This is a genomic window from Paracoccus sp. DMF-8, from assembly GCF_029309835.1.
Lineage (GTDB): Bacteria > Pseudomonadota > Alphaproteobacteria > Rhodobacterales > Rhodobacteraceae > Paracoccus.
The window spans coordinates 172,401-227,934 of the sequence record NZ_JARJHL010000003.1; the positions used below are offsets into that span (position 1 = coordinate 172,401).

Consider the following 55,534-nt stretch of genomic DNA (forward strand, 5'->3'; position numbering starts at 1 on the left):
GACGCAGGCGGCACGCCCGAATGCCATCGTCATCGGCGCGCTTGGCCGGGTCGGCACCGGCGCGGCGGATCTGTGCACCGAAATGGGCGTCCATGTGACGAAATGGGATATGGCCGAAACCGCCAGCGGCGGGCCGTTCCCGGAAATTCTGGACCACCAGATTTTCCTGAACTGCATTCTGGCGCGTCCCGGCACGCCGGTCTTTGTCCCTGCGGATGCCGTCAATCCGGGCCGGGCGCTGCGCGTCATCGGCGATATCGCCTGCGACCCGGACAGCGAATTTTCCCCGATCAAGGTCTATGACCGCACCACGACATGGGACCAGCCGGTCCTGCGCGTCGCGGACAATCCCCCGCTGGATGTGATGGCGATCGACAACCTGCCTTCGATGATGCCGCGCGAAAGCTCGGCTGATTATGCGGGGCAGCTTTTGCCGGTGCTGTCCACGCTGGACCGGATCGACGCCGATGCCTGGGGCCGCGCCCGCGCCCTGTTCGATATCCATGTAAAAGAGGCCTGAGATGACAATCCACTGGATCGGAACCGGCCTGTCCGCCATTCCCGGCCTGCGCCGCCTGTTGCAGGGCGGCCAGCCCGTCACCGTCTGGAACCGCACGGTGGACAAGGCCCGCGACGCGGTGGGCGACCTGACCGCCGACATCCGCGCCTATACGCCCGAGGCCCTGGCCGAAGCCGTCACGCAAGGCGACATCATCGTGTCGATGCTGCCCGCCGACCGCCATGTGCCGCTGGCAAAGCTGGCCATCGAACGGCGCGCGCATTTCGTCAGTTCCAGCTATATCTCGCCCGAGATGGCGGCGCTGGACGGGGCCGCCCGTGCCGCAGGTGTCGCGCTGGTCAATGAGGTCGGGCTGGACCCCGGCATCGACCATCTGATGGCCCATGATCTGGTCACCGATTACCGCACGGTCGCGCGCCCCGGCGATCAGGTCAGCTTTACATCCTATTGCGGCGGCTTTCCGAAACATCCCAACACCTTCCGCTACAAGTTCAGCTGGTCGCCGCTTGGCGTATTGCGGGCGCTGCGCTCGCCCTCGCGGTCGATGCGCGACGGGGCGGAACTGGCGGTGGACCGGCCCTGGCATGCGATCACGCCCTATCAGGCCCCCTGCCCACGCCTCGAGGCGTTCGAGGTCTATCCGAACCGCGATTCGCTGCCCTTTGTGCAGCAATACGGCTTTTCACCCGATTGGCAGATCCGCGATTTCGTGCGCGGCACGATCCGCCTGAAAGGCTGGCAAGAGGCATGGACCCCGGTTTTCACCGAGGTCGAGACCCTGACCGGCCCCGAAGGCGACGCCCGTCTGGCCGAAATGGCCGATCAGTTCTGGCGCGACAATTCCTACGAGGAAGGCGAACCGGACCGGGTCGTCCTGTTCGTCGCGCTGAAGGCGGTCCGGGATGGCGAAACCGTCTGGCACAAGGAATGGGTTCTGGATGCCTCGGGCAATGCCCAAGGCAGCGCGATGGGTCAGCTTGTGTCGATCCCGGTGGCGCTGGCGGTCGAGGCGGTGGCGCGCGGCGATTTCGCCCCCGGCACCCATGCCGCGCCCGACGACCCCCGGCTTGTCGGCGACTGGCTGGTCGAGGTCGCAGAGATCGCCGACCATACCGCCAAGGTCAACCACCTCTCGCCCGAGGCCTGACGCAAGGGTGAACGCCCATCCGGCACGGCGGCGGAACCCCTGCCGCCGTCGCCCGTTTCCCTTGCGACGATTTCCGATCAGCAAAGGGATAGAATGATGACGTTTTCCGCCAATTCCAGCCTTGCCCTACCGCGTTTTCTGGCCCCTTTCTTCGCGGCGACCAGCCTGCTGGCCCTGCCCGCGCTGGCCGATTTCAACGACGCGCCCCCGAATGCGGCCAGCCAGCAGCCTGCCTTTGCCGGGCAGACCCGCGCCCCGGTGATCGCGCCGCAGTTCAATATCGAAACCACGGTCATCACCGACCGGCTGGACAGCCCCTGGGGCATGGCGATCCTGCCCGACGGCACCGCGCTGGTCACCGAAAAGCGCGGCAACCTGCGGCGCATCGCGCCGACGGGTGAGGTTTCGGCCCCGATCTCGAGCCTGCCCGATGTCGATGCGCGCGGTCAGGGCGGCTTGCTGGATGTCGCCATCGCCCTGGACTTCGCCCAGACCCGCCAGATCTGGATCACCTTTGCCGAGCCGCGCGGCAGCAACGAAAACGGCACCGCCGTCGCAACCGGCACCCTGTCGCAGGACATGACCGCGCTGGAAAATCTCCGCGTGATCTTTCAGCAGCAACCGGCGTGGGCTTCGGACAAGCATTTCGGGTCGCGTCTGGTCTTTGGCCGCGATGGCAGCCTGTTCGTCACGACCGGCGAACGATCGGACCGCGAACCCCGGCAGTTGGCGCAGGACCTGACGACCCATCTGGGCAAGGTCTTGCGCATCGACCCGCAGACCGGGCAGGCCGCGCCCGGCAATCCGCAATTCGTGGGCGTTCAGGCGCAGCCGGAAATCTGGTCCTACGGTCACCGCAACCTGCAGGCGGCCGCGCTGGATCCGGCGACCGGCCAGATCTGGACGGTCGAACACGGGCCGCGCGGCGGGGATGAGCTGAACCACCCCGAGGCGGGCAAGAACTATGGCTGGCCCGTCATCACCTATGGTCAGGAATACAGCGGCGCCGCCGTCGGTCAGGGCCGCACCCAGCAGGACGGGCTGGAACAGCCGGTCTATTACTGGGACCCGGTCATCGCCCCGTCGGGCATGGCCTTTTATCAAGGTGCCATGTTCCCCGAGATGCAGGGCGATATCCTGATCGGCGGCTTGCAGGGGCAGGCGCTGGTCCGCCTGACGGTTCAGGGCGGCCGCGTGACCGGCGAACAGCGGCTGGCCGAAGGCATCGGCCGGGTCCGCGATCTGGATATCGCCGCGGATGGCGCAGTCTGGATGCTGATCGAAGACAGCGGCGAATTGGTGCGGGTCAGCCGGGCCGATTAAGGGGGCCTTGCGATCATCTAACACAGGACAGGGCGCGTCGGCGCGCCTTGTCCGTCTGCAGGCCATTACGGGCCGGGATCGGCGTGGGTCGGGGCGTATCGCGGCTGACCCTTTACGCGCGGAATGCGGGGATTCCGGCACAATCGCGGCCTGTCGATTGCAAGGCTGGCAGCGCGGCGCCTCTCAGACGGGACGATGGATCGCCTCGGTCTCGTCCTCGGGGGACAGGCCAAGCGCCTCCAGCCCGGCCTCCAGATAATCGGCCAGTTGGGGGTCCGACATCAGATAGGTTTCGGTCGGGGATGTGCGTTCGGCGCGGGCGGTCGCGATGGCTTCGGCCAGTTCGCTGGCGTCAAAGGTGTCGCGCCCGATCCACATCACGGCGACCAGCGATGCCTGTTCGTCTTCGTCCATCGCGGCGATGAAATCGCGCAGCTCGCTGCGGTTGCCATGCTGGCCGGGGCGGCTGCCCTGATGCGCCCAGGCATTGATGCCGCTTTGATATTCACGCGCCAGAACAATGACTTGAGCAATCTTGTCGGGGGTGATGTCGATCATGGCCGCTCTCCTTGCGAAAACAGCATCAGACCAAAGCGGGGCGGCGTCAACCACAATCGCGGCCCCCGTCAGCGGCCGAAAAGGCGCTCGATATCGGTCAGTTTCAATTCGACCCAGGTCGGGCGCCCGTGGTTGCACTGGCCGGAACGCGGCGTGCGTTCCATTTCGCGCAGCAGCGCGTTCATTTCGTCGCCGGACATCCGCCGCCCCGACCGGACAGAACCATGGCAGGCCATCGACGACAGCACCGCATCGACCCGCGCCTTCAGCCGGTCGGATGCGCCCTGATCGGCCAGATCGTCCAGAATGTCGCGGATCAGCGCCGGGGCATCCAGTTTGCGGATCAGCGCCGGGGTTTCGCGCACGGCGATCGCGCCGCCGCCGAAGGGTTCGATCACCAGCCCAAGCGCGGCCAGATCATCGGCGATCTCCAGAATGCGGGCGGCGTCGGATTCGGACAGTTCGACGATTTCGGGGATCAGCAGGGCCTGCGTCGGAATGCCGTTCGCCTCGGCCTGCGCCTTGAGCCGTTCATAGACCAGACGCTCATGCGCGGCGTGCTGATCGACGATGACGATGCCGGTCGGGGTCTGGGCGACGATCCAGTTTTCATGCAGTTGCGCGCGGGCCGCGCCCAGGGGGGCGTCCTCGGGGATGGGCGATCTGGCCTCGACCCGCGCGCTTGGCGCCTCGGCAAAACCGGGTGCCTGAAAGGCCAGCGCGGCTTCGACCGCTGCGGGCGAAGGACGCGGGGCGGACCAGTTCGCCGGGCGGTAATCGGCCTGATACTGGCCCGGCTGATCGGGAACGGGTTCGGGACGAAACGCCTGCAGGGTCGCCGCCCCCACCGTGGACGAGGCGCGATGCCCGGCGGCCCCGGCCAGCGTATGGCGCAGCGCGCTGACGACCAGACCGCGCGCGATATCGGGGGCGCGGAAACGGACCTCGGCCTTGGCGGGGTGGACGTTGACATCGACCTGATGCGGATCGCAGCCGACGAACAGCACCGCCGCAGGGTGGCGCCCGCCCGCCAGCACATCCATGTAGCCGGCCCGCAGGGCCCCGGTCAGCAGCTTGTCCCGCACCGGCCGCCCGTTCACGAACAGATGCTGCGCGACCGAGGTGCCGCGCGAATAGGTCGGCAGCGCCGCATAGCCGGTCAGCGTGATCCCGTCGCGCTCGGCATCGACCGGCGCGGCGTTTTCGATGAAATCGCGGCCCATGACGCGCGACAGCCGGGTTTGCAGCGCCCCGAACAATTCGCCCTGTTCGGCATCGGCGCGAAACAGGATGCGGCCCTCGTCCTCATCACTCAGGGTAAAGGCGACATAGGGCTCGGCCATGGCCAGACGGCGGATGACCTCGGCCACGGCCTGGGTTTCGGCGCGGTCGCTGCGCAGGAATTTCAGCCGGGCAGGGGTGGCAGAGAACAGATCGCGCAATTCGACCACCGTGCCGCGATTGCCCGCCGCCGGGCGCACCGGTTCCAGCCGCCCGCCCGCAACCGCGATCCGGGCCGCGTCATGGCCGCAGGCGCGGCTGGTGATGGTCAGGCGACCGACCGCGCCAAGGCTGGGCAGCGCCTCGCCCCGAAAACCGAAGCTGCGGATATCCAGCAGGTCCGAGCCGTCGATTTTCGACGTCGCATGCCGTGCCAGCGCCAGCGGCAGGTCATCGCCCGTCATGCCGCAGCCATCGTCGCTGACCCGGATCAGCGCCTTGCCGCCCTTGGCAATCGCCACGTCGATGCGCGTGGCACCGGCATCCAGCGCGTTTTCGACCAGTTCCTTGACCGCCGATGCGGGACGTTCCACGACCTCGCCCGCCGCGATGCGGTTGGCGGCGGCCTCGTCAAGCTGGCGGATCACCGGTCTTATGTTGGGGGCGGTTTGGGTCACACCCCCAGATATAGCAAAACCCCGCCTATGGAAAAGAGAGATTTCGCCCATCACGCAACCAAGCGCGCCCAAAGGGGTTGAGTCGGCATGACATTTTGCAAGCACGAAGGAAACAGCATGAAACGCATGATCGCATGTGCCGTTTGCAGCCTCGACCGCCTGGCCGTCGCGGCCTGCGGCCCGAATGCGGCGACCCGCGCCACCACCGGGGCCGCGACCGGCGCCGTCGTGGCGGGGCCTGTCGGCGCGGTCGCAGGTGCGGCGGCGGGCGGTTCGGGCGCGGTTCGCGTCAACACGCCCTGATGATCTGATATCGAAAACCCCGGATCCTGTGCCACCACACAGGTACGGCGCGCCCCTTGCCGGGGCGGCCGGTTTCGTTACTGGACGGGTTCGGGTTCGGCAGCGGTTTCGGTCGTCGTTTCGGTGGCTGCTTCTGTCGCCGTTTCGGCGGCGGGCAGGCGCGCGCCATCCGCGTCAAGGCCCGCAGGCCGACCGACCAGAACAAAGCGCAGATTGTCGGCCTTCAGCAGCCGCTGCGCGACGCGCTGGACATCGGCGGCGGTCACGGCCTCGACCTTGTCGTTGCGGGTGTTGACGTAATCGGCGGGCAGGCCGACCAGTTGCATCCCCGCCAGAATCCCCGCGATCCGGCGGTTGCCGTCGAAACGCAGCGGGTATTCGCCGGTCAGATAGGTCTTGGCGTCGTTCAGTTCCTGATCCGTCACGCCATCGGCCAGCCGCGCCCATTCCTGCCGGACCAGATCGACCGCCTCGGCCACGCGCTCATTGCCGGATGCCATGCCGCCCTGCCAGCTGTCGCCGTAAAGACCGTTGGCCAGCCCGGTGCTGACGCCATAGGTCAACCCGCGCTTTTCGCGGATCTCGTCCATCAGGCGCGAGGAAAAGCCGCCGCCGCCCAGAATATGGTTGGCCACGAAAGCCGCGAAATAATCCGGGTCATCCATCGGCAGGCCCGGCCCGGCAAAGCCCACGACGGTCTGCGGGCTGTCCCAGTCGATCACGGTGACGCCGCCGGTCAGGCCAAGCGTCGCGGGCTGCGGCAGGGGCGCGGTGCCGGTTTCGGGCAAGGTGCCGAAGGTCCGGTCCAGCAGGATGCCAAGATCCTCGGGCGTGATATCGCCCGACACCGCGACGATCATCCGGTCACGCGCGATGACACGGTTGCGGGCGTCGATCAGGTCGTCGCGGGTCAGGGCCGCCACGCTGTCCGCCGTGCCGCTGGTCGAACTGCCGCAGGGGTGATCGCCCCATGCCTGACGCGCCATTTCCTTGGCGGCGATGGATTGCGGGTCGGTCGCCTCGGCCCGGATCGACAGTTGGACCTGCGCGCGGACCAGTTCCACGCGGTCGCTGTCGAAACGGGTTTCGGTCAGCGCCTGACGCAGCAGATCGGCCGCCTGATCGCGGTTTTCGCTGAGCGCGCGGAATGTGATCGTCAGCGCATCATCCCCGGCGCTGAAACCGATTTCGGCGCCCAGCCCCTCCAGCGCCTCGGCGAAACCGGTGGCGTCCAGATCGCCCGCGCCTTCCTCCAGCGTGGCGGTCATCAGGTTGATCGCACCGCGTTTTCCGGGCGCGTCCAGACTGGCGCCGCCCTTGAACAGCACCGTCATCGCGGCAAAGGGGATCGAGCCATCCTGCGCCAGCCAGGCCCTGATCCCGCCGGGAGAGGTGATTTCCTGAATCTCGATCGCGCGGGCCGGCAGCGCGGCCAGCAGCACAAAGACGAATGTGGCGAGTGCGCGGATCATTCGGAAACCTCGTTGCGGGGATTGGCAAGCGGCGGGGTGGCGCCGATATTTGCCGGATTGTCGGCAGGGCCGTCTGTCGGCGTTTGGGCCGGAGCCGGGGCTGGGGTTGCGGACGCATCCACCCCCGCATCGGCAGGGGCCGCAGGCGAGGCAGCCTCTGCGGGCAGCAGCCAGCCGGTGACATGGGCGTTGCTGTCGATCAGCAGCCGCGCGGCATCGGTCACATCCTGAACCGTGACGGCATCCAGCAGATCGGGCCATTCATGCACATCCTCGACCGTCAGCCCGGTCGAAAGCGCCATGCCATAGTCATAGGACCGGGCATGAGCGCTGTCTTGCAGGTAAACCCGGCCCGCGCGGATCTGGGTCTTGATCCGGTCGAGCTGCGCGGGATCGGGGCCGGTATCGGCGAAATCGCGCAGCGCCTGATCCAGTGCGGCCTCGGCATCGGCATTGGCGACGCCCGGCGCAGGCACCAGCCCAAGCGCGAATGTCGTCGCATCGACCGAAGTGCCGTCATAGCTGGCATAGGTGAACAGCGCCATGCCGCCCTGCACCAGATCCCGCGCCAGAACCGAGGTCTGGGACGATCCGCCCAGCAGTTCCGCCAGCACGGTCAGCGCGGCGGCCTGCTGCTGGTCGCCGGTCTTGCGCTGCGGCACCAGCACCGTGCGCACCAGCGAAGGCTGGGGCACGCGCGGGTCGCTGCGTTCCATCCGGCGGGGCGAATTCTGCTGGGGGTTCCTGCGGGCGCGGCTTGCGGGTCAGATCGGGACGCGCCGGGACCGGGCCATAATATTTCTCGGCCAGTTGGCGGACGCGGTCGGCGGTGACATCGCCCGCGACGATCAGCACCGCATCATTCGGCGCGTAATGGCTGCGATACCAGTTCAGCGCGTCTTCACGGGTCAGCGATTCCATTTCCTGACGCCAGCCGATGACGGGGCGGCCATAGGGGTGGTTGTAGAACTGCACCGCATTGCGTTCTTCGGCGAACAGGGCCGAGGGGTCGCTGTCGGTGCGCTGCGCCCGTTCCTCCAGCACCACCTGACGTTCGGCCTGCCAGTCGTTTTCACCGATCCGCAGGTTTTCCATGCGGTCGGCCTCCATTTCCATGATCAGCGGCAGCCGGTCGCTGGCGATGCGCTGGAAATAGGCGGTGTAATCATAGCTGGTAAAGGCATTGTCCATGCCGCCATTGGCCTTGACCGTCCTGGACAACTCGCCCGGCGCCAGCTTTTCGGTGCCCTTGAACATCAGATGTTCCAGATAATGGGCGATGCCCGACTTGCCCGGCGCCTCGTCGGCGGAACCGATCTTATACCACAGCATCTGGACGACGACGGGGGCACGGTGATCCTCGATCACGACGGTTTCCAGACCGTTCGGCAGGGTGAAATGACTGATTCCCTTGGGCATTTCCGCGACGGCGGGAAGGGCCGACAGGAACAGGGCGGCAACGGTCAGGCGCATGAACGGGCTCCGGTGCGGGCAGGTCTTGAAATTGACCCGCCGACCTTGGCCCGAAAAAAACCGGCAGGGCAAGCCCGGCCGGTTTCATCAAAGCGTGAACGCCCGACCTGCGGTCAGCCCGTCAGTCCGCCATGCGCGATTCATGGACCTGACGCTGGACCGGCGCCGCGCCGGTCAGGCTGTAGCCCTTTGGCGGCGCGGCGGGCACGCGCGCGCCAGCAGCCCGCCAGCGTTCCAGTTCGGTCCAGCTGTCCAGCGTCATCGGCTGATAGGCGCGGTAATAGACATTGGTCCGGGCCAGCACCTCCAGCGCGCGGCGCGAGTGACGGCCGCGCCATGCCACGTCTTCCTGCGCGGTGATCTGGCGGATGCCGGGGTCACGGCCAAGGCGGCCGGTATAGGCCAGCAGCGCCCCATCGGCCGCGCCGACGCCCTGCTGGGCCAGATGGCCGGGGTTGCCGCCAAGCGCGGCAATCGCATCGCCCGCCGGATTGGGATCGGTGATATTGCCGCCGCCCGGCGTCGGCGCGGGCAGGACGTTCAGATCGCCCGGCATTTCCAGCGGCCGCGTCGGCACGATGGCGAATTCGTCGGGGCTGCGCTGGCCCTGCCTGATATTCATCAGATGCGGGTCCGTGCTGCAGGCCGAAACGGCCATCAGCATGATCATCGTCGCAACTGTCGCGCGCATCCGCATCTTGGGTCCCTTTCGACGGCTCACGCCTCTTCTAGCGTCATTTCCCGGTGGCGTCACGGGTCTTGTCGCGTGGTTTCGCACGGGCGCGGGGTTCCGCTTTTGCCGCCTTGCCCGCCGGGTCGCGGGGCGCGGGCGGTTGCAGGAACAACCCGATCGCGCCCGCAAAGATCGAAATATCCGCGACGTTGAAACTATAGGGGTTGCGCCAGTTCGGCAGCGACATGTTCAGGAAATCGGCGACCGCGCCATAGGTCATGCGGTCGATGACATTGCCGATGGCGCCGCCGATCAGCAGGCCCGCGGCGATCTTGGCGAAACGTGCATGTTCGGTGCGCGCCAGCCAGATCCAGACCCAGATGCAGATCACCACCGCGACCCCGATCAGCACCCAACGCATCATGTCGACATCGCTGGAAAACAGGCCGAAGTTCACGCCCTGATTCCACGCCATGCGCAGGTTCAGCCAGGGGTCGATCAGGTCGATTTCACGGCGCTGGTCCAGCCGCATGACATGGACCACGACATATTTCAGCACCTGATCCAGCGCGATGACCAGCGCCGCGACCAGCACCACCGGCCGCATCGAGCGTGCGCGTTTCAGCGCCAGCGCCTCGGCCGCGCGGCGTTCCTCGGCGGCGCGGTTGCGGCGCGGGGCGCGCGGCTTGCGCGGCGCGGGCTGGGGTTCGGCAGGGATATCCGGGGGTGTTTCGTCAGTCATGACAGATCAGTGCCGGAAATGGCGCTGCCCTGTAAAGACCATTGCCAGCCCAAGGCGATCCGCCGCCGCGATCACCTCGTCGTCGCGCATCGAACCGCCGGGCTGGATCACCGCGCGGGCGCCCGCTTCGGCCAGGGCCTCGATCCCGTCGGCAAAGGGGAAAAACGCATCCGACGCGACAGATGCGCCGATGGTCAGCGCCTGCGGCAGACCCAGCACTTCGGCCATGTCTTCGGATTTGCGGCGGCCGATGCGCGTCGAATCGACGCGGCTCATCTGGCCTGCACCGATGCCGACGGTGGCCAGATCGCGGGCATAGACGATGGCGTTGGATTTGACATGTTTCGCCACGGTCCAGGCAAACAGCAGATCGGCCAGTTCCTTGTCGTCGGGCTGGCGCTGCGTCACCACGCGCAGATCGGCGGGCAGGATCACGCCATTGTCGCGCCCCTGCACCAGAAAGCCGCCCGCGACCTGACGAAAGGTCGTGCCCGCCGCTTTCGGGTCGGGCAAGCCGCCGGTGGTCAGCAGGCGCAGGTTTTTCTTGGCGGCAAAGATCTCGCGCGCCTCGTCCGTTGCATCGGGGGCGATGACGACCTCGGTAAAGATTTCGGTGATCGCGCGGGCGGTATCGCCGTCCAGCGCCGTGTTCAGCGCGATGATCCCGCCAAAGGCCGAAGTCCGGTCGCAGTCGAAGGCGCGGCGGTAGGCGTCAACCGCGCTGTCGCCCCGCGCCACGCCGCAGGGGTTGGCGTGCTTGATGATCGCGACCGCCGGGCCTTTCAGCGGGTCGAATTCCGCGACCAGTTCGAATGCCGCATCGGTGTCGTTGATATTGTTATAGGACAGTTCCTTGCCCTGCCATTGCTTTGCCGTGGCAACGCCGGGACGGGCCGAACCATCGGTATAGAAGGCCGCCGACTGATGCGGGTTTTCGCCGTAGCGCAGGCTTTGCGACAGGGTGCCGGCAAAGGAACGGTAACGCGGCGTCGACTCTCCGATCGCCTGCGCCATCCAGGTCGAGACAGCCGTGTCATAGGCCGCCGTCCGGGCATAGGCATTCTGCGCCAGCCGCTGACGGAACGGCAGCGAGGTCGCGCCGTCATTGGCATTCAGTTCGGCCAGCAGCGCCGCGTAATCGGCGGTATCGACGATGACATTGACGAAGGCGTGGTTTTTCGCCGCCGCGCGAATCATCGCCGGGCCGCCGATGTCGATGTTTTCGATGCAATCCTGATAGCTGGCGCCCTTGGCCACCGTCGCCTCGAACGGATAAAGGTTGACGACCAGCAGGTCGATCATGTCGATCTGGTGGGTTTCGGCGGCGGCCATATGTTCGTCATTGTCGCGCAGGGCCAGCAAGCCGCCGTGAACCTTAGGGTGCAGCGTCTTGACGCGGCCATCCATCATTTCCGGGAAACCCGTGACATCGGCGACATCGGTGACCTTGATGCCCGCTTCGCGCAGCGCCAGCGCGGTGCCGCCGGTGGACAGGATGTCGATCCCGCGCGTTTCAAGATCGCGGGCGAAGTCGATCAGCCCGGTCTTGTCGGAAACGGAAATCAGCGCGCGGCGCATGGAAATGCGGTCAGTCATCGGCAGGGCCCCCGGTTTTCTGCTGGCGCTCACCTAACCTCTGCCCGCGCGAAGGTCCAGCCGACTTGCACGGCGCGGGCAGTCAATAGCGCGGTCAGGACGATCTGCTGGCTGGCGACCGGCTGGCGGCGGTCCGGGTCCAGCCAGCGCGACGGCTCCAGCCGCATCCGGGCGTTGCCGTCATGGGAAAAGAACCAATCCTCACCCTCGGGCAGGATCAGGCGCATGGCCTCGCCCTCGATGCTGGCGCGGATGGCGGGGTGCAGGTGGAAACGGATGTCCAGCCCGATGCCCGCCGCGCCGCGTTCGGCCAGTCTTTGGTCCAGAACCTCTTGCGCGGGCGGGTCCAGCGCGACCAGCGAATCCTCGCCGTCCAGGGTCAGCCCGTCGGGTTCCAGCCACAATTCGCGCAGGCAGGTCAGGCCGTGGCTGGCCAGCCAGCCGTCATGGCCGGACAGGATATGCGCCGGGTTGGCGGAGTGGGCCGGGCCGCAATCCGGGGCGGTCATATGGCCGTCGTCATCGAAATCGCCAGCCCAGACCCGCGCCGCGCTGTCGGCCAGCAGATCCGGCCCCGCCATATCGGCGACAAAACGCGACGAATTCATCCCCGCCAGCGTCAGGGCGGAATGGTTGTGGCTGCGCCGCGCGGCCTCGGCCCAGACCGGGCCGATATGATCGCCCGTCCCGCAGGACAGGATGATCGGCTGGCGCCCGCAGACCAGTTCAAAGCCAAGGGTCGAGGCATGGGCCATGCCCGCCGCCTCGCCCATGGGCGGCGTGGCCGCATCCAAGATCAGCGTCGTGCGCCCGCGCGCCATGCGGGCATAGCCAAGCGGCTTGCCGCGCGCGGTGATCGCCGGGCCGGGGCTGGCGGCCAGACAGCGATCCAGCCGCCCCGGCACGCCGCGCCCGCTGCCGTGAAACTGCGGCAACCCGCCATCGGCGTGGCGGATCGCGCGCAGGGATTGGGCCAGCGCGGCGATGGCATCCTCCAGCGCGGCGGGCACCGCGACACCGGCCCGACGCGCGCTGTCCGCGGCCCAGCCCATCAGCGACGCCGCGTCCAGCAGGATTTCGGGGGAACGCGGCGCGGTCAGGGATCTGGCCCCATCGCCTCGGCCTCTTCGGCCAGCGTCACCAGTGCCAGCCGGGCAAGCTGGTCATGGCCGTGCAGGTGAAAGGCGGCAAAGACCAGCGCGGTCAGGGCCTCGATCCGGGGCAGGCCGTCGGGGGTGGTGGACCATGTGTCCGACAGCCATGACAGGTGCCCCCGGCAGGCATGGAGAAAGGCGTCGGCATCGGGCTGGCGCAGACCGGGCAGGATCATGCCCGCGTGAAACAGCCAGCGCAGCAGGCGACGGCCCGCGATTTCCGCCAGCCATTCGACGGTCGCCTCGGCCGGGTCGGGGTGGTCATATTGCCAGTCCAGCACCAGCTTTTGCGACATGGCCCGCGCTTCGGGACTGGCCAGCGCCGCCAGATCGTCCAGCCAGCCGAAACCATGCAGATCGGCCCGGACCAGCAGCGGCAAATCGCTGATCGCAAAGGGGTTGCCGCGCAGGATATGGCCGCGCAGCACCAGCTCGCCCGCCAGAATGGCGCGGCCCCGGCCGGGATGGCCGATGGCCTTCGGCTCGGGGTGGCGCAAAAAGCCCTCGGGGCGTTTCATGTTCGGCGAAAGATTGTTCATCTGCCCCAAAGCCGCCCACCCGCGCCAGCAATACCGCCCGAATCTATGCCGGGCTGGCCGGTTTTCGCAAGCGCGCGATAAAGAACCCGTCCATTCCGCCCAGATCGGGCCAGTGATCGGGACGCAACCGCAGCCCGCCCTGCGGCGTGATCCATTCCGCGTCAATGCCCGGCAGATCGGGCGCCTCGACGACTAGACCGGGGTGGCGCGACAGGGCGGCGGCCAGTTGATCCTCGCCCTCGGCGGGCAAAAGCGAACAGGTCGCATAGACCAGCCGCCCGCCGGGTTTCAGCACATCCAGCGCGTGATCCAGCAGATTCGCCTGCAATTCGACCAGCGCCGGGATGCCCGATCCGTCGCGGATCAGCGGCAGTTCGGGGTGGCGGCGGATCGTGCCGGTGGCCGAACAGGGCGCGTCCAGCAAGATCGCGTCGGGGGCGGTTTCAGGGCGCCACTCCAGCGCATCGCCCGCGACCATCTGCGCGCGCAGCCCGCAGCGGGTCAGGTTTTCGCCCACCCGTTCCAGACGCGCGGCCGAGATATCCAGCGCCGTGACCCGGCAGCCCGCCGCAGCAAGCTGCAAGGTCTTGCCCCCCGGCGCGGCGCACAGATCGGCGACAACCTCGCCCGGTTGCGGGTTCAGGATCCGCGCCGCCATCGCCGCCGCTGCGTCCTGCACCCACCAGTCGCCCGCCTCATAGCCCGGCAGCGCGCTGACCTGCGCACCCTGCGGCTGACGGAACGACCCGCCCGGCAGGGCCGCGCCCGGCGCCTCACGCCCCGGCTTGACGGTCAGGTCGATCGGCGCGCCGCGTTCATGCGCGGCCTCGATCGCCAGCGCGACATCGCCGCCCCAGGTCGCGGAAACCGGGTTGCGCAGCCATGCGGGCAGGTGCTGCGGCGACAGGTCGCGCCATTCGCCCGCCATCCCCGACGCCCGGCGCAGCACGGCATTGACCATGCCAGCGGCCTCTTGCCCCTTGCGGCCCATGCTGCGGGCCAGCGCGACACCGGCATAGACGACGCCATGCGGCGCCTCGTCCAGCGCCAGCATCTCGACCACGGCCAGACGCAGCAGCCAACGGATATCGGGACGCGGGCGGCGCGACATCAGGGGGGCCAGCAGCGCATCGGCACGGTCGGCGCGGCGCAGCGTTTCCGCCGCCAGCCGCCTTGCCCGCGCCCGCCCCGCCGGGGGCAGCGGCCCGGCCACGGTCACCGCCTCGTCCAGCGTCGCGCCTTCGCCCACCGCCTGCAGCATCGCCAGCGCCGCCTGACGCACCTCGTCGGGGCGGTCGCCCCTTGGCCGATGCCTGCCCTGTCTTCGCTTGTCCAATCCGCGCCCCTTGCCTAGATTGTCCACATCTATCCCTTTTCCAAGGAAATCGCCATGACCGAACGCGCCATGACCGAACGCAAGGACCTGCCGCCTGCGGCGCAGCGCGCCCTTGCCGAAGCCGAAGAGCGGCGCCGGAACGCCGCGCCGCTGGACCTGCCGACAGAGCTGGGCGGACGCGACGGCCCCGAGCCGGTCCGCTACGGCGATTACGAACGCAAGGGGCTGGCCGTCGATTTCTGACGGCCGGATTCTGATGGCCGGCGGGTCGTTGTTCGACCGGTTTCCCACGCATCTCACAGAAGCGTGACACGAAAGACGCGACCGTTTACCTGTCGTTTACCGTCCAGCCGCGAAGTTGACGCCACGCACCGCCCCGACGAGAAAGATCGATATCATGTCCGGCCGCATCCTGCCGAGGTGGCAAACAGCCGCTGTCCTTCTGTTGGCTCTGGCCGCTCAGGCGGCGGCGCAGGGCATGTTCGGGGGCGGATCGCGCGGCACGCCCGGTCCGCGCGAAGTCGGCGTGATGACCGTGTCGGATGAAAACGTGCCCTATACGGTGACCCTGCCGGGCCGGGCCGTCGCCTATCAGGAAACCGGCATCCGCCCGCAGGTCGGCGGCGAAGTGCTTGAAATATCGTATGAACCCGGCCAACCCGTCGCGCAGGGTGAGGTGTTGTTCCGGCTGGACCCGGAAACGCTGTCGGCGGCCCTTGCCGCAGCCGAGGCATCCGTCGCGGGCGCCGAAGCCAGCCTGAGTTCGGCGCAGGCCACGGTGGAACGCTATCGCCGGCTGGAAGGTTCGGGCGTGACATCGGTCGACCGCTCGAATGCCGAAGTCGCGCTGGCGCAGGCGCAGGCCGAACTGAAAGCCGCCGAGGCCGCCCGCGACACCGCCCAGCTTTCCCTGAAGCGCACCGAAATCGTCAGCCCGATTCAGGGCATTCCCGATGTCGCCGCCGTCTCGGTCGGCGATCTGGTCACCGCGAACCAGTCCGAACTGCTGACGACGATCACCCAGCTTGATCCGATCTATGTCGATGTGAACGAATCCAGCGCGCGCCTGCTGCGCAACCGCGAAAGGGTGCAGGCCGGCAGCCTGCTGGTGAACGGCGAGGCAGGCACCCGCGTCATTCTGGAAACCGGAGAGGCCTATCAGGGCACGGGCAGGCTGGTCTCGCCCGGCATCGCGGTATCGCCGACCACGGGGACGGTGCCGATCCGGCTGCAATTCGACAACCCCGACGGGATGATCCTGCCCGGCCAGTTCCTGCGCGTCGAAATGACCGTGGGCACCACCCGCGCCGTGCTGATCCCGCAGCGCGCGACACGCCGCGCGACCGACGGCACGCTGACCGCCTTTGTCGCGCGCGACGGCACCGCGCAACAGATCACCCTGACCGAATCGGGCAGCTATCGCGGCTCGTGGATCGTGACCCAGGGCATCACGGCGGGCGAGGAGGTCATTCTGGACGGGCTGGAAAACCTGCGCTCGGGCGCGGAAATTGCCACGGTTCCGGTGGCGCTGGATGCGCAGGGCGTGGTCAGACCCGCCGAAGCACCAGAAGCCAGCCCCCCCGCCGCGACGGCGGGCTGACCCGGAATGGCGCAGTTTTTCATCCACCGCCCCGTCTTTGCCTGGGTTCTGGCCATCGTCACCATGCTGGCGGGGGGCTTTTCGATCCTGACCCTGCCGGTGTCGCAATATCCCGACATCGCGCCCACGACGATCCGCATCAGCGCCAATTATTCGGGTGCGACCGCGCAGGCGGTGCAGAATTCGGTGACGAAACCCATCGAGGATTCGCTGACCGGGCTGGACGGGCTGTTATATACCGTTTCGTCATCCGCCACCGGGCGTTCGACCCTGACCCTGACCTTCGACGATTCCGTCACCCCCGTCGATGCGCTGAACGAAGTCCAGTCCAAGGTCCGCTCGGTCGAGGGGCGCCTGCCCTCTCCGGTGCAGACCGACGGGGTGCGGATTTCGCGGTCCAGCACCTCGATCCTGATGGTGGCGGCGCTGGTTTCGACCGAAAACCGCCACAGCCGGATCGAATTGGGCAACCTCATCGAAGAGGTGATCGAAGGTCCCGTCAAGCGGGTCGAGGGCGTGGGCGAGGTCAACGTCTTTGGTTCCGGCTATGCGATGCGGATCTGGCTGGACCCACTGCGGCTGGCGCAGTTCCAACTGACGCCATCCGACATCACATCCGCCGTCGCGGCGCAAAACACCACCGTATCGGTAGGCAGCCTTGGCAGTCAGCCCGTCACCGAGGGCCAGCAGTTCACCGCGACGATCACCGCGCAAAGCCAGCTGACCTCGGTCGATGATTTCCGCAACATCCTGCTGAAAACCGGCACGGATGGGGCGACGGTCCGGCTTGGCGACGTGGCCGAGGTCGAAATCGGGCAGGAAAGCTATGGCGCGGATTCGCGCTTCAACGGCAACAGCGCATCGGGTTTTCGCGTCAGCCTGGCCAATGGCGCCAATGCCGTCGATACCGCCGCGGGCGTCCGCGCGGTGCTGGAAAACCTGAAATCATCCCTGCCCGACGGGCTGGAGGTTCAGATCGCCTATGACACCGCCCCCTTTGTCGAGCTGTCGATCGAAAAAGTCTATCACACCCTGATCGAGGCCATCGTCCTGGTCTTTCTGGTCATCCTGATTTTCCTGCAGAACTGGCGCGCGACCCTGATCCCGATCATCGCCGTGCCGGTCGTGTTGCTGGGCACCTTCGGGATGCTGGCGGCGCTTGGCTATTCGATCAACACGCTGACCATGTTCGCGATGGTGCTGGCCATCGGGCTGTTGGTCGATGACGCCATCGTCGTGGTCGAAAACGTCGAGCGCGTCATGACCGAAGAAGGCCTTGGCCCGGTCGAGGCGACCGAGAAAAGCATGAAGCAGATTTCCGGCGCGCTGATCGGCATCGCGCTGGTCCTGTCGGCGGTCTTTGTGCCGATGGCCTTCATGCCGGGATCGACCGGGGTGGTTTACCGGCAGTTTTCGGTGACGATCATCACCGCCATGGTGCTGTCGCTGTTCGTCGCGCTGATCCTGACGCCCGCAATGTGCGCATCCATGCTGCGCCAGTCGCATGGCCCGGCCCGTTTCGCCCCCGCGCGCTGGTTCAACGCGGCGTTCGAGCGGGCGACGAACGGCTACGGCGCGACCGTCGCGCGGACGTTGCGCAGGCCCTTTGTCGTCATGGTCGCGCTGGCGATCATCAGCTTCGGGGTTTACGATCTGTTTGCGCGCATGACCTCCAGCTTCTTGCCGGCCGAGGATCAGGGCGTGTTGCAGGTCCAGATCAACCTGTCCGAAGGCACGACCAGCCAGCAGACCGCCGCCGTCGCCGCCGAAATCGAGGATTACCTGCTGAACGACGAATCCGACACGGTCGAAGGCGTGCTGGCAACGCTTGGCTGGAACTTTGCCGGATCGTCGCAGGCGCGCGGGCTGATGTTCGTCAAGCTGCGCGATTTCGCCGAACGCAAGGGCGCTGACCAGTCCGCACGGGCGCTGGCCGCGCGGGCCAATGCGAAATTCGGCAGTCACCGCGCCGGGCGGATCATGTTCCTGCAACCGCCCGCGATTCCGGGTCTGGGCAATTCGTCAGGCTTCAGCATGTATCTGCTGGATCAGGCCGGCAATGGCCGCGAGGCGCTGACACAGGCTTCGGAACAGTTGGAGCAGATCGCGACCAGCGATGCCCGCCTGCAAAACGTCGAGGCGCGCGGCACCGATGACGACGCTGCGCTGAAAATCGACATCGACCAGCAAAAGGCCGAAAGTTTCGGCGTCCGCGTGGCCGAGGTGAACGCCATGCTGTCGACGATCTTTGCCGGGACCGAGGTGAACGACTTTGCCCTTGGCGCGCAACTGCGCCCGGTCATCGTCCAGAGCGGCGCCGAAAACCGCATGCAGCCCGAGGATGTGGAAAAATGGTATGCCCGCAATTCCGGGGGCGAAATGGTGCCGTTTTCCGCCTTCATGGCGACGCGGTGGGAACCGGTCGATCCGCGCCTGCAACGTATCGACGCCATCGACGCCATCGAGTTTTCGGGCCAGCCAAGCGAAAGCGCCAGTTCCGGCACCGCCATGGCCGCGATGGAGGAACTGGTTTCCGACATGCCCGGCTATGGCATCGCCTGGACCGAACTGTCCTATCAGGAACGCCAGTCGGGCAATCAGGCGCCCTTTCTGTATGCGCTGTCGGTGCTGGTCGTCTTTCTGTGCCTGGCCGCGCTGTATGAAAGCTGGTCGATCCCGTTTTCGGTGATGCTGGCCGTTCCGGTCGGTGTCCTGGGCGCGGTCATCGCGGCGCTGACATTCGGTCAGGCCAATGACGTCTATTTCAAGGTCGGCATCCTGACCACCATCGGCCTTGCCGCCAAGAACGCCATCCTGATCGTCGAATTCGCCCGCGATCTGGAAGATCGTGGCCGCGAAACCATCGCCGCCGCCATAGAGGCCGCGCGGCTGCGGCTGCGCCCGATCCTGATGACCTCGCTGGCCTTTATCCTGGGCGTGACGCCTTTGGCGATTGCCACCGGCGCCGGTGCCGCCGCGCAGAACGCCATCGGCATCGGGGTGATGGGCGGCATGATCGCTGCCACCTTCCTTGGGATTTTCCTGGTGCCCGGCTTTTATGTGGTGATCCGCCGCCTGACCACGCGACGCGGCGGCAAGGGCCGCAGCAAGGACAGCGGCATGAGCCCGACCGGGCCACAGGTCTGATCCGGGTGGCGATCCGGGTTGCCTGCGGTTCGGCACAGGCGGGCGCCCATGCCGCGACTGCCCGGCCCGACCCGGCGGGACACGCGCCATTCACTTGACCGGGGCATCCGCATAGGATCGCGCCCGAACCGAAAGACAAGGGACCAGCATGGACCAGCCAGACCTGCGTGCAACCGCCGCCGACACTCAGCCCGAATTCGCCAACATGCTGGGAATCCGCGTGATTTCCGCAACCGCCGACGAAGTTGTCACCGAAATGCCCGTCACCGTTTCGCTGTCGAACCGCAACGGCGTGCTGCATGGCGGCGCGATCATGGGGCTGGCCGACAACACCGGCGGCACGGCAGCCGCGATCAATCTGCGGCAGGGCATGGCGACCACCACCATCGAAAGCAAGACGAACTTCCTGCGCCCGATCCGCATCGGAGACACCGCCCGCGCCACCGCGATTGCGCTGCACAAGGGCCGCAAGACCGAAATCTGGCAGACCACGATCCGGCGCGGCGACGGCAAGGTGGCGGCAATCGTCACCCAGACCCAGATGACACTGGAATGGCAGGAGGGTTGATTGCGCCCGCGAATCGGTCCGGCAACACCGCTTTCCAGCACCCGGCGGATTTCTGTCCAACCGTTCGGCAATCGGCGAAAAAGAGCCGTCACAATCGCCGACAGCCGTGATTTCCACGCCTTCCCGCCGTTGCCGATCCGCGATTTTCGTGGCAATAGGATGCAAAAGCAAACCAGAGCAGGGCATGCCAATGACTGACTTCGCGCAGCGGCGGACCATGATGGTCGACACTCAGGTCCGACCCAATGATGTGACCAGCTATCCGGTCATCGAAGCCATGCTGAACATCCCGCGCGAGGCATTCGTCCCCGAAACCATGCGCGACGTCGCCTATGTCGGCGAAAACATCGCCATCGGCCACGGCCGCGAATTGCTGGCACCGCGCACCATCGGCCTGATCCTTGAAACGCTGGAACTGAAAAACTCGGATCTGGTTCTGGATGTCGGCTGTGGCTATGGCTACGCCTCTGCCTGCGCCGCCCGCGTGGCCGAGGCCGTGGTCGCCATCGACGACATCCCCGATTTCGCGACCGAGGCGCAGCAGCGCCTGACCGATCAGGGCATCTTCAACGTCGCCGTCGCGCAGGCCCGCCTGACCGAAGGCTGGCCCGGCCAGGGCCCCTATGACGCGATGATGATCGGCGGCGCGATCGAGGTTTTCCCCGACAGCGTGGCCGACCAGCTGCGCGAAGGCGGGCGTATCGTCGCGATCTTCAAGGAAAGCAACCTTGGCACTGCCCGCATCGGCCGCAAGATCGACGGCCGCATCAACTGGCGTCTTGCCTTCAACGCATTCGCCCCTGTGCTGCCAGAGTTTTCACACGTCCCGGGCTTTGCCCTTTGACGGCCATCAAAAGGTGATCCCGATGATCCGCAAGAAACTGGCCGCGCTGCGCACGCCCCTGATCGCGGCGCTGATGGCTGGCGCCACCGCTTTGCCCGTCATGGCTGAATCGCTGGCCGATACGATGGTGTCGGCCTATCGCCACTCGGCCCTTCTGGACCAGAACCGCGCCGTGCTGCGCGCCGCCGACGAAGATGTCGCGGCCGCCATGGCCGCGCTGCGCCCGGTCATCAGCTGGGTTGCCGAACATAGCTATCGCAACACCGAAGGCTATGACTCGCGCACGACCTCGCTGAATCTGCAGGCGCAGGTGACGCTGTATGACTTTGGCCGCAGCCAGTTCGCCATCGACATGGCCAAGGAAACCGTGCTGGCGACCCGCGCCGCGCTGGTCGGCGTCGAACAGGACGTGCTGCTCAGCGCGGTGCAGGTCTATCTGGACGTGCGCAGTTCGCGCGAACAGGTCGAGCTGCAGGAAAACTCGGTCCGGCTGCTGTCCGAAGAACAGCAGGCCGCATCCGACCGCTATGAGGTCGGCGAAATCACCCAGACCGACGTGTCGCTGGCCGATGCCGCGCTGGCCGCGGCGCGGGCGGGGCTTGCCTCGGCGCAGGGCACGCTGGAAATCTCGGCCGAGAATTTCATGATGGTGACCGGCCACAAGCCCGGCGCCCTTTCGGCACCGCCGCCGACGCCCCGCCTGCCCGCTTCGGTCGACGAGGCGCGGGCGATCGCACAGCGTTCGCACCCGCTGATCAAGCAGGCACAGCGCACCGCCGCCGCCGCAGAGCTGCGCGTCGGGGCCGCCGCCGCGGAACGCAACCCGACCATCACCGGCACGCTCGGGGTTGGCAGTTCGCGCGGGAATTCGATGCAGGGCAACGCCCTGACCGGCTATCGCGACGTGAACGAAACGACCGATTCCGGCAGCGCCTCGATCAGCATGCAGCAGACGCTGTATTCCGGTGGCCGCCTGCCTGCGGCCCATCGCAAGGCGATGGCCAATCGCGATTCGGCGCGGGCTGACCTTTTGAACACCTCGCGGCAGGTCAGTCAGGCGGTGGGCACGGCCTGGGCGGGAATCGACGTGGCGCGCGCGCAGATCCGGTCGATCGACGAACAGATCGTTGCGGCACAGCAGGCATATAACGGTGTTCGCGAAGAGGCGACGCTTGGCGCACGCACCACGCTGGACGTTCTGGACGCCGAACAGAACCTGCTCGAAGCCCGCGCGGACAAGATTTCCGCAGAGGCCGAACTGCAGTTAGCACATTATCAACTTTTGTCCGCTATGGGTTTGTTGACGGTAGAAAACCTTCAACTGGGAATTCCGACCTATGACCCATCGGCCTATTACAACGCAGTTCGCAACGCCCCCTACACCAGCAATCAGGGCCAAAGCCTTGATCGCGTTCTTCGGGCGATCGGTCGGGAATAAGTCTCTCCCGATCCTGAACATCCGCCCTGTGGCGGGGGCTGGTCGCCATGGCTGACCTTGCCCGCCACAGCGCATCCCCCTCCGGTTCCGATAATATCGGCGATGTGCTGGCCTCGATCCGCCGCCTGATCGCGCAAGACGAAGCCAACGGCCTTTCGGACACCACCGCCCGCCGCCTTGGCGCGCTGCATCAGCGCGGCGACGCGGCCCCGGTCACGGACCTGCGCCTCACCCAATCGACAGGTGCAGAGGACGCGCCCCTTGTCCTTGGCGGTGACGATTTCATCGGGCCCGTCCAGCAGACCCTCTCGGCACCGCAGGTGGCAGCAGAACCGCCGCAAACCGAAGTCGAAACGCCCGGGATGGAACCCTGCGGATCCATCCCGCCCGTCGCCCATGCCGGGACGCAAGAGCAGGCAGAACCGGCAACCCCCGAAGAAACTCTCACCACCATTCACGAGCAGGTTGATACCATGATCCAACAAGCCCAGGCCACCGCCCCGACCCAGCTTCACCCCGCCATCGCCACCGAAGAGCCGCGCAACCTGTTCCTGATGGAAGAGGAGGAATTCGTCATGCCCGACACGCCCCTGCGCGGCATGATCCGTGAAACGCTGGTGCAGGAACTGCAGGGCGAATTCGGCGACCAGTTCAGCCGCAAACTGCGCAATCTGGTCCGCGCGGAAATCGCCATGGCCCTGAAAGAGGCGATCAAGGGCTGAACAGCCGGAAACGAGCCGCCCTGATGCGCGGGTTTTGCGCGTCAGGCCCGGTCAGGCAATGCGCGGCCGGGCCCCCTGCCGTTCCCGACCTGAAAGCTGACCGGACCCATTCGCCGGAAAGCCGCGTCAGTTCAGATATTTCTCGGGGTCGACGCTTTCAAAGCCGTTGCGGACCTCGAAATGCACAAGGCCCTGACTTCTGGCCTTGCCAAGCGGCGTTCCGGCCTGAACGGCCTGCCCCTTGGACACAGCGACATCATCCAGACCGGCATAGACGGTCATCAGATTGCCTTCGTGGCGCACGACAATGATCGGCACCTGATCGACATCGCGGGTAACCGCCGCCACGGTCCCGGCACCGGCCGCCGATACCGCAGCACCGGGCGCGGCGGAAATGTCGATCCCTTCGTTCTTGCCCTTTTCATAGACCCGCGCGATGGCGCCATTGACCGGCATCCGGAATTTCGCGCTGCCCGATGCCGCCGTTCGCGTGCTGCCCATATCGGGGGCGGCCGGGGTTTCGACCGCAGCGGCGGCGGGGGCTGTTTTTTCCGCAGGCAGCGCGGCCGAGGCCGAGGGCGGCTGCGGGGTCGGGCTGCCGCTGCCCGGCGCGGTCGTGACCTCGGACTGGCGCGGCGGCTGCGCGCCCGCGACCGGGATCATCAGCCGCTGACCCGGCCGCACGGCCATATCCGCAGGCAGACCGTTCCACTGGGCCAGATCGTTCACGCCAACGCCGTAACGCCGGGCAATCGACCAGGCGGTTTCGCCGCTGGCGACGACATGCTGACGGGGTTGCGGCGCGGGCTGCGTCGTCGTCACCGTCCGCGTCGCGCCCCGATCGTTCGTCGCGGGCACGCGCGCGGTCACCGTGGCGGGCTGCGCGGCGGCAACGCGCGTCGGCAGGGCCACCACCGCACCGGCGTTCAGCACGGTATTCGCGTCAATCGCATTATACTGCGCAACCTGCGCCGCGTTCAGCCCCAACCGGGCCGAGATCGAGGAAACCGAATCCCCCTGACGCGCCACCGCGACCTGATAGCCGGGATAGGAAATCACCCCGCCCGGGTCCGGTTGCGGACGCGGCATCGCGGCTGCGGCAGCCTGCGTCGTGCTGAGCCCGCCGCCCCAGCCACCCCGGAAATCGGGGTCGAAATTGTCCAGACGCATCCCGGTATATTCACCGTTCGGCCCGCAAGAGGCCAAGGTCACAGCGATGAAAGAGCCTGTCGCCCACAGCCCGAAATTCGACATCTGCCCGTCCTTATATGCCACATGTAGTTGCGGGGGCCGCGTATGCCCCAACCCCTCGACCAGCGGAACAAAGCGCACCTGGCGCAATTCGTCGTAATCATAGCCGCTTTCGCTGCGCCGCACGCGGATCAGCGTCTGCACGGCATCGGACTGTCCGACCGGCACGACCATGATACCGCCGATCTTCAACTGCGCCAAGAGCGGGCCGGGCGGATCCTCGGCTGCGGCGGTCACGATAATGCGGTCAAAGGGCGCCTGTTCGGGCAGGCCATGCGACCCGTCGGCGACCATCGTCGTGATATTCGACAGTCCGAAATGGCGAAACAGGACCTCTGCCTCCTGCACCAGACGGCGGTGGCGGTCGACCGTATAGACCCGCCTGCACAACAGCGCCAGAATCGCCGCCTGATAGCCCGAGCCGGTGCCGACCTCCAGCACCTTGTCGCGCGGCCCGACCTCCAGCGCCTGCGTCATCAGCCCCACGACCGAAGGCTGGCTGATCGTCTGCCCGCAGGGGATCGGCAAGGGCGTGTCTTCATAGGCGCGATCTTCGAAATGGCCGCGCACGAATTCGCCCCGGTCGATCCGCTCCATCGCGGCAAGCACACGCGGATCCGTCACCCCACGCGAGCGAAGCTGGAACAGGAAACGCATCTTGCGTTCGGGCATATCGGCGTCGGGCAGATCGTCGGCGTCGCTCATCCGTCCTCGAAAATCTTGACCAATCCGGTCAGGCTGTCACGACAGGTCAGGTCGGCCCGCATCGGCGTGACCGAAACATAGCCCTGCATGTTCAGATCGACATCGCTGCCCGGCGTCGCGGGAACGGTCTGCGACCCGCCGACGACCCAGAAAAAGCGCCGCCCGTTCGGGGCGATATTCGCCTCAACCTCGAAATTGCTGCCCCGGCGCCGCCCCTGGATCGAGGCGCGGGTGCCGCGCACATCCGCCGCGCTGGTCGGCGGGAAATTGATGTTGTAAAACAAGGTGTAATCGGTATCCGACGACCAGTCGCCGTGATCCAGGATCTGGCGGATGATGCGCGGGCCGTGCTGGCGCGCCGCCTCGAACGGGTCGGCCAGATTGACGGTGCCGACGCCCATGTATTGCGACAGGGCAATCGCGGGCAGACCTTGCAGGGCCGCCTCCATCGCGCCGCCGATCGTGCCGGAATACATGACGTTTTCGCCCGAAGTATTGCCGCGATTGACCCCGGACAGCACCAGATCCGGCGGCGCATCGCGCATCACATCGTAAAGCGCGGCCAGCACGCAATCGGCGGGGCTGCCCTCGGCCGCGAAACGGCGATCATCGAATTTGGCGATCATCGTGGGCTGGGTATAGCTGATGCAATGGCCGACGCCGGATTGTTCAAAGGCGGGCGCCACGGTCCAGACCTCGCCATCCGGCCCGGCAAGCTCGCGCGCGATATCGGCCAGGGCGGCCAGCCCCGGTGCGTTGATGCCGTCGTCGTTGGTGATCAAGATCCGCATATTCGTCCCGTTTCCGCCCTGTCCGCCCCCGGTCATGATTAGCCGCACGCACCGGTTGCGGCAACCCGGCATGGCCGCGTCAAAACCCCTTTGATGGCGCGCTGTTCATTTGACGGGAACTGTTTGCACATGCAGTATCGGCGCAGTCGCGAACACCGGACCGAACATGCAAATCTATCTGCCCATCGCCGAGGTCGTCGTTAACGGCTTCACGCTGATCGCGCTTGGCGGGATCGTCGGCCTGATGAGCGGGCTTTTCGGGGTCGGCGGTGGCTTTCTGATCACGCCTTTGCTGTTTTTCATCGGCATTCCCCCGGCGATTGCGGTGGCGACCGGCGCCAATCAGGTCGTCGCCTCGTCCTTTTCGGGGGTGCTGGCGCATGTCAAACGCAAGACCGTCGATTTCCGCATGGGTGGCGTCTTGCTGGCCGGGGGCGTGGTCGGATCCTCGCTTGGCGTCTGGATCTTCAATTTGCTGCAGAAACTGGGTCAGGTCGATCTGGTCGTGCAGCTTTGCTATGTCGTCTTTCTGGGGCTGATCGGGGCGATGATGCTGCATGAAAGCGTCGGCGCGATTCGCCACGCGCGCGGCGGGCCGGTCAAGCGGACGCGGCGCAACCAGCATGGCTGGGTCCATCGCTGGCCGGGCAAGATGAAATTCCGCGCCTCGGGCCTGTATATCAGCGCCATCCCGCCGCTGATCGTCGGCGCCTTTGTCGGCATCCTGGGCGCGATCATGGGGGTCGGCGGCGGCTTCATCATGGTGCCCGCGATGATCTATCTGCTTGGAATGCCAACGAAAGTCGTCATCGGCACATCGCTGTTCCAGATCACCATCCTGTCGGCCTATACGACCATGATGCATGCGGTCGCGTCGAATACGGTCGACGTCATGCTGGCCATTCTGCTGATCGTCGGCGGCGTCGTCGGGGCGCAGATCGGGGCCAATCTGGGCGCGAAACTGCGGGCGGAACAGTTGCGCATCCTGATGGCGCTGCTGGTGCTGGGGGTCTGCGGCAAGCTGGCATTCGATCTGTTCCTGCGCCCGGACGAGTTGTATTCCATCGCGCCGGGGTTGATCTGATGCCGCGCCTGATACCCCGTCTTGCGCCCGCCATGCCCCCCGCCCTGGCCTTTGCGGCGACACTGGGTCTGGCGCTGACCCTGCCCATGTTGGGGCGGTCGCAAAGCCAGAACCTGCCCCCCGCGCCAGAGCCGGTCAGCGAACATATCGTTGCGGGACTGTCCCATGATGACGTTAATATCACGACGAATTTCGACGGGTCGGATATCATCATCTATGGCGCGATCAGCCGCGAAACCCCCGCGCCCGCGGGGCCGCTGGATGTCATCGTCGCGGTTCAGGGGCCATCCAAGGCGGTCACGATCCGGCGCAAGGACCGGCGTTTCGGGGTCTGGGTGAACACCGATTCCGTGCGCATCGGATCGGCGCCCGATTTCTATGTCGTGGCGACGACGCGGCCCTCGGACCAGATCCTGACGGCGGAACAGGATGCGCAATACCGCGTCTCGATCCCGCAGGCGGTGCGGTCCTTTGCGGGCGAGCTGACCGTCGCCGACACCGTTCCCTTTACCGAGGCCTTCGTCCGCCTGCGACAAGAGGCGGGCCTGTATCGGCTGGATGACGGCGCGGTCACGCTGGCGGAACAGACGCTGTTTCGCGCCGATGTCCAGATGCCCGCCAACCTGATCGAGGGGATGTACAGCAGCCGCATCCTGCTGGTGCGCGACGGCCGCGTCATCGACACCCACCGCGCGCCCATCGAGGTCCGCAAGGTCGGGTTGGAACGCTGGCTGTATCGCATGGCGCTGGACCGGCCGCCGCTTTACGGGCTGATGTCGCTGCTGATCGCGATTGCGGCGGGCTGGACGGCCTCGGTCGCGTTCCGCACGCTTCAGCGCAAGTGATCGCCGCCATCATTCGCTGCGCCGGAACGGTCCCCAATCGGCGATTTCGATGATTTCCTCGCTGACGGCGCGGCGTTCCCGATCCAGATAGTTTTCCAGCGCGCGGCGAAAACCGGGGTCGGCGACCCAATGCAGCGAATGGGTCCGGGTCGGCAGATAGCCGCGCGCCAGCTTGTGATCGCCCTGCGCCCCGGCCTCGACCCGCGACAGGCCGTTGGCAATCGCCCAGTCAATCGCCTGATAATAGCACAGCTCGAAATGCAGGAACGGGTGGTCTTCAACGCAGCCCCAATAGCGGCCATACAGCGCATCCCGCCCGATCAGGTTCAGCGCCCCCGCGATGGGCTGGCCGTCGCGCAGTGCCAGAACCAGCAGGCAATCATCGCGCATCCTGTCGTGCAGGCAGTCGGAAAAGGCCCGCGTCAGATAGGGGCGCCCCCATTTGCGCCCGCCCGTATCCTGATAGAAATGCCAGAAGGCATCCCAATGTTCGGGCAGGATCCGGTCGCCGCGCAGGCTGACGATCTGGCCGCCAAAGCCCTGCGCGCGTTCACGTTCCTTGCGGATCGCCTTGCGCTTGCGCGACGACAGCGCCGCCAGAAAATCGTCGAAACTGGCGTAGCCGTCGTTCAGCCAGTGATATTGCTGGGTGACGCGGGGCAGGAAACCGGCCTGTGCGCCCAGTTCCGCCTCGGCCTCGGTGCAAAAGGAGATATGCGCGCCCGACAGGTCGGATTGCAGCGAAAATTCGGCCATCGCCTGCAACAGCGCGGCCTGGACCTGCGGGTCGCGGGCGATCAGGCGGGGGCCGGTGACGGGGGTAAAGGGCACCGCGCATTGCAGTTTCGGATAATAGCTGCCGCCCGCGCGGGCATAGGCCTCGGCCCAGTTGTGGTCAAAGATATATTCGCCCTGGCTGTTGGTTTTCAGATAGCAGGGCGCGACGCCCGCGACCTGACCGTCCAGACGCGCGACAAGATGGCTGGGATGCCAGCCCGTCCGCCCCCCGACCGAGCCGGAATCCTCCAGCGCCAACAGGAAACGATGGGTGGTAAAGGGGTTTTCTCCCGCACCGCAGCCGTCCCAATCCGCCGCCGCGATGCCTGAAATGCCGGTAAGGACCGAAACGCTTAGCTCTGCCATCAGGGCAAGCTATGCTGTTGTCCGCAATGCGCAAGGGGGGCGGTCATTTCGGGGCGGCATAGCCTTCGAATGTGATGTTGTCGGCGGTGGCCCGGGCCATCGCCTCGTCCTGAGGGCTGCGGATGGTCCAGCACAGGATCGGCACGCCCCGCGATTTCAGCGCCTGAACCGCCGGGTTTTGCAGGTCGCGAAAGGCATGAGAGATAAAGCTGGCGCCGCTGCGGTCGAAATCGGCCAGCGCGGCCAGCCGGGCGCGGCTGTCATCGTCCAGCATCGGCCATTCGTCGGCGTCAAAGGCATCCGTGGTCAGCCCGACCGGAATATCCGGCGCGATTTCGTGAAAGCGCGCGACGACATGGGGGTTGAAGGACATCACCGCCACCGGCCCGTCATACCCGCCAAGCGTTTCCGCCACGCGGTCCTGCAGATCGCCGATATTGTCGCCAAGCCGGCCGTCCTGATCCTTGATTTCGATCAGCAGGGGCGCGCGCCCCGCGACCTCGCGCAGCATGTCCTGCAAGGTCGGGATCGTTTCATCGGTGCGCGACAGACGGCATTCGGCCAGATCCTCCAGCGAGATATCGGCGACGAACGCCTCGCTGCCCGCAAGACGGCTCAGGTCATAGTCGTGAAAGACGATGGGCGTGCCATCGGCGACATGCTGGATGTCGCATTCGATCGCATAGCCCGCCGCAATCGCCGCGCGAAACGACGCCAGCGAATTTTCAGGCACGCGCGGGCCATGCAGCCCGCGATGGGCCACCGGCATGGTCAGAAAGGCGGCGGGCAGCGGCGCCATCATTCGACCTCGAAAATCGCTTCGATTTCGACCGCGACACCGCGCGGCAGGGCCGGGGCGGATACGGCGGCGCGGGCGTGGCGGCCCTTGTCGCCGAAAACCTCGACCATCAGGTCGGAACAGCCGTTGACGACCTCGGGCTGGTCGGTGAATTCAGGGGTCGAATTGACAAAGCCAGTCAGCTTGACGACACGGGACACCTTGTCCAGCGACCCAAGCGCGGCACGGGCCTGCGCCAGCAGCGCCAGACCACAGGCGCGCGCGGCCTCGGCACCCGCTTCGGCGGCCATATCGGCGCCAAGACGGCCGCGAATCAACCCGCCGGGGCCGGAACTGATCTGGCCCGACACGAACAGCAGGTTCCCCGACCGGACAAAGGGCACATAATTCGCCGCAGGCGCAGGCGCGTCGGGCAGCGTGATTCCCAGTTCCGCAAGTCTGCTGTCGATGGTCATGGCCGGTCCTTCCAGATTGGGTGATTTCGCGCGGATTGTTGCGCCACAGGGGGCCATGCGCAAGGCCCCAAGTGCTGCCGCTTCAGGCCACCAGCGCCTCGGCCCGTTTCAGATCGACGCTGACCAGCTGGCTGACGCCCTGTTCGACCATGGTCACGCCGAACAGCCGGTCCATGCGCGACATGGTGACGGCGTGGTGTGTGATCACAAGAAACCGCGTGTCGGTGCGCCGGGTCATTTCGTCCATCAGATCGCAGAAACGCCCGACATTGGCATCATCCAGAGGCGCGTCGACCTCGTCCAGCACGCAGATCGGGGCGGGGTTGGCCAGAAAGACGGCAAAGATCAGCGCCAGCGCCGTCAGCGTCTGTTCGCCCCCCGACAGCAGGCTGAGCACCGACAGTTTCTTGCCCGGCGGCTGGCACATGATTTCCAGCCCGGCGTCCAGCGGATCGTCGGATTCGACCAGCACCAGACGCGCCTCTCCGCCGCCGAACAGATGGGTGAACAGGTTGGTGAAGTTCTGGTTGACCACGTCAAAGGCCGCCAGCAGGCGCTCGCGCCCCTCGCGGTTCAGGCTGGCGATGCCGGCGCGCAGCTTGCGGATCGCTTCCTCCAGATCGGTTTTTTCGCCGGCCAGACGGTCGCGTTCGACCTCCAGCTCGCGCTTGTCGTCATCGGCGCGCAGGTTGACGGCGCCAAGCGCGTCGCGCTGCTGGCGCAGGCGGGCGATCTGTTCCTCCAGCGCGGTGGCGGCGGCCATTTCGGCGGGATCGGTGTCCAGCGCGGCCAGCAGGGCCTGCGGCGTGTTTTCGGTTTCTTCCAGAATGCGGGCACGGGCGGCGGCTTCGGTTTCCGCCGCAGCCTCGGCCCGGGCCTCGCGCGCGGCGCGAAGTTCGCGGGCATCCGACGCGGCGCGTTCGGATTCGCGTTCCAGATCAGCGGCATCGCGCAGCGCGGCATCGGCGCGCGACAGCGCCATGCGGGCCGCGTCCAGGCGGGCCTGCGCATCGGATTCCGATGCGATCAGCACATCGCGCCGTTCGGCCAGCAGGCCGGGCTGGGCGCGGGCATCATTCAGTTCGACGGCGGTCGCGTCGCGGCGTTCGGCCAGTTCGGCGGCGCGGCCCCCGGCCTGTTCCAGACGCAGGCGCCAACCCGATTCCTCGGTCGCGATTTCCTGCAACCGCTTGGTGCGGGCATTGCCTTCGCGGCGCAATTCATCCAGCCCGGAACGGCGGGTCATGGTCGCGATCCGCGCCGCCTCGACCCCGGTGCGGGCATGTTCGACGGCCATCGCGGCGGCGCCCCGGTCGGGCAGTTCGGCCAGCGCCTGCCGCGCCTCGGACAGGCGGCGTTCGGCGTCACCGGCATCGGCCTGATGGCGGGCCAGTTCCGCGCGGGCGGATTCGGCGCGGCTGCTGGCCAGCGACAGGTCGGATTCGGCACGGGTTGCGGCGCGGGCGCAATCGGACAGGGCGCGTTCGGCATCGCGCCGGGCATCGCGGGCCTGACGTTCGGCGGCGCTGGCCGCGTCCAGCATCTGGCGCGCGTCCAGATGGGCGGATGCGGCCTCGTCCGCGCGGGCGCGGGCGGCGTCGGATTGCGCCGTCACCTCGGCCAACTGGTTGACCTTTTGCAGATGCAGCGCCGCCGATGACGAGGCATCGCCCGCATTCACCCGCATCCCGTCCCACCGGATCAGATCGCCCGCCAGCGTCACCAGCCGCTGACCGGGCGCCATCGCCGCCTGCATCGCGGCCCCTGCCGCCAGATCGGCGACGATGCCCACCTGAGACAGCCGCCGCGCCAGCGCATCCGGCCCGCTGACATGCGGCGCCAGCGGCTGCGCGCCCGCAGGCAGGGGATGATCGGCGCCGTAACCCGGCAGGTCGTGCCAGCCCGAAGCGCCGTCATCGGCCAGCCCCGCGCGCAGGTCATCGCCAAGCGCGGCGCCGAAAGCGGCCTCATACCCCCGGCCGACGCGCACCGCGTCAAGGATGGATCTGCCGCCGGTTTCGCCACGCTCGACCAGCTTTTTCAGCGCGGCCATTTCGGCGGCAAGGGCGCTGGCCTCGCCCTCGGCCTCGGATCGCAGGGCGCGGGCCGTGGCCTCCTGGCTTTCCAGATCGGCGCGCATTTCTTCGGCGCCCTGCAGGGCGTCTTCGGCGGATTCGGCGCGGTCGCGGGCGGCATCCTGCGCGGCTTCGGCCTGTTCCAGCGCGGCCTGCGCGGTTTCGCCCGCGGCCTCGGCGCTGGCGACGGTTTCGCCCGCAGCATCGGCAGCGCGGGCGGCGCGGGCCAGCATCGCGTCCAGATCCGACACCAGCCGTTCCGCCGATTGGTGGCGCGCAGCCAGCCGGGCGGATTCGTCGGTCAACTCGGCCAGTCGCGCCTCGACCTCGCGCAGGGCGTCGGCGGCTGCATCGGCGGCATCGGTCGCCGCGGCCAGCCGTTCGTCATGGCCCTGCCCGGCGCGGACCAGTTCGGTGCGCTCCCATACCAGCCTTTCGATCACCTCGCCCGCATCACGATTCAGGGCGGTTTCGCGGTCGATGTCGCGGTCCAGTTGCGCAATCCGCGCGGTCAGGGTGTCGATGGCCTGCAGCGCGCGGGCTTCGGCATCGTCCAGCGCCTCGCGTTCGACAGTGGCGCGGGACAGGACGGCGGCGGCGATCTGTTCTTCCTCGCGCAGCGGAGGCAGCGCGGATTCGGCGGTTTCGCGGGCACCGATGGCCTTGCGGGCCGCAGCCTCGGCCGCGCCCGCCGCGCGGATGGCGTCATGCAGGGCGGCGGCGGCGGCTTCGCGGGCCTGATCCGCCTCGGACCAGCGGCGATACAATAGCACGCCCTCGGCCTGACGCAGGGCCGCGCCGATTTCGCGATAACGCGCCGCAGCCCGCGCCTGACGCGCCAGGGATGAGGCCTGCGCGGTCAGCTGATCCAGCGTGTCATCGACGCGGGTCAGGTTGGTTTCCGCCCCGTTCAGCTTCAGTTCGGCCTCGTGACGCCGCTGATAAAGCCCTGAAATGCCTGCGGCTTCTTCCAGAATGCGGCGGCGGGCCTTGGGCTTGGCATTGATCAGTTCCGAAATCTGCCCCTGCCGCACCAGCGCCGGCGAATGCGCCCCGGTCGAGGCATCCGCGAACAGCATCTGCACATCGCGCGCCCGCACCTCTTTGCCGTTGATGCGATAGGCGGAACCGGCGTCGCGGGTGATGCGGCGGCTGATTTCCAGATGGTCGGCGTCATTCACCGCCGCAGGCGCCAGCCGGTCGCGGTTGTCGATGGTCAGGCTGACCTCGGCATGGGCGCGGGCGCCGCGCCGGGTGGTGCCCGCGAAAATCACATCCTCCATCCCTTCGCCGCGCATGGCGGTGGGGCGGTTTTCGCCCATGACCCAACGCAGGGCCTCCAGCAGGTTCGACTTGCCGCAGCCGTTCGGACCGACCACGCCAGTCAGCCCCTCGCGGATGACAAGATCGGTCGGGTCGACAAAGCTCTTGAATCCGTTCAGGCGAAGGCGGTCGAAACGCAAGGGGCTTATCCACAGAATCAGGTCTTGAATTGGCGGATTGTCCGGCACCCGCCCCTTCAGGTCAACAATATCCGCTAAATCTGGGGTGACGGAAAAAGTTATCCACAAAATGTAAGGGCTAAACACAAGGCCCCCGGGATGTTATCAAAGCCGCATGATCCCTGCGCTTGCCATCATCCTGTGTTTCCAGCTTATCGGCGAGACGATCTCTCGCGGATTGGGGCTGACGCTGCCCGGCCCGGTGATCGGGCTGGTGCTGCTGGTCTTGACCGGCATCGCCCGCCCGCGGGTGATCGAATACCTGCGCCCGGCGGCGCTTGGCCTCTTGGGCAATCTGTCATTGTTTTTCGTCCCGGCGGGCGTCGGCATCATCGCCCATCTGGGGCAATTCGCCGATAATGCCCTGGGGATCGGGCTGGCGCTGATCGTGTCGACCGTGCTGGCCATCGGAGTCGGGGCGCTGGTCTTTTGCCAGGTCGCCCGGCTGACCGAAGGGCCTGCGCAACAGGGCAAGAGCGATGGATAATGCCGCGCTGATCTGGACCTATCTGTCGCGCGAACCGCTGCTGTGGCTGACCGCGACGCTGATCGCCTATTGCATCGGCGACGCGGCATTCCGCGCCACGGGGCGGCAAAGCTGGGCCAATCCTGTGCTGATTTCCGTCGCCCTGCTGGCGGCTTTGCTGGAACTGACCGCGACCGATTACGCAACCTATTTCGAAGGCGCGCAATTCGTCCATTTCATGCTGGGCCCGGCCACCGTCTGCCTTGGCCTGCCGCTGTATGAAAACCTTGGCCGGGTCAAACGGGCGGCATGGCCGCTGATCGCCGCGCTGGTCGCCGGGTCGGCGACGGCGGTGGTGTCGGTGCTGGTGATCGCGCGGGCCTTTGATCTGGGGCCGGTCATGGCGGCCTCGCTGGCGCCGAAATCGACCACCGCCCCCGTCGCCATCGGCATCGCCGAAAAGCTGGGCGGAGAGCCGACGATCACCGCCACCCTTGTCATCCTGACCGGCATAATCGGAGCGATCGTGGCGACGCCCTTGCTGAACCTGCTGCGCATCACCGACTGGCGCGCGCGCGGCTTTTCCGTCGGCGTCGCGGCCCATGGCATCGGCACCGCCCGCGCCTTTCAGGTCCATGAAACCGCCGGGGCATTCGCCAGCGTCGGCATGGGGATGAACGCCGTCCTGACCGCGATCATCGCGCCCCTTGCGCTGCGCCTGCTGGGCTGAGCGGCGACGAAAGTCGTAGCCGCATCCTGAGTGATGGACGGCGTGGCCGGGGCCAAGCTAACTGACGGCGAACAAGCTGACAGGATGACCTGAATGAACGACTTCGTGCATATGACGACCGACGGGATCCCGGCCGATGTCTCGCGCCCCGAGCCGGGCGATGTGATCGCGGGCGACCCGGAATTCACCTGCTGGGAAATCAACACGGCCGAGGGCGGCGTCTCTGCCGGGCGCTGGCAGGCGACGCCGGGCAAGTGGCATTTCGAAAACACCTATTGGGAATTCGTCCGCATCATCTCGGGCCTGTCGATCATCACCCCCGAAGGGGGCGAGCCGCAGACCGTGCGGGCAGGCGACAGCTTTGTGATGACGGACGGGTTCCGGGGCACCTGGGAATGCCTGGAAACCACGCTGAAGGATTACGTCGTCCGGGAATGACCCGGCTTTGCCGCAATAAAAAGGGCCGCCCCGGTGGGCGGCCTGTTTCGTATCGGCCCGCTGAAAAGGCCGCTGGCCTCAGGCGGCCTCTGCCTCTTCGGCGGCGTGGCGGCGTTCGCTTTCCTCGCGCGACAGCGCGACAGAGGTGCGCACACCCTTGGCCACGAATTCCATCAACCCCTTGACCACGCGTTCGTTCGGGTCGATCCCGGCGCAGGACAGCACCTCGCGCCCGTCGCGCGAACGCGCCCAACGTGCGATCTGGTCGGGGCCGTTGCCGTATTTCTTGTCATCTGCAATCGCATCGTCCAAGGCAGCCAGAACGACCGCCGCGAACAGCTTGCGGGCCCGCTGGCCCTGCTCAAAATTGAATGCCGAACCGTCAACGAAGTCGCGCATGATTTTACATCCTGTTTCTTTGCCGGTCCACCAGACCGGATGGTAGCGAAAGCTAGGCGCTTCTGACCGAACCGCCTGTTGATCTTCCGCCTGCTTTATGGCTGTGCTGGACGGGATATCCTTATAAGATGTGATTCGGTATGTCCTGCACCGCATGACCGCCATGCATATAGCGCAATGCAGCATAAATACGAAAAATATCCGTTATCCATGAAGATGTCGCGACAGCGGTTGAATTTGTTCACGCCTTGACAACGCGGGAAACGCGTTTTGGTTGCCTGTCGCCCCGCCAAAAGCTATAGCTGCGCGCAATCGCGCGGCGACAGATCCCTGCGCCGTGGAAAATTCATATATTTCAAGGTCCTCAACATGCCCAAGATCAACGGCAACGAAATTCGCCCCGGCAATGTGCTGGAACATGACGGGGGCCTGTGGGCTGCGGTCAAGGTCAGCCACGTCAAACCGGGCAAGGGCGGCGCCTTTGCCCAGGTCGAGCTTAAAAATCTTCGTGATGGCCGCAAGCTGAACGAACGCTTCCGGTCCGAGGACAAGGTCGAACAGGTCCGTCTGGACCAGAAAGACCAGCAATTCCTGTATGAGACGGACGGCAAGCTGGTGTTCATGGACAGCGAAACCTTTGAACAGACCGAACTGGACGCCGACCTGCTGGGCGACCGCCGCCCCTTCCTGCAGGATGGCATGACCGCCACCATCGAATATTACGGCGACGAAGCCCTGTCCGTCCGCCTGCCGCAGAAAGTCGTCTGCAAGGTCGTGGAAACCGAACCGGTCGTCAAAGGCCAGACCGCCGCCAACAGCTATAAGCCAGCGATTCTGGACAATGGCATCCGCATCACCATCCCGCCCTTTATCGGCACCGACGAAGATATCGTCGTGAACACCGAACTGTTCGAATATTCCGAACGCGCCTGATCGGGCGTCCTGCGACCTTCAACGGCCCGGCATCGCCGGGCCGTTTTCGTTTTCGTCGCCCCAAATGGGCGAGCCGGAAAAGCCGCCGGCAACAGGTCAGTTCCGGGCGCCGGCACCGCTAAAACCGGATTCCATAAAGAAATTTCCTCCCCTTGACGTTGCGGCACTTGCCCTGCGGCGATTGATCCATCAGACATCTCCTGTGCCCGGCCCGGCGTCGGCATTCATCTTTTGCGTGCGCAGGAAACCGCCCCATGTCCCTGTTCATCATCGCGACCCTTCGCGGCATTACCCCGGCCGAGGTGCCCGCGATCGCCGATGCCTTGATCGAAAGCGGGATCACCAGGCTTGAGGTGCCGCTGAAAGCACCCGAGGCGCTGGACAGCATCCGCCTGCTGGCCCGCAGCCGGGGCGAGACTGCCCAAATTGGCGCGGGCGGCGTGCTGAGCATTCAAGAGGTCAGGGCCGCAGCCAAAGCCGGGGCAAATGCGATCCTGTCGCCCAATACCGATACGATGATCATCACCGAAACCTGCAAGCTGGGGCTGGCCTCTTACCCCGGTGCCGCGACGCCCACCGAATGCCTGACCGCGATCCGCGCGGGGGCGACGGCGCTGCGGCTGTTTCCGGCCTCTCTGATCGGTCCGCGCGGCATGGCCGCCTTTCGCCCGATCCTGCCCGATGGCGTGCCGATACTGGCGGCGGGCGGGGTCGCCCCGACCGAATTCGGCGAATGGATCGACGCGGGCGCATCCGGTTTCTGCATCGCCAGCACGCTTTACCGCGCCGGCGACCGCCCCGAGGCCGTGCGGCTGCGGGCACGGATCCTGATCTCGGCGCTGGAGAACCCGATGTGAGTGCTGCGGCGGACCATGCGGGGCGCGCGCTCTTCGGCACATTGCCGGACGGGCAGCGGGTCCACATGATCCGGCTTGCCGCGCATGGGCTGACGGCGCGCATCATGTCGCTTGGTGCCAGCCTGTGCGACCTGCGGCTGGCGGACGGTGACCTGCCGCTGGTGCTGGGTTTCGCCGATCTGGACCCCTATCTGGACGAGGGCCGCGATTTCGGCGCCATCATCGGTCGCTGCGCCGGGCCGATCGCCGGGGCCAGGGCCAGAATCGGGGCGTTGATGCGTGAACTGGACGCCAATGATCGCGGCCGCCACTGCCGCGACGGCGGGCGCGACGGGCTGTCGCGGCGCAACTGGCGCATCGCCGGGTGGAAGGCGGACACGATCACCCTGACCGACCGCCTGCCCGCCGGGCATATGGGCTTTCCGGGCAATATGGACCTGCGCGTCAGCTATACGATCAACAGGGGGCCTGCGCTGCATATCGTCATGGTCGCGCGCACCGATGCCCAGACCCTGTGCAACCTAGCCGCGCATCATCTGCTGTCGCTTGGCTGTGCGGACAGCGCGGATCTGCGGGTGACGGTTCACGCCGACCACGTCCTGCCCGCCGGTCCCGATGGTATCCCGACCGGCGACATCCGTCCGGTTGCCGGAACCGGGCTGGACTTGCGCCAGCCGCGCAATCCGGGGCATCTGGCGGCGCAGGATTTCTGCCTGCGGCCGGGGCGCAGCCGCCTTGCCCGCCCCGCCGCGCGGGTCGAAGGGAACGGCATCGCGCTGGACCTGCTGACGACCGAGGCGGGCCTGCGCCTTGATCCCCGCCCCGCGATCACCCCCGGCGCGGCGGGGCTGGGCGGCCGGGCCTATGGGCCGCATTCGGGCATCCTGCTGCGCGCGCAGGGGTGGCCCGATGCGATTCATCAGCCGGGCTTTGCACAATCGACGCTGCTGCCCGGCACGACCTATCGTCAGGAAACCATCCTGCGGTTCGGGCGCGGCTAGGCCACCGGGGTCAGGGCGGGCCGACCCGCCAGCACCGCCGCCAGATTGTCGCGCTGCAACTGGCCCATCGCCGCCCGCGTCTCGACCGTGGCGGAACCGATATGGGGCAGCAGCAGGACATTCGGCAGCGCCAGAAAACGCCGGTCGATATCCGGTTCGGACCGAAAGACATCCAGCGCCGCACCGCGCAGGCGACCCGCGCCAAGCGCCTCGATCAGCGCGTTTTCGTCGATCACCGAACCGCGCGCGACATTGACGATCAGCCCCTCGGGGCCAAGCGCCTCCAGCACCTGCGCCGACACGATGCCCTGCGTCGCGGGGCCGCCGACGATGGTGACGACCATATCCTGAACCGCCTGCGCCAGCGACAGTGGCATCACGGTGCCATGTCCAGCCGGGCGTCTGCTTTTCCTGACGCGACTGGTAGTGAATCTGGCAGCCAAAGGCCACCAGCCGGTCGGCAACCGCCCGCCCGATCCGGCCCATGCCCAGAATGCCCACCGGCCGCCCCGACAGGCGGCGCATCAGGGGCGCGGGTTGGCGCAGCCAGTTGCCGTCGCGCAGCCAGCCGTCAGAGCGGGTGATGCCGCGCGACAGGTCAATCAGCATGGCGACGGCCAGATCGGCGACATCGTCGTTCAGCACATCGGGCGTGTTGGTGACGGTGATGCCGCGCCGCGCGGCCTCGGCCACGTCGATCGCATCGTAGCCCACGCCGAAATTCGCGATCACCCGCAAGCCGGGCAGCACCTGCATCTGCGCGGCCCCAAAAGGCGCAGCACCCGCATAGGCCAGCCCCTGCACCGCCTGCCGCTGTTCGTCCGACAGGTCCCGCAGGTCTTCGGGCGTGGGCAGGATCAGCGCATCGAACCCCGTGCGCAGCGCCTGCGCATCCGCGTCCCGATAGTCGCCAATGGCCAGAACCCGGCTCATCCGCGCCCCACGAACGGCATGTTCGTCGCCATGATCGTCACATTCAGCATATTCGTCCCCTTTGGCTGGTTCGCCATCATCCACACGGCCTCGGCGACCTCTGCCACATTCATCGACGGCTCGACCTTCATTGTGCCATCGGCCTGCAGGGTGCCCTTGTCCATCACCGCCGTCAGATCGGTCGCGGCATTGCCGACGTCGATCTGGCCGCAGGCGATGGTATAGGGCCGCCCGTCCAGCGCCAGCGTCCGCGTCAGCCCGGTCACGGCATGTTTCGACACCGTATAGGGCACCGATCCGGGCCGGGGCGCAGAGGCGGAAATCGAGCCGTTGTTGATGATCCGCCCGCCCACCGGGTCCTGATGGCGCATCTGGCGAAAGGCCGCGCGGGCGCACAGGAACATGCCGGTGATGTTCACATCCGTCACCGCGCGCCATTCTTCGGGCGAAATTTCGTCGATCAGGCGGGAAATCAGCATGGCGCCCGCATTGTTGAACAGCGCATCCAGCCGCCCCCATGCAGCCTGCGCCTGCGCAAAGGCCCGATCGACCGCCGCCGCATCGGTCACGTCGCAGGGCAGGATCAGCGCATCAGGGCTGTCCCCGGCGGTGTCACGCAAGGCATCGGCGCGCCGCCCGATCAGCCCGACGCGCCAGCCCCCGTCCAGAAAGCGCCGTGCCGTCGCGCGGCCGATACCGCTGCCGCCGCCGGTGATGATGATCGTCTGGCCCATGTGCCCCCCCTTTGCGCGCCGCATAGTGTCGCGGCAACGCGCGATGGGCAAGGTCAGGGCAAAAGGAAACGGGGCGCCCTGCGACGCCCCGTTCCATGCTTGCCGTTGTGTCCGCCTAAGCGTCGGTATCCCAGCCCGAGATCTGCTTGGAATCCATGAACTCCTCGATCCCCCAGATGCCGCCTTCGCGCGCCCGGCCCGATGCCTTGACGCCGCCAAAGGCCGAGCCGCGGCCACGGCTGACACCGTTCATTTCGACCATGCCCGCTCGCAGCTGGCGCGCCAGCCGGTTGCGGCGCGCGCCGTCCTGCGTCTGGACGTAATTGGTCAGCCCGTAGATCGTATCATTGGCGATTTCGACCGCCTCTGCTTCGGTGTCGAAGGGGATGATGGACAGGACCGGGCCAAAGATTTCCTGCCGGGCGATGGTCATGTCGTTGTTCACATCGGCAAAGACCGTCGGGCGCACGAAATAGCCGCGATTGACGCCTTCGGGCAGGCCGGTGCCACCCGCGACCAGACGGGCGCCTTCGTCGATGCCCTGCTGGATCAGGTCCTGGATCTTGTCCCATTGCTGTTTGCTGACCACCGGGCCGATATGCTTGCCCGGCTGATGGGCGGTCGCAACCTCGGTTTCCTGCGCGACCCTGGCGGCCTGTTCGACGGCCTTGTCGTAGAAAGACCGCTCGACCAGCATCCGGGTCGGCGCGTTGCAGGACTGGCCAGAGTTGTAGAAACAATGCCGCGCACCACGCGCCACCGCCTTTTCATCGGCATCGGCAAAGACCAGGTTGGCACCCTTGCCGCCCAGTTCCAGAACGACCTTTTTCACCGTATCGGCGGCGGCCTTGGTGATCGCGATCCCGGCGCGGGTCGATCCGGTAAAGCTGATCATTTCGACGTCGGGATGGGTCGAAAGCTGCGTGCCGACACCCGCCCCGTCGCCGTTGACCATGTTGTAGACACCTGCGGGCAGGCCCGCCTCATCGACGATTTCGCTGAAGACGATCGAGGACAGCGGCGCGATTTCCGACGGTTTCAGCACCACCGTATCGCCCGCCAGCAGCGCGGGAATCACCTTCAGCGTGACCTGGTTCATCGGCCAGTTCCAGGGCGTGATCAGCCCGACGACCCCCACCGGCTCCCATGCGACCATCGAGGTCGGCGCATGCGGGCCAAGCGGGCGGATGAATTCGAATTCCTTGAAGGCGGTGATGAAGTTTTCGATGTGATAGGTGCCGGCGGCGGCCTGATCGCCCAGTGACATGTCCTGCGGCGCGCCCATCTCATCGGTGATGGCGGCGGCCATATCGGCGGCGCGGCGCCTGTAGATGTCCAGAATCCGTTCGACATGGGCCAGCCGTTCGGCGGGCGGCGTCGCGGCCCATGCCGGGAATGCCGCCTTGGCCGCAGCGACCGCAGCATCGGTATCTGCCTGATCGCCCAGTGAAATCACGGCCACCGGTTCCTCGGTCGAGGGGTCGATGACCTCCAGATCGCGCGGTGCCGCGGGGTCGACCCAGGCACCGTTGATGTAGAATTTCCGCTTGTCAGCAAGCTGAGACATGGGATTTCCCTTTTCGTATCCTTCACCCCAAGGTGGCACTCTCGCATCGGCAGCGCAAGGGACGGCCCCCCGCCCTTCCAGATCCGGCAAATATCACGACCAATAAGGTCGTGTTGGCAATTCGCTTCGGGTTGATTATGTTGCAGGCGGAAACGTCACCGAAAGGACCGATCATGTCCCTGCGCATCAACGATATCGCCCCGGATTTCACCGCCCCCTCGACCGAGGGCGAGATCCATTTCCACGACTGGCTTGGCGACAGCTATGCCATCATCTTCTCGCATCCGCGCGATTTCACGCCGGTCTGCACCACCGAATTCGGCGCCGTGGCCCGGCTGGTCCCGGAATTCGAAAAGCGTGGCACCAAGGTCATCGGCGTGTCCGTCGATCTGGTCGCGGATCACGGGAAATGGAAACATGACATCGAATCCCTTGCCGGTGTGCCCGCGAATTTCGCGATCATCGACGACAGCAGCCTGACGGTCGCCAAGGCCTATGACATGCTGCCCGCCGAATATTACCTGCCGACCGAAGGCCGCACCCCGGCCCATTCGGCGACCGTGCGCACCGTGTTCATCATCGGCCCGGACAAGAAGGTCCGCCTGACCATGACCTATCCGATGTCGGTCGGCCGCAACTTTGCCGAAATCCTGCGCGCGCTGGATGCGGTTCAGGCCACCGACGGCGTGCCGCTGGCCACCCCGGCGGACTGGGTTCCCGGTCAGGACGTCATCGTCGCGCTGGCGCTGGACGATGCCGCCGCCGAAGAAAAATACGGCAAGCTGGACAAGAAACTGCCCTATCTGCGTTTCGCCAAGGACCCCAGGAACGCCTGATCCTGCGGCGGATGCCCCCAGATCGCGGGGGCATCGCGCATCAGCGCCCGCGCCTCGGCCAGATCCAGCCGGGCGCGGGCTTTTTCGTGGCAGCAGCCTTCGGCCAGCGCGCGCTGCCACAACCGGCGCGCGGAATGCGCGCTCCACGGCAGGGCGGCGCCGGCCAGCCATGCCCGCAGGGGCGGCGGCAACCCGTCATAGGCGGCCATGCCGCCCGCGCGGCGGCGCAACCCGGTGCGCAGATTGGTCACAGCCCGATCTGCCAGTGCGGAAAGGGGTCGGGGATATTCGCGGGCGTGGGCAAGACGTCGCCGTCGGGCATCAGCGCCGCATCCAGCCGGGCGGTGATCGCCGCCTTGTCCATATCCGCGCCGATGAACACCAACTCCTGCCGCCGATCGCCCCAGGGTTCCTGCCAATGGGGCGCGACGCGCAGCTGCGCCCCGTCCGGCCAGTTCCGCATCGGAACCGCCGCCCACCAGCGCCCAAGCGGAGAGATCTGCGACAGGGCCCCGGCCAGCGAAAACTCGGCCGCCCAATCGGGGCGGGTGGCGATCCAGAAATGGCCCTTGGCGCGGATCACGCCGGGCAGATCGGCATTCAGGACGTCATGCAGGCGCTGCGGGTGAAAGGGCCTGCGGGCGCGATAGACGAAACTGGACACGCCGTATTCTTCGGTTTCGGGGGTGTGGTCGGCGTGGCCATACAGTTCCTTGGCCCATTGCGGATGCAGATGGGCGCGGTCGAAATCAAAGCGGCCGGTGTTCAGGATATCGCCCGCCTCGACCCGGCAATGATCGGTTTCGATGATCCTTGCATCGGGGTTCAGTGCGCGGATGATCTGGCGCGCCGCAACGGCGCGTTCGGGGTCGGCATCGCTGATCTTGTTCAGGATCACCACATCGGCGAATTCGATCTGTTCGGTCAGCAGGGCGACAAGGCTGCGCTGATCGCCCGCATCCACCTGCGCATCGCGATCCGCCAGAAAATCATGGCTGGAAAAATCGCGCAGCAGGTTCACCGCATCGACCACCGTCACCATCGTATCCAGCCGCGCCAGATCGGACAGGCTGTCGCCGCTTTCATCGCGGAATTCAAAGGTCGCGGCGACGGGCAAAGGTTCGGCCACGCCCGTCGATTCGATCAGCAGGTAATCGAAGCGCCCGTCCCGCGCCAGCCTGCGGACCTCGGCCAGCAGGTCGTCGCGCAGCGTGCAGCAGATGCAGCCATTGGTCATCTCGACCAGCTTTTCCTGCGTGCGCGACAGGTTAGTGCCGGTGCGGATCAGGTCGGCGTCGATATTCACCTCGGACATGTCATTGACGATCACCGCGACGCGCAAACCGTCGCGGTTGTTCAGCACATGGTTCAGCAAGGTCGTCTTGCCAGCGCCCAGAAAGCCCGAAAGGACGGTCACGGGTAAGCGGGTATCGCGCATCTCTGCCTCATGATCTGTAATGTTATACTATTACAAATACATCAGGACGAACCCCGCAGGCAATCCCCCCGGACCTGCGCCTTTAGTGAGAGACGGCGCCCGAAAACAGGTTGATGACCACGACCCCGGTGATGATGCAGCCGATCCCGAAAAGCGCCGGCAGATCAAGCATCTGGCCAAAGCGGAAATAGCCGACGGCGGAAATCAGGACGATGCCAAGCCCGCTCCAGATCGCATAGGCGATGCCGACGGGCATGACGCGCAGGGCCAGCGACAGGAAATAGAAGGCGATCAGATAGCACAGCGCCATCAGTAGCGTCGGGATGATCCGGGTGAACTGTTCCGAGCGTTGCAGAAAGGTCGTGCCGATCACCTCGAAGACGATGGCCGTGACCAGCGTGGCATAGGTCAGGACGATGGGCGGCATCACGCGGGTTCCTTTCTGGTCAGGTCAAGCAGGTGCTGGCGCAGCGCGTCGCGGTCGCCGATGCTGTAGGCGGCGGGCCAGAGATCGGCCAGCCAGACGCCATCGGCGGCCATCCGCACGGCCGCCAGCGCAACGCCCGAATCGGTCGCGGCATGGCGTTCCAGCCGCGCGGCCAGCCAGGCGGCCCAGGCCTCATTCAGGCCGGGTTCGGTAAACAGCGCCAGCGACACCGGCGCGGTCGTCGCCCCCATGGCAAAGATCGCCAGCACATAGGCGCGGGTAAAACAGCCGTGGCCGCTGTCGTGGACCAGCGCCTCGTCCACGACGACATCGACCTGCGCCAGTTGCTGGCGGATGACTTCGTGGATCAGGTCGTCCTTGTTGGCGAAATGGTGAAACAGCCCGCCCTTGGTCACGCCGGCGGCGGTGGACACCGACTGGATCGTGACCGCATGCAGGCCCTGCGCGGCCGCAATCCCGGCGGTTGCGTCCAGCAGGCGCTGGCGCACGATTTCGGGCTGCTTCTTTCTGTGCTGCGATCCGTTCATGCGAAATGGATACCTACCGTCCGGTATGTTTTCAATCGCGGAAATCGGGACCTCATCCGAAAGTCAGCCGGAACCCCGGATGCCGCGACGGTCAGGAGATCAGGGGCCGCTGCTTGTCGAGGTGGCGCACGACCAGCTTGCGGCTTTGATGGCCCGACAGCATCGGCCGCGCGGGCGCGAACCCCGCATCGTCACCGCGCAGATGGGGGCACAGCGCCAACAACTCCCGCTGCATCGCGGGGCCGATCACCCGCAGCGCCCTTTTGCCGGGATAAAAGGATTCGACCACCGCGCCATTCGCCGTGATCAGTTCATGCTGGTCGAACATCAGGTGGAAATAGCTGACCGGCAGGGGCGGTTTGCGGATGTCGATACCCTCGATTTGACAAAGCTGCTTGGCCAGCACCAGAACCTGCAGGCTGTCGAACAGGTTGCGCGCGATTTTCGAGCGGATGCGCAGACGCAACTGCGGCGAGACCAGCAGGTCCCGCGCGGGCATATCGCGGCCAAGCGCCCCCGCCGCGATCAGGATCGGGCGCAACTGCGGCGTGTCCCGAAGATCGCCCGGCGCCAGATCGTGGCGCCCGACCCATGCCAAGGCGCGCGGACCGTGATCTATGGTGTCCACCAGATCGCCCGCCCGCAGGTTTTCGACCGGCACCTCGCCCATCGGCGTGGCGATCCGCGTGCCGTGGGTGAAACCGGATGACACGCCGGGGCCATCCACCACCTCCTCGACCGAGGTGCCGACGCGCGGCCGCTGCTTCAGCAGTTCGACCTGAAACAATGCGCGGTCGGTCGGGCCGCGATCCTGTGGTTCCTGCGGATACAGGATCGCGCCCGTCGCGTGGTCGGTCGGAATATAGATCTCGCCATTGCCAAGCCGCAGCACCTGCAACAGGGCATTTTGCGTGAACGGACCGCTGCCCCCCGCGCCGTAACAGGTCAGCCGCGCCGTGAATCGCCCCTGCCAGTCCAGCGGGGTGACGGGGGCCTGACGGCTGCCGATCCGGAACCCCTCCGGCGCCCCGGCGGGGCCGGGAAACAGCGCGCGGATCGCCATGCCGGGCAGGGTCGTCGGGTTGAAGGGGCGTTTCAGCAATAACTCCGCTTCTTCGGACACGGTTTCCGTCCCGCCCGCGCCGGACAGATCGGCAAGATTGCCGATATAGATCGCGCTGGAGACACGGCCTTTGGTCATCACGCTCTCGATGAATAATGTTTGCGCCATTTGCGGACCCGTCGCGATGTCAGAAGCGGTGCGGGATCGCCAGCCTTTGCGTCAAATTCGCATCAGAAAAGTGACTGTCGCGATTTTCCCGCAACTTCCGGGGCTTTGCAAGATAAATGGTCCCGGCGACCCCGCCGGAATTTCCGTGGATCATCGCGGCGGCTGCGTGCGGGCTCAGCGTTGCAGATACAGGTCGCCAAGCGTGGTCAGGCGCACCTCGATCCCGGTCGCGCCGGCCATCACGTCGAAATCGGCATAGGCCGACAGATCCAGCCCGGTTTCCTGCGCCAGTGCCGAAACCGGCACCTGCATATCCTGAAAATCGCCAAAGACGAAACGCGCCGCCGAGGGGCGGGGCAGGTATTCCAGCTGCGTGCGCAGATAGCCGATCACCGTCAATTCGCCGGTGACCGCATGGGTGAATGCGATGATTTTCCAGAAGGCGGCGGGGATCTGGCGGTTGTAATAAACCGGGTCGTCCCGCCCCAGAACCGGGCCGGTGACGACCGTCACGCGCATATTTTCGCGGTCGGTGTTGTTCAGGACGTAGTTTTCCAGATCCAGCCAGATCCCGCCGTTGAAGCCCTGACGCTGCGGCGCGACATTGGTGATGTGAAACGTATCCGCATCGGCCTGTTCGGCGGTGGCCTGATCGCCCCAATTCGGGTCTTCGCGTCGGGTCATATGGCCCCGGCTGAACAGCCCGCGATTTTCCTGACCGTAACCTTCGCGCAGGTTTTGCAGGGCGGCATCAATGCGCGGATCGCGGCGCCAGATATCGGTGCGCCTGATCCCGCGCAGCAATTGCGCGCCGTCGATATTGCAGGCGCTGAACAGGGGCAGCGCGCGCGACCGCGACATGCGCAGGGAAAAATGCGTATATTTCAGCTCTGTCGGATCATGGCCGGGGACCTGCGCCTCGGGCAGCAATTCGACCAGATCATCGGCCCAGATCCCCGCGCCCGGCAGGGGCAAGGGGGTCCCGTGACCGATGAAACCGGGGTCATAGCCGCCGCGCCCGGCATAGTTGTCCAGCGGCAGCATCGCCTCGGATACGCGAAACGGATCGGCGCCCTGATCCGGGCCAAAGCTGCGGATGTTGCGCATCGGCTGTTCCTGCTGGCCCCCGTCTTTGCTGGCCCGTCTTTTTCTGATTCCGGCCCCTACTGGTCCCGCCGACAACCGCGATCAGCGGAATTGCGATTTATGCGGCGGGTTCAGTTCGAATTTCTTTTCGCTGGACAATTGCCACTGGCCAAGGCCGCTCAGGCTTTTCTCGACCGCGCGGCGCGAGCCTTCGACGCGAATCGTTCCGGGCACGATCACCTCGGCCTCGAAGGATTTCAGATGGTCCAGCGCCTCGGCCGTTTCTTCGCGGCTCGGGTCGCCATCATCCGAGAAAACAAGGACAAAACATTCCTTTTTGCGCTGCGTTGCCATAGGCTTTCCTCATTCGATAAGGCCCGCGCCCTCGTATTCCTTGCCGAAACCGATCGGGCGGGCCTTCGCATTGGCCATCCTGATGATATCGTCGGACCTTTGCTGGTCCCTGTCCATATTCAACACCTCGGGCTGGCCCGAAAGCAATCTGGCGAAAAGGCCTGCCACGGCGGGACAGGCCATCGAGGTTCCGTCCATCACGCCTTTGGCCTGTTCGCTGACCCAGGATATAATACCGACCCCCGGCCCGATAAAGTCCACCTCGGGGCCGATATTGCTGAAACTGGCAAAGAAGGCATCGCCCACGGGTGCGGGCTTTTCGGCGATGCTGCGCCCGGTCATCGCGCCTTCGGGCCAGGCGTCCAGAACGCCCGCCGCCGTCACCGCCATGACCACGCCCGAGCGCGCCGGATAGGACACGGGCGACATGTAGTCATTTCCCGCCGCCGCGATGCAGACCACCCCCATCGCGCGCGCCCGCCGCACCTCGCGCGAGATCGAGATCGGTTCCGACGACTGCCCAAGGCTGAGGTTGATCAGGTCGCAACCGTCCTCGACCGCCTGGCGAATGGCGCGGGCAATGGCGAATTCGCTGGCCCCGCCCCTGTCCTTTTCAAAGACGCGATAGGCGTGGATTTCGGCGGCAGGCGCGATGCGCGACACGATGCCCGCGACATGGGTGCCATGGCCCGCGCCATTGTCGAACCATTCGTCCGCGGGTTCCGTCCCGGTGGTATTCAGCCCCCGCACGACATTGATGCCTTGCGCGGGCGATACGCCGGTGTCGATCACCGCAACCCGGACCCCCTGCCCGTCCAGCGCCCCCGCAGGCGCGAGCATGCGGTCCACGGCATCGCTGAAACCTTCGGCGATGGGGACCAGCGGCAGGGTGGTTTCGGTGTCGCCGCTGTCCAGAACCTCGACATCCACGGCCTGCGCGGGCCAATAGCCCGACAGGGGGGAACAGATCACCGCCTCGATCACGCTTTGCGCGGCGGGCAGCGCGGTCTTGATGCGGCCATCGGCATCGGTGCGGATATCGGCAATGCCGATGCCCTTGCGCCCGTTCAGCACGATGATGACATCCGCGCCGACCACCGGCGCGCCCGTCACGCTGTCCACGCAGCGCAGCGACAGCGACCGTTTCGACCGGAAACTGGCCGGGTTCGACTGTTGCCGGATCAGGTTCGGCAGCCCGTGGCGCAGCGGATACAGGAACAGTTCGGGCCGGATGCGCAGCCCCGGATAGCAGCGCGCCAGCTCAAAGGCCTGATCGGGGGTCATCGCGACCAGCGAGGCCTCGTTCAGGTCCAGCGAATCCAGCAGGCGGATGCGGCCCACCTCGGTCTGCATGATGCGGCCGCGCGGGCAGGTCGGCGGCGCCTCGCCTTCGTCAGAGGCTTCGGTCAGGGGGCGGGACAGGATGCCCGGACCACCCCGGCCATACAGGTGTTTGTGCATGTCGTGGAACAGGTGGAAACTGGTCGTCTCCATCCGGTCGTTGAAGATATTGTCATCGGGGACGACGACATATCTGCGCTGCTTTGCTGCCATGTCCCACGCTCCTGCCTGCTTATGTCCGTTAACCTTAATCCCCCTGCCCCGCCCGGTCCATGCCCACCTGCCCCATGCCCGCCAGCCCTATGGTTGCGGCCCTATGGTTGCAGCCCGTGGCCGATCTGCGGTGCCTGCGCACTGCCTGCGGGCGCGGCCTCGGCATTGGCGGCGCGCGGCATCGACTGGCCAAGCAGAATTGTCGCGGACATGCCAAAGACAAAGGCCGCCAGCAGAAACATCACCGGATTGCCGTTCGTCGTCGCGGCCAGCAGCGCATCCTGCCCCGGAAGCCGCCCGATCCACACCGCATTCATCAAGCCATTCGCCGATTTCAGCATGGACCAGCCAAGCATCGGCAGCGCGAACAGCAACAGCGCAGGACCGATCGGCCCGGAAATCAGGGTTTTGTCGATCAGGGTTTTGCCGGTGCCGGCGTCAGTTCTGGGGCCGCTTTCGGGGCCATTTTCGGGATTGGCCATTCGGTCCTGTCCTTGTTCCCGGTCCCTGCTTCCGGTGCGCGTCGTCCCGCCATCGTTTGCCGGATACCTGTTTCCGGGCCGAACGCGGCGCGGGGTCCCGGCGTTCCGCGTGGTTTACAGCGACGCCATCCACAGGCAAAAACGCCCCCGGCCAATCATCTCGCGCAGGATGCCCAACTCCTGCAAACGCGCAAGGCCGCGTTCAGCGGTGTCGCGCGACGCATCCGGCAGGCTTTCGGCATCCCGCGTGCCGATCAGGGGTCGGCGCTGCGCCAGACCGACCAGCCCCGCCGCGACCATCGGGCGGCGTGGGAAACTAGCGCTGCGGATAGCTGATGATCGACAGATAGCGCGCGGGCAGGTCGACCAGCCGCTCGGGGCCGTGGCGTTCGTCGGCATCGAACAGCAGGCTGTCGCCCGGCTCCAGCCGGAAAATCTGGTCGCCGTGGCGGTAATCGACGCAGCCCTCCAGCATATACAGCAGCTCGATCCCGTCATGCTGAAAGGTCGGAAAGGCGTCGGATTCGCCGGTCAGGACGATCAGATAGGGTTCGACCACCACGCCCGAACTGTTCGCGCCGATATGGCCCAGCAGGTGATACTGATGCCCGGCCCGCGTGCCCCGCCGTTCGATTTCGACATGTTCGCCGGATTTGACATGCTGGACCTCGCGGCGTTCCTCATAGCCCTTGAAAAAGCTGGTGATCGGCACGGACAGCGCATGGCTGAGCGCCTGCAGCGTGTTCAGCGAAGGCGAGGTGATGCCGTTTTCGATCTTGGACAGCATCCCGATGGAAATATTGGTGCGCAGCGACAGTTCGACCACGGTCATGTTCTGCTGCTGACGCACGGCACGCAGCGCGCGACCGATCGCGGCTTCCAGATTGCGTTCACCGACATCGCGCACCTGATGGGGATTTTGCTTGAGCGCACCGGGCAGCCGGGTGCTGTTCAAGCCGTCCAACTTGGTCTCGGCGCTCATCAACTCTCCAATCATCGGGCGCGGAAAATGCCCGCGTCACCCAAGTTTAGACGCTTTCTTGCTCATGGGGAAAAAAAATTGCCACAACAGGACAAAAGATCGGGCAAAGGAAGGGCCGGGGATATCCCGGCCCTGACCCTCATCTGGCAATGCCCATGTCACTGGCGATGCCCGCGCGATCAGCCGTGATAGGCCTGTTCGCCATGTTCCACGATGTCCAGACCCTGACGCTCTTCGTCGCGGGTGACGCGCAGGCCGATGGTCAGGTCGATCAGCTTCCACAGGATGAAGGATACGGTCGTGACATAGACCAGGGTGACGACGACCGCCTTGATCTGGATGAAGGTCTGCGGCCAGATCGCGTAATCCGCATCGCCGATCCCGCCAAGACCGGGGGCGGTCAGGATGCCGGTGCCGACCGCGCCGATGATGCCCGCGATGCCGTGGATGCCGAAGACGTCAAGGCTGTCGTCATAGCCCAGTTTGATCTTGACCACGGTGACGAAGTAATAGGCACCGGCCGAGCCGACAGCGCCCAGGACCAGCGCGCCGATGGGACCGACCAGACCGGCCGCCGGGGTGATCGCGACCAGACCGGCGATCATGCCCGAGATCCCGCCCAGGAGCGATGCCTTGCCGCGCATCGCCCTTTCCAGCCCGGCCCAGACCAGGATCGCGGCGGCGGGGGCGGCAAAGGTGTTGATCATGGCCAGCGCCGCGTCGGGACCGGCCTCCAGCGCGGAACCCGCGTTGAAACCGAACCAGCCGACCCACAGGATACCCGCGCCGGTCAGCGCCAGCGGCAGCGAATGGGGCGCCATCATGTCCTTGCCATAGCCGACCCGGGGACCGGCGACGACCGCGCCGACAAGCGCCGCAAGGGCTGCGTTGATGTGAACGACCGTGCCGCCCGCGAAATCCAGCGCGCCCCAGTTGAACAGCAGGCCGGCGCCGTCCCAGACCATATGAGCCATCGGATAATAGATGAACAGCGCCCACAGCAGGCAGAAGGCCAGTATCGCGGAAAACTTCACCCGCTCGACCAGGCCGCCGACGATCAGCGCGCCGGTGATGGCAGCAAAGGTCATCTGGAACGAGATGAAGACATATTCCGGCAGCACGATCCCGTCGGTAAAGGTCGCGGCCGTGGTATCCGTGCCGACGCCCGACAGAAAGATCTTGCCGAAACCGCCCCAGAAGGCGCTGGTCGATCCGCCAAAGGCCATCGAATAGCCGACCAGCAGCCACAGGATCATCAGCGCGGCGGCGACGCCCGTGACCTGCATCAGGACCGACAGCATGTTCTTGGACCGCACGAGGCCGCCATAGAACAGCGCAAGCCCCGGCAGGATCATCGCCATCACGATCACGGTCGCGGTCATCATCCAGGCGACATCGCCCTTTTCGATGACATCGGCCACAACGGCCGCGACGGGTTCGGTTGCGGGGGCCGCCTCTTGCGCCAGGGCGGTCGCGGCGATGCTGCCCACCGCCCCCGCCGTCAGAAGATATTTCCAGGCTTTGTTCATCGTCGTTTCCTTCATAGTGGCGCGTCAGAGGACCGGGCGGTGCGGGCAGGGCGCGGTCTTGGCCCGCCGCGCCCTGTCCGGGGTTTCGAAAAATCGTGCCGCCTGCCTGATCGCTGTCATCGTTGGCTCATCCTTGCTGCCGCCCCTGTCCTGCGCTGTCGCTGTCCTGCCCTGTCACGCTGGCCGTCGGGCGGCTGATGCCTTCACGGAAACGGGATGGCGGGTGTGCTGCAAGAAATGGCAGCCGCGAAACCGGCACGGGCTGTCGCAAGGTGAAAGCGCGGGCAGAACTGGCGGCTGATGCACAATTTTTAGGCAAGGTTTTCGTCTGGCTCACGCGGCAGCGCAGCATGATTCTGTGTCGTGATGGCGCGGATGCGCACAGGACCGCGCATAAAGCATCCGGCGATCCGGGGTTGAGGACCGCTGCGCCATACACGGGCCTGCGGCTGAAACCCACCCCTGAAAATTCCCGATAATATCAAGTATATAATACTTTCTGCGGTCCCGCCCGCCGCGATTGTCGGAACTTGCTGGAAACGCCGGATCGTTCGATCACAAGCGTTCCACAGCATCCCCGACTTCGGGGCAGGGCCGGCATCCTGCGCCCATGCCACCGACATAAAAGAGTCGCAGGTCAACGGATACACTCTACGCGTGTAGCGAGTTCCCCCCTCTGAACGGTAGTCTGTCTGGCCACCATCTCTCAAAAGTTGTATTCCGCCTGACATTCTGTCTGCACACCTGATCGATAGATAATGCCTGACGAAGCCATAGATCTGGACAACATGCCATTCTCCAAGGCCCGGGAGCATTGGCTGGCTGCCAAGCAGGTCAATGCCAGAAGCGCCGTCGATCTGGCGTGCAGGCTGATTCCATCCTATCCGGACCGACCATTTTTTTCGGCACAGGCGCTGGATCTTGCCAGGGCAATCGGCGAGGAACTGCGTGTTGCGCGGTTCCTGCTGGATACGGCCTCGGACAAGGCCGGAATCCAACTGCAGCCGGTGCTTGCCGCCGTCGACATCATACTGGCTTCGCCACAAGCAACGCCATCCGAACGCACGGCGGCCATAGGTTTACGCGACCGGTTGATAGAAGCTGCGCCACAACGGCATTTCTTTCGCGCTCAACTGGCCAGGCGAGAGCGCGACCTCGACACCGCGATGGCAGAAATCTCGGCGCATCTGAGCCTGTATCCGTCCGACGTTTCCGCTCTTGTGCTGCGCGCCTCCATCGCCATGCAAACCGGGCGTTGGGGAAAATACGCCTCTGAAATCCTGGCGCTGGCCGCGATAGAAGGGAACGAGCGGAGCGCGGAATTGCTGGACCTGTTCCAGCGGTTCCAGGCTGCACAGGGGTTTTCGCCGGACGCCGCTGACGATATCGCACTGCACCACGAACGCCTGGAAACGCCGGGCGCGGTTTACGAATACGCGATGGATCGTGCGCCTGCGTGCGACACATCTGCACGAAAAGGGGTCGTGTTGCTGACCGGCTCTTTGGCTGGCGGCGGGGCCGAACGCATCGTGGCCACCATGTTCCGGCAGTTTCGGACGATGGAACCGGACGAAGACCTGCAATTATGGCTTTTTTCCAAGACCGACGGTGCTGCCGGCAACGCCCTGTTTTATTTGCCGCTGACGGGACTTCACGAAGATCAACTACACATCGTCGAACCCGTGCTGAGGCCCGGCGAACCATTCTGCTGGCTGCCGCCTTTCTACGCGCAGCGGGCGCAGGCCATATACGACGATCTGATCCGCACGCGCCCACGCGTTCTCTACATCACGCTGGACGAGGCGATCATCGCCGGAGGCATCGCCGCCGTCATGGCCGGAGTCCCCGAGATCATCCTGCATTGCCACAACATGAGCCCGCCCAACCTGCATGGCGACGACCGTCTGTCCTTTGGCTGGGACCGGGCCTTCCGGGCGCTGCTGGCCCGCCCCAATGTGCGCTATGTCAACGTGGCCCGCGTCGCCGTCGACGATTACCTGAACTGGTGCGGCACCCCCGCCGGTGATTGCCGGGCCGAGGTGATCCACAACGGGGTGGATTTCACGCCCATCGACGAGGGGCTGGCCCGCGATCTTGCGCCGCAGGTCAAGGCCGAGCTGGGCATCCCCCCGGACAGCCCCGTCATCGGCGCCGCGATCCGCTTTACCGATGTCAAGCAGCCGCTGCTCTGGCTGGAATCCGCGCGGCTGATCCGGGACGCGCGGCCGGATGCGCATTTCCTGATCTATGGCGATGGCATCCTGCTGGAAACCTGCCAGGCGCGCGCCGCCGAGCTTGGGCTGGCGGAATGCGTGCATTTCCCGGGGCGTGTCTCGGATCTGCCGCATCGGATCGGGGTCTTCGACATCCTGATGCTGTCCTCGCGCTCGGAGGGTTTCCCGAACGTGCTGATCGAGGCGCAGGCCGCAGGGGTCATTCCGGTGGCCTTTGACGTCGGCGGCTGCCGCGAAACGATGGAGCCGGGGCGCTCGGGCCTCGTGGTTGGCGAACACACCGCCGAGGCACTGGCGGCCGAGGTCATCACCTTGCTGAACAAGCCGCGCCGGCTGGAACGGATGAGAAAGCGCGCGCTGAAATTCGTGCGCCGCACCTTTTCCGTCGATCATATGATGGGGCAATTGCACGATCTGGTCTACACAGGGCAGGACGCGCATCGACCGGCGTCCGCAAAGAACGCGGGCAAGGGCAAGGGCAAACGGCAGAAACAGCCGCGGAAGGCGCTGGCCTAAGACCGGCAGCAGCAAAATGATTGGATCGAACATGACACATCGGACGCTTGTCACCGGGGGCGCGGGCTTCATCGGCAGCCATCTTGTCGAGCGGCTGCTGGCCGCCGGTGAACAGGTCGTGGTGCTGGACAACCTGTCCAGCGGCAAGCGCGAAAACCTGCCGCCGCAGGCCGAGCTGGTCGTCGGCGACATCACCGATGCCGCGCTGGTCGGCGATCTGGTGCAGCGGGCCGACAGCGTCTGTCATCTGGCCGCGCTGGTTTCGGTCCAGGAATGCATCAGGGACTGGGATCTTGGCCATCGGGTCAATCTGGGCGCGACGATCGGGCTGTTCCGCGCCGCGGCCGACGCGCGGCCCGGCGGGATTCCAGTGGTCTATGCCTCCTCGGCGGCGGTCTATGGCGACAGGTCGGGGTCGGATTGCGCCGAAGCCGACCCGCCCGCGCCGATCTCGCCCTATGGCGCCGACAAGCTGGGCTGCGAACATCAGGCCCGGGCCATGGCGGAAATTCACCGGCTGCCTTCGGTCGGGCTGCGCTTCTTCAACGTCTATGGC

Annotated in this window: 53 protein-coding genes and 3 pseudogenes (2 of these 56 only partly in view); 22 read left to right on the top strand and 34 right to left on the bottom strand. The window is 66.1% G+C overall.

The window, feature by feature from the left end:
• The 3 genes from PE067_RS01445 to PE067_RS01455 form a co-directional block, all read left to right on the top strand.
• Window positions 1-520, top strand: partial view of a saccharopine dehydrogenase gene (locus PE067_RS01445; protein ID WP_276187495.1) — the 3' end only. It extends 536 nt beyond the left edge of the window; only the last 520 of its 1,056 coding nucleotides appear in the window; its start codon lies beyond the left edge, outside the window; the stop codon is at window positions 518-520.
• Window position 521: 1 nt separating this feature from the next.
• Window positions 522-1,667 (top strand): saccharopine dehydrogenase NADP-binding domain-containing protein, encoded by a 1,146-nt coding sequence (locus tag PE067_RS01450; RefSeq protein WP_276187496.1) that lies wholly within the window; start codon window positions 522-524, stop codon window positions 1,665-1,667.
• A 96-nt stretch (window positions 1,668-1,763) separates the two neighbouring features.
• Window positions 1,764-2,990 (top strand): PQQ-dependent sugar dehydrogenase, encoded by a 1,227-nt coding sequence (locus PE067_RS01455; protein WP_276187497.1) that lies wholly within the window; start codon window positions 1,764-1,766, stop codon window positions 2,988-2,990.
• Between the two features lie 183 nt (window positions 2,991-3,173).
• Here the strand turns inward: PE067_RS01455 and PE067_RS01460 are convergent, their stop codons facing one another.
• Window positions 3,174-3,548, bottom strand: a complete 375-nt coding sequence (locus tag PE067_RS01460) for a DUF3775 domain-containing protein (RefSeq protein WP_276187498.1) — start codon at window positions 3,546-3,548, stop codon at window positions 3,174-3,176.
• 68 nt (window positions 3,549-3,616) lie between these two features.
• Window positions 3,617-5,497, bottom strand: a complete 1,881-nt coding sequence (gene mutL, locus PE067_RS01465; protein ID WP_276187499.1) for a DNA mismatch repair endonuclease MutL — start codon at window positions 5,495-5,497, stop codon at window positions 3,617-3,619.
• A gap of 66 nt (window positions 5,498-5,563) precedes the next feature.
• Between mutL and PE067_RS01470 the strand changes: the two genes are divergently transcribed.
• Complete coding sequence (locus tag PE067_RS01470; protein WP_276187500.1) at window positions 5,564-5,749, top strand: hypothetical protein; 186 nt, start codon at window positions 5,564-5,566, stop codon at window positions 5,747-5,749.
• A gap of 77 nt (window positions 5,750-5,826) precedes the next feature.
• Here the strand turns inward: PE067_RS01470 and PE067_RS01475 are convergent, their stop codons facing one another.
• The 8 genes and pseudogenes from PE067_RS01475 to PE067_RS01510 form a co-directional block, all read right to left on the bottom strand.
• A complete protein-coding gene (locus PE067_RS01475) occupies window positions 5,827-7,221 on the bottom strand; it encodes a pitrilysin family protein (RefSeq protein WP_276187501.1) in 1,395 nt (464 codons plus the stop codon).
• Window positions 7,218-8,694 (bottom strand): annotated as a pseudogene (locus PE067_RS01480) (pitrilysin family protein). The gene PE067_RS01475 and the pseudogene PE067_RS01480 overlap by 4 nt, the downstream one beginning before the upstream one ends.
• A gap of 121 nt (window positions 8,695-8,815) precedes the next feature.
• On the bottom strand, window positions 8,816-9,391 hold the full coding sequence (locus tag PE067_RS01485) for a DUF3035 domain-containing protein (RefSeq protein WP_276187502.1): 576 nt from the start codon (window positions 9,389-9,391) through the stop codon (window positions 8,816-8,818).
• A gap of 37 nt (window positions 9,392-9,428) precedes the next feature.
• The gene (lspA, locus tag PE067_RS01490) at window positions 9,429-10,109 is read right to left on the bottom strand and encodes a signal peptidase II (RefSeq protein WP_276187503.1); all 681 of its coding nucleotides are present in this window, start codon (window positions 10,107-10,109) and stop codon (window positions 9,429-9,431) included.
• A 6-nt stretch (window positions 10,110-10,115) separates the two neighbouring features.
• Window positions 10,116-11,705, bottom strand: coding sequence for a bifunctional phosphoribosylaminoimidazolecarboxamide formyltransferase/IMP cyclohydrolase (gene purH, locus PE067_RS01495; RefSeq protein ID WP_276187504.1), 1,590 nt, complete (start codon window positions 11,703-11,705; stop codon window positions 10,116-10,118).
• Between the two features lie 29 nt (window positions 11,706-11,734).
• Window positions 11,735-12,757: a heparinase II/III-family protein gene (locus PE067_RS01500; protein WP_276187505.1), complete on the bottom strand. Its 1,023-nt coding sequence runs from the start codon at window positions 12,755-12,757 to the stop codon at window positions 11,735-11,737.
• Between the two features lie 44 nt (window positions 12,758-12,801).
• A complete protein-coding gene (locus tag PE067_RS01505) occupies window positions 12,802-13,398 on the bottom strand; it encodes a hypothetical protein (RefSeq protein ID WP_276187506.1) in 597 nt (198 codons plus the stop codon).
• 43 nt (window positions 13,399-13,441) lie between these two features.
• Window positions 13,442-14,734: a transcription antitermination factor NusB gene (locus PE067_RS01510; protein WP_276187507.1), complete on the bottom strand. Its 1,293-nt coding sequence runs from the start codon at window positions 14,732-14,734 to the stop codon at window positions 13,442-13,444.
• A 69-nt stretch (window positions 14,735-14,803) separates the two neighbouring features.
• Here PE067_RS01510 and PE067_RS01515 point away from each other — a divergent pair, with 69 nt between their 5' ends.
• The 7 genes from PE067_RS01515 to PE067_RS01545 all read left to right on the top strand — a co-directional run bounded on the left by PE067_RS01515 (window position 14,804) and on the right by PE067_RS01545 (window position 23,053).
• Window positions 14,804-14,977 (top strand): DUF1674 domain-containing protein, encoded by a 174-nt coding sequence (locus tag PE067_RS01515; RefSeq protein WP_276187815.1) that lies wholly within the window; start codon window positions 14,804-14,806, stop codon window positions 14,975-14,977.
• Window positions 14,978-15,131: 154 nt separating this feature from the next.
• A complete protein-coding gene (locus PE067_RS01520; protein WP_276187508.1) occupies window positions 15,132-16,334 on the top strand; it encodes an efflux RND transporter periplasmic adaptor subunit in 1,203 nt (400 codons plus the stop codon).
• Between the two features lie 6 nt (window positions 16,335-16,340).
• The gene (locus PE067_RS01525) at window positions 16,341-19,481 is read left to right on the top strand and encodes an efflux RND transporter permease subunit (protein ID WP_276187509.1); all 3,141 of its coding nucleotides are present in this window, start codon (window positions 16,341-16,343) and stop codon (window positions 19,479-19,481) included.
• 148 nt (window positions 19,482-19,629) lie between these two features.
• On the top strand, window positions 19,630-20,049 hold the full coding sequence (locus tag PE067_RS01530) for a PaaI family thioesterase (protein WP_276187510.1): 420 nt from the start codon (window positions 19,630-19,632) through the stop codon (window positions 20,047-20,049).
• Between the two features lie 190 nt (window positions 20,050-20,239).
• Window positions 20,240-20,893, top strand: coding sequence for a protein-L-isoaspartate O-methyltransferase (locus PE067_RS01535; protein WP_276187511.1), 654 nt, complete (start codon window positions 20,240-20,242; stop codon window positions 20,891-20,893).
• Window positions 20,894-20,915: 22 nt separating this feature from the next.
• The gene (locus tag PE067_RS01540) at window positions 20,916-22,331 is read left to right on the top strand and encodes a TolC family outer membrane protein (protein WP_276187512.1); all 1,416 of its coding nucleotides are present in this window, start codon (window positions 20,916-20,918) and stop codon (window positions 22,329-22,331) included.
• 47 nt (window positions 22,332-22,378) lie between these two features.
• Window positions 22,379-23,053, top strand: a complete 675-nt coding sequence (locus PE067_RS01545) for a hypothetical protein (protein ID WP_276187513.1) — start codon at window positions 22,379-22,381, stop codon at window positions 23,051-23,053.
• Between the two features lie 126 nt (window positions 23,054-23,179).
• Here PE067_RS01545 and PE067_RS01550 read toward each other — a convergent pair whose 3' ends face one another.
• From PE067_RS01550 to surE, 3 genes and pseudogenes are all read right to left on the bottom strand, one after another.
• Complete coding sequence (locus tag PE067_RS01550; protein WP_346429647.1) at window positions 23,180-24,307, bottom strand: LysM peptidoglycan-binding domain-containing protein; 1,128 nt, start codon at window positions 24,305-24,307, stop codon at window positions 23,180-23,182.
• Between the two features lie 45 nt (window positions 24,308-24,352).
• Window positions 24,353-25,009, bottom strand: a pseudogene (locus PE067_RS01555) (protein-L-isoaspartate(D-aspartate) O-methyltransferase); the annotation flags it as partial.
• Window positions 25,006-25,800: a 5'/3'-nucleotidase SurE gene (gene surE / locus PE067_RS01560; RefSeq protein ID WP_276187514.1), complete on the bottom strand. Its 795-nt coding sequence runs from the start codon at window positions 25,798-25,800 to the stop codon at window positions 25,006-25,008. The gene surE and the pseudogene PE067_RS01555, both read right to left, overlap by 4 nt.
• A gap of 166 nt (window positions 25,801-25,966) precedes the next feature.
• Between surE and PE067_RS01565 the strand changes: the two genes are divergently transcribed.
• Both PE067_RS01565 and PE067_RS01570 read left to right on the top strand, forming a co-directional pair.
• Window positions 25,967-26,884, top strand: a complete 918-nt coding sequence (locus tag PE067_RS01565; protein WP_276187515.1) for a sulfite exporter TauE/SafE family protein — start codon at window positions 25,967-25,969, stop codon at window positions 26,882-26,884.
• Window positions 26,884-27,729 (top strand): TIGR02186 family protein, encoded by an 846-nt coding sequence (locus PE067_RS01570; RefSeq protein ID WP_276187516.1) that lies wholly within the window; start codon window positions 26,884-26,886, stop codon window positions 27,727-27,729. Before PE067_RS01565 ends, PE067_RS01570 begins: the two co-directional genes overlap by 1 nt.
• Window positions 27,730-27,738: 9 nt before the next feature.
• Here the strand turns inward: PE067_RS01570 and PE067_RS01575 are convergent, their stop codons facing one another.
• The 4 genes from PE067_RS01575 to PE067_RS01590 all read right to left on the bottom strand — a co-directional run bounded on the left by PE067_RS01575 (window position 27,739) and on the right by PE067_RS01590 (window position 33,664).
• Window positions 27,739-28,872, bottom strand: a complete 1,134-nt coding sequence (locus PE067_RS01575; protein WP_276187517.1) for a GNAT family N-acetyltransferase — start codon at window positions 28,870-28,872, stop codon at window positions 27,739-27,741.
• Between the two features lie 43 nt (window positions 28,873-28,915).
• Window positions 28,916-29,671 carry a glycerophosphodiester phosphodiesterase family protein gene (locus tag PE067_RS01580; RefSeq protein WP_276187518.1) on the bottom strand — a complete coding sequence of 252 codons (756 nt, stop codon included), beginning with the start codon at window positions 29,669-29,671 and terminating at the stop codon, window positions 28,916-28,918.
• Window positions 29,671-30,126, bottom strand: a complete 456-nt coding sequence (locus PE067_RS01585) for a RidA family protein (protein WP_276187519.1) — start codon at window positions 30,124-30,126, stop codon at window positions 29,671-29,673. Before PE067_RS01585 ends, PE067_RS01580 begins: the two co-directional genes overlap by 1 nt.
• An 82-nt stretch (window positions 30,127-30,208) precedes the next feature.
• Window positions 30,209-33,664, bottom strand: coding sequence for an AAA family ATPase (locus PE067_RS01590; RefSeq protein WP_276187520.1), 3,456 nt, complete (start codon window positions 33,662-33,664; stop codon window positions 30,209-30,211).
• Between the two features lie 154 nt (window positions 33,665-33,818).
• Here PE067_RS01590 and PE067_RS01595 point away from each other — a divergent pair, with 154 nt between their 5' ends.
• The 3 genes from PE067_RS01595 to PE067_RS01605 all read left to right on the top strand — a co-directional run bounded on the left by PE067_RS01595 (window position 33,819) and on the right by PE067_RS01605 (window position 35,337).
• The gene (locus PE067_RS01595; RefSeq protein ID WP_276187521.1) at window positions 33,819-34,190 is read left to right on the top strand and encodes a CidA/LrgA family protein; all 372 of its coding nucleotides are present in this window, start codon (window positions 33,819-33,821) and stop codon (window positions 34,188-34,190) included.
• Window positions 34,183-34,899 carry an LrgB family protein gene (locus PE067_RS01600; RefSeq protein ID WP_276187522.1) on the top strand — a complete coding sequence of 239 codons (717 nt, stop codon included), beginning with the start codon at window positions 34,183-34,185 and terminating at the stop codon, window positions 34,897-34,899. The genes PE067_RS01595 and PE067_RS01600 overlap by 8 nt, the downstream gene beginning before the upstream one ends.
• A gap of 93 nt (window positions 34,900-34,992) precedes the next feature.
• A complete protein-coding gene (locus PE067_RS01605; RefSeq protein ID WP_276187523.1) occupies window positions 34,993-35,337 on the top strand; it encodes a cupin domain-containing protein in 345 nt (114 codons plus the stop codon).
• A gap of 78 nt (window positions 35,338-35,415) precedes the next feature.
• Here PE067_RS01605 and PE067_RS01610 read toward each other — a convergent pair whose 3' ends face one another.
• Entirely contained in the window at window positions 35,416-35,736 is a 321-nt protein-coding gene (locus tag PE067_RS01610; RefSeq protein WP_020951971.1) for a DUF6280 family protein, read from the bottom strand.
• 369 nt (window positions 35,737-36,105) lie between these two features.
• Between PE067_RS01610 and efp the strand changes: the two genes are divergently transcribed.
• The 3 genes from efp (at window position 36,106) to PE067_RS01625 (ending at window position 38,527) form a co-directional block, all read left to right on the top strand.
• Window positions 36,106-36,669 (top strand): elongation factor P, encoded by a 564-nt coding sequence (gene efp, locus PE067_RS01615; RefSeq protein WP_276187524.1) that lies wholly within the window; start codon window positions 36,106-36,108, stop codon window positions 36,667-36,669.
• A 254-nt stretch (window positions 36,670-36,923) separates the two neighbouring features.
• Window positions 36,924-37,526 carry a 2-dehydro-3-deoxy-6-phosphogalactonate aldolase gene (locus PE067_RS01620; RefSeq protein ID WP_276187525.1) on the top strand — a complete coding sequence of 201 codons (603 nt, stop codon included), beginning with the start codon at window positions 36,924-36,926 and terminating at the stop codon, window positions 37,524-37,526.
• Window positions 37,527-37,591: 65 nt separating this feature from the next.
• On the top strand, window positions 37,592-38,527 hold the full coding sequence (locus PE067_RS01625) for a galactose mutarotase (RefSeq protein ID WP_276187526.1): 936 nt from the start codon (window positions 37,592-37,594) through the stop codon (window positions 38,525-38,527).
• Here the strand turns inward: PE067_RS01625 and PE067_RS01630 are convergent.
• The 4 genes and pseudogenes from PE067_RS01630 to PE067_RS01645 all read right to left on the bottom strand — a co-directional run bounded on the left by PE067_RS01630 (window position 38,524) and on the right by PE067_RS01645 (window position 41,761).
• A complete protein-coding gene (locus PE067_RS01630; RefSeq protein ID WP_276187527.1) occupies window positions 38,524-38,904 on the bottom strand; it encodes an NAD(P)-dependent oxidoreductase in 381 nt (126 codons plus the stop codon). The genes PE067_RS01625 and PE067_RS01630 overlap by 4 nt on opposite strands.
• 82 nt (window positions 38,905-38,986) lie before the next feature.
• A pseudogene (locus tag PE067_RS21745) lies at window positions 38,987-39,460 on the bottom strand (NAD(P)-dependent oxidoreductase); the annotation flags it as partial.
• On the bottom strand, window positions 39,457-40,194 hold the full coding sequence (locus tag PE067_RS01640) for an SDR family NAD(P)-dependent oxidoreductase (RefSeq protein WP_276187528.1): 738 nt from the start codon (window positions 40,192-40,194) through the stop codon (window positions 39,457-39,459). The pseudogene PE067_RS21745 and the gene PE067_RS01640, both read right to left, overlap by 4 nt.
• 115 nt (window positions 40,195-40,309) lie before the next feature.
• Window positions 40,310-41,761: an aldehyde dehydrogenase family protein gene (locus PE067_RS01645; RefSeq protein ID WP_276187529.1), complete on the bottom strand. Its 1,452-nt coding sequence runs from the start codon at window positions 41,759-41,761 to the stop codon at window positions 40,310-40,312.
• Between the two features lie 173 nt (window positions 41,762-41,934).
• On the opposite strand from PE067_RS01645, the gene PE067_RS01650 reads away from it, so the two are divergent.
• Complete coding sequence (locus tag PE067_RS01650) at window positions 41,935-42,597, top strand: redoxin domain-containing protein (RefSeq protein WP_276187530.1); 663 nt, start codon at window positions 41,935-41,937, stop codon at window positions 42,595-42,597.
• Here PE067_RS01650 and PE067_RS01655 read toward each other — a convergent pair.
• From PE067_RS01655 to PE067_RS01710, 12 genes are all read right to left on the bottom strand, one after another.
• A complete protein-coding gene (locus PE067_RS01655; RefSeq protein WP_276187531.1) occupies window positions 42,561-42,848 on the bottom strand; it encodes a DUF6525 family protein in 288 nt (95 codons plus the stop codon). The two genes, PE067_RS01650 and PE067_RS01655, sit on opposite strands and share 37 nt — an antisense overlap.
• Window positions 42,845-44,035: a GTP-binding protein gene (locus tag PE067_RS01660; RefSeq protein ID WP_276187532.1), complete on the bottom strand. Its 1,191-nt coding sequence runs from the start codon at window positions 44,033-44,035 to the stop codon at window positions 42,845-42,847. The genes PE067_RS01655 and PE067_RS01660 overlap by 4 nt, the downstream gene beginning before the upstream one ends.
• Before the next feature lie 82 nt (window positions 44,036-44,117).
• Window positions 44,118-44,462 carry a multidrug efflux SMR transporter gene (locus PE067_RS01665; RefSeq protein ID WP_276187533.1) on the bottom strand — a complete coding sequence of 115 codons (345 nt, stop codon included), beginning with the start codon at window positions 44,460-44,462 and terminating at the stop codon, window positions 44,118-44,120.
• Window positions 44,462-45,010: a TetR/AcrR family transcriptional regulator gene (locus PE067_RS01670; protein ID WP_276187534.1), complete on the bottom strand. Its 549-nt coding sequence runs from the start codon at window positions 45,008-45,010 to the stop codon at window positions 44,462-44,464. The genes PE067_RS01665 and PE067_RS01670 overlap by 1 nt, the downstream gene beginning before the upstream one ends.
• A 91-nt stretch (window positions 45,011-45,101) precedes the next feature.
• Window positions 45,102-46,211: a Hint domain-containing protein gene (locus PE067_RS01675; protein WP_276187535.1), complete on the bottom strand. Its 1,110-nt coding sequence runs from the start codon at window positions 46,209-46,211 to the stop codon at window positions 45,102-45,104.
• 204 nt (window positions 46,212-46,415) lie between these two features.
• Window positions 46,416-47,348, bottom strand: coding sequence for a DNA/RNA non-specific endonuclease (locus PE067_RS01680; RefSeq protein ID WP_276187536.1), 933 nt, complete (start codon window positions 47,346-47,348; stop codon window positions 46,416-46,418).
• An 81-nt stretch (window positions 47,349-47,429) separates the two neighbouring features.
• Window positions 47,430-47,681 carry a hypothetical protein gene (locus PE067_RS01685; RefSeq protein WP_276187537.1) on the bottom strand — a complete coding sequence of 84 codons (252 nt, stop codon included), beginning with the start codon at window positions 47,679-47,681 and terminating at the stop codon, window positions 47,430-47,432.
• A 9-nt stretch (window positions 47,682-47,690) separates the two neighbouring features.
• Window positions 47,691-49,235 carry a S8 family serine peptidase gene (locus PE067_RS01690; RefSeq protein WP_276187538.1) on the bottom strand — a complete coding sequence of 515 codons (1,545 nt, stop codon included), beginning with the start codon at window positions 49,233-49,235 and terminating at the stop codon, window positions 47,691-47,693.
• A gap of 101 nt (window positions 49,236-49,336) precedes the next feature.
• Window positions 49,337-49,717 (bottom strand): hypothetical protein, encoded by a 381-nt coding sequence (locus PE067_RS01695; protein WP_276187539.1) that lies wholly within the window; start codon window positions 49,715-49,717, stop codon window positions 49,337-49,339.
• 114 nt (window positions 49,718-49,831) lie between these two features.
• Entirely contained in the window at window positions 49,832-50,017 is a 186-nt protein-coding gene (locus PE067_RS01700; protein ID WP_276187540.1) for a hypothetical protein, read from the bottom strand.
• Between the two features lie 16 nt (window positions 50,018-50,033).
• Window positions 50,034-50,699, bottom strand: a complete 666-nt coding sequence (locus PE067_RS01705) for an XRE family transcriptional regulator (RefSeq protein WP_276187541.1) — start codon at window positions 50,697-50,699, stop codon at window positions 50,034-50,036.
• A gap of 179 nt (window positions 50,700-50,878) precedes the next feature.
• Window positions 50,879-52,228, bottom strand: a complete 1,350-nt coding sequence (locus tag PE067_RS01710) for an ammonium transporter (RefSeq protein WP_276187542.1) — start codon at window positions 52,226-52,228, stop codon at window positions 50,879-50,881.
• Window positions 52,229-52,986: 758 nt separating this feature from the next.
• On the opposite strand from PE067_RS01710, the gene PE067_RS01715 reads away from it, so the two are divergent.
• Together PE067_RS01715 and PE067_RS01720 are read left to right on the top strand one after the other, a co-directional pair.
• Complete coding sequence (locus PE067_RS01715; protein WP_276187543.1) at window positions 52,987-54,978, top strand: glycosyltransferase; 1,992 nt, start codon at window positions 52,987-52,989, stop codon at window positions 54,976-54,978.
• Window positions 54,979-55,009: 31 nt separating this feature from the next.
• On the top strand, window positions 55,010-55,534 hold the 5' portion of the coding sequence (locus PE067_RS01720; RefSeq protein ID WP_276187544.1) for an NAD-dependent epimerase/dehydratase family protein. 426 nt of this gene lie beyond the right edge of the window; only the first 525 of its 951 coding nucleotides appear in the window; the start codon lies at window positions 55,010-55,012; its stop codon lies off the right edge, out of view.

Excerpts from the sequence above, each read along its gene's own strand:
- PE067_RS01595 (WP_276187521.1), top strand. The coding sequence starts at position 33,819 with ATGATCCCTGCGCTTGCCATCATCCTGTGTTTCCAGCTTATCGGCGAG.
- PE067_RS01535 (WP_276187511.1), top strand. The coding sequence starts at position 20,240 with ATGACTGACTTCGCGCAGCGGCGGACCATGATGGTCGACACTCAGGTC.
- PE067_RS01475 (WP_276187501.1), bottom strand. The coding sequence starts at position 7,221 with ATGATCCGCGCACTCGCCACATTCGTCTTTGTGCTGCTGGCCGCGCTG.
- PE067_RS01715 (WP_276187543.1), top strand. The coding sequence starts at position 52,987 with ATGCCTGACGAAGCCATAGATCTGGACAACATGCCATTCTCCAAGGCC.
- PE067_RS01520 (WP_276187508.1), top strand. The coding sequence starts at position 15,132 with ATGTCCGGCCGCATCCTGCCGAGGTGGCAAACAGCCGCTGTCCTTCTG.
- PE067_RS01625 (WP_276187526.1), top strand. The coding sequence starts at position 37,592 with ATGATCCGGCTTGCCGCGCATGGGCTGACGGCGCGCATCATGTCGCTT.
- PE067_RS01675 (WP_276187535.1), bottom strand. The coding sequence starts at position 46,211 with ATGACCAAAGGCCGTGTCTCCAGCGCGATCTATATCGGCAATCTTGCC.
- PE067_RS01570 (WP_276187516.1), top strand. The coding sequence starts at position 26,884 with ATGCCGCGCCTGATACCCCGTCTTGCGCCCGCCATGCCCCCCGCCCTG.
- PE067_RS01605 (WP_276187523.1), top strand. The coding sequence starts at position 34,993 with ATGAACGACTTCGTGCATATGACGACCGACGGGATCCCGGCCGATGTC.
- PE067_RS01680 (WP_276187536.1), bottom strand. The coding sequence starts at position 47,348 with ATGCGCAACATCCGCAGCTTTGGCCCGGATCAGGGCGCCGATCCGTTT.
- PE067_RS01470 (WP_276187500.1), top strand. The coding sequence starts at position 5,564 with ATGAAACGCATGATCGCATGTGCCGTTTGCAGCCTCGACCGCCTGGCC.
- PE067_RS01565 (WP_276187515.1), top strand. The coding sequence starts at position 25,967 with ATGCAAATCTATCTGCCCATCGCCGAGGTCGTCGTTAACGGCTTCACG.
- PE067_RS01690 (WP_276187538.1), bottom strand. The coding sequence starts at position 49,235 with ATGGCAGCAAAGCAGCGCAGATATGTCGTCGTCCCCGATGACAATATC.
- efp (WP_276187524.1), top strand. The coding sequence starts at position 36,106 with ATGCCCAAGATCAACGGCAACGAAATTCGCCCCGGCAATGTGCTGGAA.
- PE067_RS01485 (WP_276187502.1), bottom strand. The coding sequence starts at position 9,391 with ATGCGGATGCGCGCGACAGTTGCGACGATGATCATGCTGATGGCCGTT.
- PE067_RS01460 (WP_276187498.1), bottom strand. The coding sequence starts at position 3,548 with ATGATCGACATCACCCCCGACAAGATTGCTCAAGTCATTGTTCTGGCG.
- PE067_RS01695 (WP_276187539.1), bottom strand. The coding sequence starts at position 49,717 with ATGGCCAATCCCGAAAATGGCCCCGAAAGCGGCCCCAGAACTGACGCC.
- PE067_RS01550 (WP_346429647.1), bottom strand. The coding sequence starts at position 24,307 with ATGTCGAATTTCGGGCTGTGGGCGACAGGCTCTTTCATCGCTGTGACC.
- PE067_RS01450 (WP_276187496.1), top strand. The coding sequence starts at position 522 with ATGACAATCCACTGGATCGGAACCGGCCTGTCCGCCATTCCCGGCCTG.
- PE067_RS01705 (WP_276187541.1), bottom strand. The coding sequence starts at position 50,699 with ATGAGCGCCGAGACCAAGTTGGACGGCTTGAACAGCACCCGGCTGCCC.
- PE067_RS01515 (WP_276187815.1), top strand. The coding sequence starts at position 14,804 with ATGACCGAACGCAAGGACCTGCCGCCTGCGGCGCAGCGCGCCCTTGCC.
- PE067_RS01500 (WP_276187505.1), bottom strand. The coding sequence starts at position 12,757 with ATGGGCTGGGCCGCGGACAGCGCGCGTCGGGCCGGTGTCGCGGTGCCC.
- PE067_RS01660 (WP_276187532.1), bottom strand. The coding sequence starts at position 44,035 with ATGCGCGATACCCGCTTACCCGTGACCGTCCTTTCGGGCTTTCTGGGC.
- PE067_RS01610 (WP_020951971.1), bottom strand. The coding sequence starts at position 35,736 with ATGCGCGACTTCGTTGACGGTTCGGCATTCAATTTTGAGCAGGGCCAG.
- surE (WP_276187514.1), bottom strand. The coding sequence starts at position 25,800 with ATGCGGATCTTGATCACCAACGACGACGGCATCAACGCACCGGGGCTG.
- PE067_RS01685 (WP_276187537.1), bottom strand. The coding sequence starts at position 47,681 with ATGGCAACGCAGCGCAAAAAGGAATGTTTTGTCCTTGTTTTCTCGGAT.
- PE067_RS01650 (WP_276187530.1), top strand. The coding sequence starts at position 41,935 with ATGTCCCTGCGCATCAACGATATCGCCCCGGATTTCACCGCCCCCTCG.
- PE067_RS01670 (WP_276187534.1), bottom strand. The coding sequence starts at position 45,010 with ATGAACGGATCGCAGCACAGAAAGAAGCAGCCCGAAATCGTGCGCCAG.
- PE067_RS01585 (WP_276187519.1), bottom strand. The coding sequence starts at position 30,126 with ATGACCATCGACAGCAGACTTGCGGAACTGGGAATCACGCTGCCCGAC.
- PE067_RS01645 (WP_276187529.1), bottom strand. The coding sequence starts at position 41,761 with ATGTCTCAGCTTGCTGACAAGCGGAAATTCTACATCAACGGTGCCTGG.
- PE067_RS01530 (WP_276187510.1), top strand. The coding sequence starts at position 19,630 with ATGGACCAGCCAGACCTGCGTGCAACCGCCGCCGACACTCAGCCCGAA.
- PE067_RS01600 (WP_276187522.1), top strand. The coding sequence starts at position 34,183 with ATGGATAATGCCGCGCTGATCTGGACCTATCTGTCGCGCGAACCGCTG.
- mutL (WP_276187499.1), bottom strand. The coding sequence starts at position 5,497 with ATGGGCGAAATCTCTCTTTTCCATAGGCGGGGTTTTGCTATATCTGGG.
- PE067_RS01620 (WP_276187525.1), top strand. The coding sequence starts at position 36,924 with ATGTCCCTGTTCATCATCGCGACCCTTCGCGGCATTACCCCGGCCGAG.
- PE067_RS01630 (WP_276187527.1), bottom strand. The coding sequence starts at position 38,904 with ATGCCACTGTCGCTGGCGCAGGCGGTTCAGGATATGGTCGTCACCATC.
- lspA (WP_276187503.1), bottom strand. The coding sequence starts at position 10,109 with ATGACTGACGAAACACCCCCGGATATCCCTGCCGAACCCCAGCCCGCG.
- PE067_RS01525 (WP_276187509.1), top strand. The coding sequence starts at position 16,341 with ATGGCGCAGTTTTTCATCCACCGCCCCGTCTTTGCCTGGGTTCTGGCC.
- PE067_RS01640 (WP_276187528.1), bottom strand. The coding sequence starts at position 40,194 with ATGGGCCAGACGATCATCATCACCGGCGGCGGCAGCGGTATCGGCCGC.
- PE067_RS01665 (WP_276187533.1), bottom strand. The coding sequence starts at position 44,462 with ATGCCGCCCATCGTCCTGACCTATGCCACGCTGGTCACGGCCATCGTC.
- purH (WP_276187504.1), bottom strand. The coding sequence starts at position 11,705 with ATGACTGACCGCATTTCCATGCGCCGCGCGCTGATTTCCGTTTCCGAC.
- PE067_RS01700 (WP_276187540.1), bottom strand. The coding sequence starts at position 50,017 with ATGGTCGCGGCGGGGCTGGTCGGTCTGGCGCAGCGCCGACCCCTGATC.
- PE067_RS01455 (WP_276187497.1), top strand. The coding sequence starts at position 1,764 with ATGACGTTTTCCGCCAATTCCAGCCTTGCCCTACCGCGTTTTCTGGCC.
- PE067_RS01545 (WP_276187513.1), top strand. The coding sequence starts at position 22,379 with ATGGCTGACCTTGCCCGCCACAGCGCATCCCCCTCCGGTTCCGATAAT.
- PE067_RS01540 (WP_276187512.1), top strand. The coding sequence starts at position 20,916 with ATGATCCGCAAGAAACTGGCCGCGCTGCGCACGCCCCTGATCGCGGCG.
- PE067_RS01575 (WP_276187517.1), bottom strand. The coding sequence starts at position 28,872 with ATGGCAGAGCTAAGCGTTTCGGTCCTTACCGGCATTTCAGGCATCGCG.
- PE067_RS01710 (WP_276187542.1), bottom strand. The coding sequence starts at position 52,228 with ATGAACAAAGCCTGGAAATATCTTCTGACGGCGGGGGCGGTGGGCAGC.
- PE067_RS01580 (WP_276187518.1), bottom strand. The coding sequence starts at position 29,671 with ATGGCGCCGCTGCCCGCCGCCTTTCTGACCATGCCGGTGGCCCATCGC.
- PE067_RS01505 (WP_276187506.1), bottom strand. The coding sequence starts at position 13,398 with ATGAACAATCTTTCGCCGAACATGAAACGCCCCGAGGGCTTTTTGCGC.